General features: G+C 65.0%; 56 protein-coding genes and 1 tRNA gene (2 of these 57 cut by a window edge). 40 read left to right on the forward strand and 17 right to left on the reverse strand.

What is annotated here, in order from left to right; translation table 11 throughout:
- Positions 1–70 carry the 3' end of an alpha/beta fold hydrolase gene (locus NY08_RS14890; RefSeq protein ID WP_045197194.1) on the forward strand. It extends 794 nt beyond the left edge of the window, so 70 of the gene's 864 nt are visible here — the last part of the coding sequence; the start codon falls outside the window, past its left edge; the stop codon is at positions 68–70.
- A complete protein-coding gene (locus NY08_RS14895; RefSeq protein WP_045197196.1) occupies positions 60–1,157 on the forward strand; it encodes a M20 family metallopeptidase in 1,098 nt (365 codons plus the stop codon). Before NY08_RS14890 ends, NY08_RS14895 begins: the two co-directional genes overlap by 11 nt.
- Here the strand turns inward: NY08_RS14895 and NY08_RS14900 are convergent.
- A complete protein-coding gene (locus NY08_RS14900) occupies positions 1,118–2,143 on the reverse strand; it encodes a LacI family DNA-binding transcriptional regulator (RefSeq protein WP_045197198.1) in 1,026 nt (341 codons plus the stop codon). The genes NY08_RS14895 and NY08_RS14900 overlap by 40 nt on opposite strands.
- Positions 2,144–2,344: 201 nt before the next feature.
- Here NY08_RS14900 and NY08_RS14905 point away from each other — a divergent pair, with 201 nt between their 5' ends.
- The 8 genes from NY08_RS14905 to NY08_RS14940 are packed head-to-tail and all read left to right on the forward strand — an operon-like array spanning position 2,345 to position 9,349.
- Positions 2,345–3,211: a BtpA/SgcQ family protein gene (locus NY08_RS14905; RefSeq protein WP_230596918.1), complete on the forward strand. Its 867-nt coding sequence runs from the start codon at positions 2,345–2,347 to the stop codon at positions 3,209–3,211.
- A 3-nt stretch (positions 3,212–3,214) separates the two neighbouring features.
- Positions 3,215–4,111 carry a carbohydrate kinase family protein gene (locus tag NY08_RS14910; RefSeq protein WP_045197200.1) on the forward strand — a complete coding sequence of 299 codons (897 nt, stop codon included), beginning with the start codon at positions 3,215–3,217 and terminating at the stop codon, positions 4,109–4,111.
- Positions 4,108–5,121 (forward strand): substrate-binding domain-containing protein, encoded by a 1,014-nt coding sequence (locus NY08_RS14915; protein WP_045197202.1) that lies wholly within the window; start codon positions 4,108–4,110, stop codon positions 5,119–5,121. The genes NY08_RS14910 and NY08_RS14915 overlap by 4 nt, the downstream gene beginning before the upstream one ends.
- 4 nt (positions 5,122–5,125) lie before the next feature.
- Positions 5,126–5,908: an ATP-binding cassette domain-containing protein gene (locus NY08_RS14920; protein WP_045197204.1), complete on the forward strand. Its 783-nt coding sequence runs from the start codon at positions 5,126–5,128 to the stop codon at positions 5,906–5,908.
- Positions 5,905–6,939: an ABC transporter permease gene (locus NY08_RS14925; RefSeq protein WP_045197205.1), complete on the forward strand. Its 1,035-nt coding sequence runs from the start codon at positions 5,905–5,907 to the stop codon at positions 6,937–6,939. Before NY08_RS14920 ends, NY08_RS14925 begins: the two co-directional genes overlap by 4 nt.
- A gap of 11 nt (positions 6,940–6,950) precedes the next feature.
- Positions 6,951–7,964, forward strand: coding sequence for a phosphotriesterase family protein (locus tag NY08_RS14930; protein ID WP_235386918.1), 1,014 nt, complete (start codon positions 6,951–6,953; stop codon positions 7,962–7,964).
- A gap of 9 nt (positions 7,965–7,973) precedes the next feature.
- Positions 7,974–8,726 (forward strand): glutamine amidotransferase, encoded by a 753-nt coding sequence (locus tag NY08_RS14935; protein WP_032396609.1) that lies wholly within the window; start codon positions 7,974–7,976, stop codon positions 8,724–8,726.
- Complete coding sequence (locus tag NY08_RS14940; RefSeq protein ID WP_045197209.1) at positions 8,723–9,349, forward strand: TenA family protein; 627 nt, start codon at positions 8,723–8,725, stop codon at positions 9,347–9,349. The genes NY08_RS14935 and NY08_RS14940 overlap by 4 nt, the downstream gene beginning before the upstream one ends.
- 98 nt (positions 9,350–9,447) lie before the next feature.
- Here NY08_RS14940 and NY08_RS14945 read toward each other — a convergent pair whose 3' ends face one another.
- Positions 9,448–10,617 (reverse strand): thiolase family protein, encoded by a 1,170-nt coding sequence (locus NY08_RS14945; RefSeq protein ID WP_045197212.1) that lies wholly within the window; start codon positions 10,615–10,617, stop codon positions 9,448–9,450.
- Positions 10,618–10,710: 93 nt separating this feature from the next.
- Between NY08_RS14945 and NY08_RS14950 the strand changes: the two genes are divergently transcribed.
- Genes NY08_RS14950 through NY08_RS14960 form a run of 4 tightly spaced genes read left to right on the forward strand, consistent with a single transcriptional unit; the run spans position 10,711 to position 12,330 of the window.
- Positions 10,711–11,178, forward strand: coding sequence for a winged helix-turn-helix transcriptional regulator (locus tag NY08_RS14950; protein ID WP_144407377.1), 468 nt, complete (start codon positions 10,711–10,713; stop codon positions 11,176–11,178).
- 34 nt (positions 11,179–11,212) lie between these two features.
- On the forward strand, positions 11,213–11,776 hold the full coding sequence (locus NY08_RS14955) for a hypothetical protein (protein WP_045197215.1): 564 nt from the start codon (positions 11,213–11,215) through the stop codon (positions 11,774–11,776).
- A 33-nt stretch (positions 11,777–11,809) separates the two neighbouring features.
- On the forward strand, positions 11,810–11,938 hold the full coding sequence (locus NY08_RS26730) for a CGNR zinc finger domain-containing protein (protein ID WP_200893114.1): 129 nt from the start codon (positions 11,810–11,812) through the stop codon (positions 11,936–11,938).
- A complete protein-coding gene (locus tag NY08_RS14960; protein WP_045200503.1) occupies positions 11,935–12,330 on the forward strand; it encodes a VOC family protein in 396 nt (131 codons plus the stop codon). Before NY08_RS26730 ends, NY08_RS14960 begins: the two co-directional genes overlap by 4 nt.
- Positions 12,331–12,499: 169 nt before the next feature.
- Here the strand turns inward: NY08_RS14960 and NY08_RS14965 are convergent, their stop codons facing one another.
- The 7 genes from NY08_RS14965 to dcd all read right to left on the reverse strand — a co-directional run bounded on the left by NY08_RS14965 (position 12,500) and on the right by dcd (position 20,171).
- On the reverse strand, positions 12,500–13,615 hold the full coding sequence (locus NY08_RS14965; RefSeq protein ID WP_032396614.1) for a fused (3R)-hydroxyacyl-ACP dehydratase subunits HadA/HadB: 1,116 nt from the start codon (positions 13,613–13,615) through the stop codon (positions 12,500–12,502).
- A 50-nt stretch (positions 13,616–13,665) separates the two neighbouring features.
- Positions 13,666–14,634 carry an Hsp70 family protein gene (locus NY08_RS14970; RefSeq protein WP_045197220.1) on the reverse strand — a complete coding sequence of 323 codons (969 nt, stop codon included), beginning with the start codon at positions 14,632–14,634 and terminating at the stop codon, positions 13,666–13,668.
- A gap of 141 nt (positions 14,635–14,775) precedes the next feature.
- A complete protein-coding gene (locus tag NY08_RS14975; RefSeq protein WP_045197223.1) occupies positions 14,776–15,063 on the reverse strand; it encodes an ANTAR domain-containing protein in 288 nt (95 codons plus the stop codon).
- A gap of 150 nt (positions 15,064–15,213) precedes the next feature.
- Positions 15,214–16,293 carry a hypothetical protein gene (locus NY08_RS25240; RefSeq protein ID WP_052683828.1) on the reverse strand — a complete coding sequence of 360 codons (1,080 nt, stop codon included), beginning with the start codon at positions 16,291–16,293 and terminating at the stop codon, positions 15,214–15,216.
- 82 nt (positions 16,294–16,375) lie between these two features.
- Entirely contained in the window at positions 16,376–17,818 is a 1,443-nt protein-coding gene (locus NY08_RS14985; RefSeq protein ID WP_045197225.1) for a CYTH and CHAD domain-containing protein, read from the reverse strand.
- A 55-nt stretch (positions 17,819–17,873) separates the two neighbouring features.
- On the reverse strand, positions 17,874–19,487 hold the full coding sequence (locus NY08_RS14990; RefSeq protein WP_045197226.1) for an Hsp70 family protein: 1,614 nt from the start codon (positions 19,485–19,487) through the stop codon (positions 17,874–17,876).
- Positions 19,488–19,592: 105 nt separating this feature from the next.
- The gene (dcd, locus tag NY08_RS14995) at positions 19,593–20,171 is read right to left on the reverse strand and encodes a dCTP deaminase (protein WP_032396620.1); all 579 of its coding nucleotides are present in this window, start codon (positions 20,169–20,171) and stop codon (positions 19,593–19,595) included.
- 140 nt (positions 20,172–20,311) lie between these two features.
- Between dcd and NY08_RS15000 the strand changes: the two genes are divergently transcribed.
- From NY08_RS15000 to NY08_RS15025, 6 genes are all read left to right on the forward strand, one after another.
- Positions 20,312–21,025: a hypothetical protein gene (locus NY08_RS15000; protein WP_052049869.1), complete on the forward strand. Its 714-nt coding sequence runs from the start codon at positions 20,312–20,314 to the stop codon at positions 21,023–21,025.
- Positions 21,022–23,151 (forward strand): Rv1355c family protein, encoded by a 2,130-nt coding sequence (locus NY08_RS15005; protein WP_045197228.1) that lies wholly within the window; start codon positions 21,022–21,024, stop codon positions 23,149–23,151. Before NY08_RS15000 ends, NY08_RS15005 begins: the two co-directional genes overlap by 4 nt.
- A gap of 117 nt (positions 23,152–23,268) precedes the next feature.
- Entirely contained in the window at positions 23,269–25,050 is a 1,782-nt protein-coding gene (locus NY08_RS15010; RefSeq protein ID WP_052683829.1) for a putative bifunctional diguanylate cyclase/phosphodiesterase, read from the forward strand.
- A 31-nt stretch (positions 25,051–25,081) separates the two neighbouring features.
- Positions 25,082–25,155, forward strand: a tRNA-Gly gene (locus tag NY08_RS15015).
- A 340-nt stretch (positions 25,156–25,495) separates the two neighbouring features.
- Positions 25,496–26,347: a glycoside hydrolase family 16 protein gene (locus NY08_RS15020; protein WP_032396624.1), complete on the forward strand. Its 852-nt coding sequence runs from the start codon at positions 25,496–25,498 to the stop codon at positions 26,345–26,347.
- Positions 26,348–26,515: 168 nt separating this feature from the next.
- Positions 26,516–27,472 carry an esterase/lipase family protein gene (locus NY08_RS15025; protein ID WP_045197232.1) on the forward strand — a complete coding sequence of 319 codons (957 nt, stop codon included), beginning with the start codon at positions 26,516–26,518 and terminating at the stop codon, positions 27,470–27,472.
- Between the two features lie 3 nt (positions 27,473–27,475).
- Here the strand turns inward: NY08_RS15025 and NY08_RS15030 are convergent, their stop codons facing one another.
- Entirely contained in the window at positions 27,476–28,663 is a 1,188-nt protein-coding gene (locus tag NY08_RS15030; RefSeq protein ID WP_045197234.1) for a PucR family transcriptional regulator, read from the reverse strand.
- A gap of 188 nt (positions 28,664–28,851) precedes the next feature.
- Here NY08_RS15030 and NY08_RS15035 point away from each other — a divergent pair, with 188 nt between their 5' ends.
- The 5 genes from NY08_RS15035 (at position 28,852) to NY08_RS15055 (ending at position 34,262) form a co-directional block, all read left to right on the forward strand.
- Positions 28,852–30,570 carry an aldehyde dehydrogenase family protein gene (locus NY08_RS15035; protein WP_045200508.1) on the forward strand — a complete coding sequence of 573 codons (1,719 nt, stop codon included), beginning with the start codon at positions 28,852–28,854 and terminating at the stop codon, positions 30,568–30,570.
- Between the two features lie 32 nt (positions 30,571–30,602).
- Positions 30,603–32,189, forward strand: a complete 1,587-nt coding sequence (locus NY08_RS15040; protein WP_032396627.1) for a GMC family oxidoreductase — start codon at positions 30,603–30,605, stop codon at positions 32,187–32,189.
- Between the two features lie 163 nt (positions 32,190–32,352).
- A complete protein-coding gene (locus tag NY08_RS15045) occupies positions 32,353–33,039 on the forward strand; it encodes a hypothetical protein (RefSeq protein WP_045197236.1) in 687 nt (228 codons plus the stop codon).
- Positions 33,040–33,129: 90 nt separating this feature from the next.
- Positions 33,130–33,600, forward strand: coding sequence for a hypothetical protein (locus tag NY08_RS15050; RefSeq protein ID WP_045197239.1), 471 nt, complete (start codon positions 33,130–33,132; stop codon positions 33,598–33,600).
- On the forward strand, positions 33,597–34,262 hold the full coding sequence (locus NY08_RS15055; protein WP_082073824.1) for a methyltransferase domain-containing protein: 666 nt from the start codon (positions 33,597–33,599) through the stop codon (positions 34,260–34,262). Before NY08_RS15050 ends, NY08_RS15055 begins: the two co-directional genes overlap by 4 nt.
- Here NY08_RS15055 and NY08_RS15060 read toward each other — a convergent pair.
- Positions 34,249–35,598 carry a membrane protein gene (locus NY08_RS15060; protein WP_032396630.1) on the reverse strand — a complete coding sequence of 450 codons (1,350 nt, stop codon included), beginning with the start codon at positions 35,596–35,598 and terminating at the stop codon, positions 34,249–34,251. The genes NY08_RS15055 and NY08_RS15060 overlap by 14 nt on opposite strands.
- A 45-nt stretch (positions 35,599–35,643) precedes the next feature.
- Between NY08_RS15060 and NY08_RS15065 the strand changes: the two genes are divergently transcribed.
- The 5 genes from NY08_RS15065 (at position 35,644) to NY08_RS26280 (ending at position 39,146) form a co-directional block, all read left to right on the forward strand.
- Entirely contained in the window at positions 35,644–36,441 is a 798-nt protein-coding gene (locus tag NY08_RS15065; protein WP_045200512.1) for an S-methyl-5'-thioadenosine phosphorylase, read from the forward strand.
- Complete coding sequence (locus tag NY08_RS15070) at positions 36,438–37,496, forward strand: NAD-dependent epimerase/dehydratase family protein (protein ID WP_045197241.1); 1,059 nt, start codon at positions 36,438–36,440, stop codon at positions 37,494–37,496. Before NY08_RS15065 ends, NY08_RS15070 begins: the two co-directional genes overlap by 4 nt.
- Positions 37,489–38,142, forward strand: coding sequence for a glycosyltransferase (locus NY08_RS15075; RefSeq protein WP_032396632.1), 654 nt, complete (start codon positions 37,489–37,491; stop codon positions 38,140–38,142). Before NY08_RS15070 ends, NY08_RS15075 begins: the two co-directional genes overlap by 8 nt.
- Positions 38,139–38,789: a TIGR04282 family arsenosugar biosynthesis glycosyltransferase gene (locus NY08_RS15080; RefSeq protein ID WP_045197245.1), complete on the forward strand. Its 651-nt coding sequence runs from the start codon at positions 38,139–38,141 to the stop codon at positions 38,787–38,789. The genes NY08_RS15075 and NY08_RS15080 overlap by 4 nt, the downstream gene beginning before the upstream one ends.
- 195 nt (positions 38,790–38,984) lie before the next feature.
- Complete coding sequence (locus tag NY08_RS26280; RefSeq protein ID WP_176459095.1) at positions 38,985–39,146, forward strand: hypothetical protein; 162 nt, start codon at positions 38,985–38,987, stop codon at positions 39,144–39,146.
- Positions 39,147–39,149: 3 nt separating this feature from the next.
- Here NY08_RS26280 and NY08_RS15085 read toward each other — a convergent pair whose 3' ends face one another.
- A complete protein-coding gene (locus tag NY08_RS15085) occupies positions 39,150–39,584 on the reverse strand; it encodes a MarR family winged helix-turn-helix transcriptional regulator (RefSeq protein ID WP_045197247.1) in 435 nt (144 codons plus the stop codon).
- 159 nt (positions 39,585–39,743) lie between these two features.
- Between NY08_RS15085 and NY08_RS15090 the strand changes: the two genes are divergently transcribed.
- The 3 genes from NY08_RS15090 (at position 39,744) to NY08_RS15100 (ending at position 43,394) form a co-directional block, all read left to right on the forward strand.
- Complete coding sequence (locus tag NY08_RS15090; protein ID WP_045200514.1) at positions 39,744–40,832, forward strand: DUF4185 domain-containing protein; 1,089 nt, start codon at positions 39,744–39,746, stop codon at positions 40,830–40,832.
- A 23-nt stretch (positions 40,833–40,855) separates the two neighbouring features.
- Positions 40,856–41,479: a class I SAM-dependent methyltransferase gene (locus NY08_RS15095; protein WP_045197248.1), complete on the forward strand. Its 624-nt coding sequence runs from the start codon at positions 40,856–40,858 to the stop codon at positions 41,477–41,479.
- 79 nt (positions 41,480–41,558) lie between these two features.
- Positions 41,559–43,394 (forward strand): acyl-CoA dehydrogenase, encoded by a 1,836-nt coding sequence (locus NY08_RS15100; RefSeq protein ID WP_032396636.1) that lies wholly within the window; start codon positions 41,559–41,561, stop codon positions 43,392–43,394.
- 336 nt (positions 43,395–43,730) lie between these two features.
- Here the strand turns inward: NY08_RS15100 and NY08_RS15105 are convergent, their stop codons facing one another.
- The 4 genes from NY08_RS15105 to NY08_RS15120 all read right to left on the reverse strand — a co-directional run bounded on the left by NY08_RS15105 (position 43,731) and on the right by NY08_RS15120 (position 49,540).
- A complete protein-coding gene (locus tag NY08_RS15105) occupies positions 43,731–44,717 on the reverse strand; it encodes a hypothetical protein (protein WP_045197250.1) in 987 nt (328 codons plus the stop codon).
- A gap of 352 nt (positions 44,718–45,069) precedes the next feature.
- Positions 45,070–45,561 (reverse strand): flavin reductase family protein, encoded by a 492-nt coding sequence (locus tag NY08_RS15110; protein WP_045197252.1) that lies wholly within the window; start codon positions 45,559–45,561, stop codon positions 45,070–45,072.
- 150 nt (positions 45,562–45,711) lie between these two features.
- Positions 45,712–48,006 carry a VanW family protein gene (locus NY08_RS15115; protein ID WP_082073826.1) on the reverse strand — a complete coding sequence of 765 codons (2,295 nt, stop codon included), beginning with the start codon at positions 48,004–48,006 and terminating at the stop codon, positions 45,712–45,714.
- A 229-nt stretch (positions 48,007–48,235) separates the two neighbouring features.
- The gene (locus NY08_RS15120; RefSeq protein ID WP_303396049.1) at positions 48,236–49,540 is read right to left on the reverse strand and encodes a PucR family transcriptional regulator; all 1,305 of its coding nucleotides are present in this window, start codon (positions 49,538–49,540) and stop codon (positions 48,236–48,238) included.
- 148 nt (positions 49,541–49,688) lie between these two features.
- On the opposite strand from NY08_RS15120, the gene NY08_RS15125 reads away from it, so the two are divergent.
- The 5 genes from NY08_RS15125 to NY08_RS15145 are packed head-to-tail and all read left to right on the forward strand — an operon-like array spanning position 49,689 to position 54,521.
- Positions 49,689–50,543 (forward strand): ABC transporter ATP-binding protein, encoded by an 855-nt coding sequence (locus NY08_RS15125; RefSeq protein WP_235386921.1) that lies wholly within the window; start codon positions 49,689–49,691, stop codon positions 50,541–50,543.
- A complete protein-coding gene (locus NY08_RS15130; protein WP_032396639.1) occupies positions 50,533–51,255 on the forward strand; it encodes an ABC transporter ATP-binding protein in 723 nt (240 codons plus the stop codon). Before NY08_RS15125 ends, NY08_RS15130 begins: the two co-directional genes overlap by 11 nt.
- 26 nt (positions 51,256–51,281) lie before the next feature.
- A complete protein-coding gene (locus NY08_RS15135; RefSeq protein WP_032396640.1) occupies positions 51,282–52,160 on the forward strand; it encodes a branched-chain amino acid ABC transporter permease in 879 nt (292 codons plus the stop codon).
- A 1-nt stretch (position 52,161) separates the two neighbouring features.
- On the forward strand, positions 52,162–53,205 hold the full coding sequence (locus tag NY08_RS15140) for a branched-chain amino acid ABC transporter permease (protein WP_032396641.1): 1,044 nt from the start codon (positions 52,162–52,164) through the stop codon (positions 53,203–53,205).
- Between the two features lie 14 nt (positions 53,206–53,219).
- On the forward strand, positions 53,220–54,521 hold the full coding sequence (locus NY08_RS15145) for an ABC transporter substrate-binding protein (protein WP_235386923.1): 1,302 nt from the start codon (positions 53,220–53,222) through the stop codon (positions 54,519–54,521).
- A 136-nt stretch (positions 54,522–54,657) separates the two neighbouring features.
- Here NY08_RS15145 and NY08_RS15150 read toward each other — a convergent pair whose 3' ends face one another.
- Positions 54,658–56,001: an acetyl-CoA C-acetyltransferase gene (locus NY08_RS15150; protein WP_045197258.1), complete on the reverse strand. Its 1,344-nt coding sequence runs from the start codon at positions 55,999–56,001 to the stop codon at positions 54,658–54,660.
- 83 nt (positions 56,002–56,084) lie between these two features.
- On the opposite strand from NY08_RS15150, the gene NY08_RS15155 reads away from it, so the two are divergent.
- On the forward strand, positions 56,085–57,431 hold the full coding sequence (locus tag NY08_RS15155; protein ID WP_032396644.1) for a 3-oxoacyl-ACP reductase: 1,347 nt from the start codon (positions 56,085–56,087) through the stop codon (positions 57,429–57,431).
- Positions 57,428–57,671, forward strand: partial view of a MaoC/PaaZ C-terminal domain-containing protein gene (locus tag NY08_RS15160; protein ID WP_032396645.1) — the beginning only. Its footprint extends 614 nt past the window's final position; the window shows 244 of its 858 coding nt (coding positions 1–244); the start codon lies at positions 57,428–57,430; its stop codon lies beyond the right edge, outside the window. Before NY08_RS15155 ends, NY08_RS15160 begins: the two co-directional genes overlap by 4 nt.

Genomic DNA, 57,671 nt, shown 5'->3' on the forward strand with positions numbered 1-57,671 from the left:
GATTCCGACACAGGCACCCGATGCGGCTGCCGCTGCAGTGATGCGATCGAGTACTCCCCATGGCTCTTGACCGCACCACTGCCGTCGGCATGCTCACCGAACTGGTCACGCAACGCACCGTGTCCGGCGACCCTGCGCCCCAACGTTCCTCGATGGACGCCGTCGTATCCCTTCTGAGGGCGCGGACGACCGGAGTTGCAGTCGAGGGCGATCGAGACGGCGCGCACCCGTGGCTGCTGATCACCAACGACGCCCCTCCCACGACCACGCGACTGATGTTCGCCTGTCACGTCGATACCGTTCCCGCGGGCGATCTTTCGAACTGGCAGTTCGATCCGTTCGCCGCGGACGTCGAGGGCGGAGTGATGCGAGGCCGGGGTACGTCCGATATGAAGGCAGGCCTGGTGGCCGCCACGGCCGCTGTGCTCGCCGCCTTCGAGAACGGTGTTCCTGCAGCACTGTTGCTCACGAGCGACGAAGAGATCGGCTCACTCGGAGCGCTCGCCGCCCGTCACGCCGTCGCCGAATGTTCGGTGGGTGCCGTGGTGGTGCCCGAGGCGACCGGAAACCAGGTGCATCTGGGCCACCGCGGAGCATTGTGGGTCGACGTCACCACCAAAGGGATTGCAGCACACGGCAGCACACCCCAGCGAGGTGAGAGTGCAATCATGAAGCTCGTCGACGTCCTGGCACGGGCACGCGACGAGCTCCCGCTGTCGACGGATCCGTTCCTCGGTGCCGAGACGTTCAACGTCGGGTTGATCGACGGGGGTTCGGCCCCCAACATCGTCCCGGACACCGCACACGTCGTCGTCGATCACAGGACCGTCGGTGACGGCTCGGCACTGCTGTCGTGGTGGCGGGATCAACCCGAGGTCGACCACATCGAGGCGCGGATCGACCTGCCCGGTGTGCGGACGGCCGGTGGCAACAGCTGGATCGACGAGCTGCCGCATTCCGTTGCGAGAGAACCGGTCACGTACTTCACCGACGCGTCCCTCATCGCCGCGGCGGCTCCCGGTGCGCCGATCGTCGTGTGGGGACCGGGGACTCCTGCCCTGATGCATGCCGCCGACGAAACCGTCACGCTCGACGAACTCGATGCGGCCATCACCGCCTACACCGCCGTGACGCGCGCCTGGCCGACCGTCGACTGACGGACCACCAACTCCGGCTGCAGAGCGATGTGCGCGGTGCCCGTCTCGTCGCTGTTCATCGCCTGATCCAACAGCCGCGTGGCCTCGGCGGCAATCCGTTCCTGCGGCTGCCGGACGGTCGTCAGCGGCGGATTGCTCAACGCGGAGAACGGAATGTCGTCGAACCCGGTCACCATGACATCGGTCGGAACCGACAGTCCGAGAGCCTGGCAACTCTGCAACACACCGAGCGCGATCAGATCGTCGGCACACACCACCGCGTCGGGACGAGAGGCCGCTTCGAGTATGGGCCGAGACGACTCACGGCCCCAGTCGATCGAGTAGTCGCCCAACAGCGTCCACTCCTCTCGCGTCTCGATACCCACTCGCTCCGCGTGGCGGAAGAAGCCGGCTCGACGTAGCTCGGTCGACGAATTGGTCAGTTCGGAACTGATGAATGCCGCGCTCCGAACACCGAGACCGGCCAGGTGGTCCATCACCAGCGCCTGTGCGGCATCGTCGTCGACCCCGACCCAGTCGGTGTGGGTGTCGAGCGCGAACCGGTCGAGTTGAACGACAGGGATCGCGCGAGCCGTGGTGCGCACGGCCTCTGCGGACCGCTCGCCATGGCACGGGCTGATGATGATGCCGTCGACCTGACGCGAGACCAAGCTGCGCAGCCTCTGCGCTTCGACGTCCGGGTCGGATCGGGAGTCGCACAGAAACAACTGCAAGCCGCGCTGTGACAGCACATGCTCGACATTGACCACCAGCGAGGTGAAGAAGGGATTGGCAATACTCGGCACCACCATGCCGACGGTGTCCGTTCTGTTGCGGCGCAGGGAACTGGCGATGATGTTGCCCGAATATCCCAGATCCTCGGCCGCCCGTCGGATGGTGGCAGCAACGTCTTCCGAGACCGGACGTGAACCCGAGAGCGCTCGAGACACCGTGGCTGTCGAGACGCCTGCGCGCTCGGCAACGTCGCGAATGGTTGCTTTACGCATCCAACTCCTACTCTCACGTGTGGACCCGAGGCTATCGAACCGCGCGGTCGCTTGCGTTGCTGTTTACACAGTAGAGGCAATCGTTTACATAAACGACTCCGAAATTCCTTGACATGAATAGGTACCGATCCCTTACGGTGCATACATGCGAGGTAATCGATTACATCATCTCGCCCGACGATCACCCGAGGAGTTCCCTACGTGAGTACGTCCCTGTCGGACCAGCACCCCGAGCAGTCGCTGGGAGTCTTTCCGACCAAGCCGTCGGCCCTGGCCGCGATGTTCACCTCGGCACCAGCACTCATCGGTGCCATCCACCTGCCCGCCCTCCCCGGCAGCCCGCACTACAAGGGCCGGCCCGTCTCGGAGATCTCCGAGTTCGCCCTGGCCGAGGCGCACGCATACATCGACAATGGTTTCGACGGAGTCATCGTCGAGAACCATTGGGACATACCCTTTCTCAAGCCGGGTGAACACGGATACGAAACCGCGGCCAGCATGGGCGTCGTCACCGCCGCCGTCGTCGGCGACTTCGGCGACCGCGTCGGCGTGAGCATCCTGTCCAATGCCGGCGAATGCGGCGTGGCCGCAGCGTGGGCAGCGGGCGCGAGCTTCGTCCGCGTCAACCAGTGGGCCAACGCGTACATAGCCAACGAAGGATTCATCGAAGGTCAGGCCGCCAAGACCACCCGCTTCCGCCACCGCATCGGTGCCGACCCGGTCAAGATCTTCGCGGACGTGCACGTCAAGCACGGCGCGCATGCCATCGTCGCAGACCGCACGATCGCCGAACAGACCGAGGACGCGGAGTTCTTCGATGCCGACGTCCTCATCGCCACCGGCTCCCGCACCGGAGACGCCGCCTCCGTGGACGAGGTCTCGGTGATCAAGAACAACACGATGCTTCCTGTGATCATCGGCTCCGGAATCACCGCGGCCAACGTGGGCGAGCTGATGAAGGAATGCGACGGGGCCATCATCGCGTCGTCGGTGAAGGAGAACGCCCGCTGGTGGGGACGCGTCGCAGGCGAGAAGGTTCGCGCCGTCGCCCGCGCAGCTGGGAAATAGCCGATGATCGTCTTCTTCGGCTACGCCAACAACGATGTGACGGTGCATGTTCCGCATGTCCCGGTGCTGGGAGAGAGGGTGCAGGCAACGGCGATCGACACGATCGACGGCGGCATGAACGCCAACGCCGCGGTCTCCGCAGCCCGTATGGGTGCCCGCGTGGCCTTCGCCGGCGCAGTGGGCCCCGACGCCCGGTCCACCGAGTTTCTCGCCGGACTCGAGCACGACGGAGTAGACACCAGCTGGGCTCCGCGTGACGCTTTCCTCTCCACCGCAGTCGTTCTCATCGCCGAGGGCGGTGATCGATCGATCATCAGCCAGGACGACGCCAACGACGCACAACGGCTGGCCGCCGTCCTCGAGGCCCTCTCCGACGACGGCGGCCGACTGTTCGTCGACGGCTACCGAGCAGAGATGCTCCCCGCCGAACTGCCCGACAACGTCAGCCTCGCCATCGATCTCGACGGCTGCGACGATCTCGACGCCGCACTCCATGCGTTCGCCCTCGCCGATCACGTCATCGTCGGACGCAGCCTGTGGCAGAACAGCTTCGGCATAGATGCCGAACGGTGGTCGACGATGACCGCCGAGCACGACACTCACCTCGTCGTCACCGACGGCGAGCACGGGTGGACCCTGGTGACACCCTCGGGTGAGACGATCACCGAACCCGCAGTACAGGTCGACGTCGTCGACGCCGTCGGAGCCGGAGACTGCTTCTGCGGCACCTACATCGCCTTCGTCGACGCAGGCGAACCCCCGGCTCATGCAGCACGCCTCGCCGGGGCGTCCGCTGCTCTCGCATGCGCCACGGCCGGACCACGCGGCTGCCCCAGCATCACCGAACTCAACGAATTCACTGCCACCCTGGCCACTGTCGATCTTCAGGAGATCCGATGATCAAACGCGCACTCCCCCTCGTCCTCGGCACAGCACTTGCCCTCGGTCTCACCGCATGCGACTCCGCCGCCCCCAGCGACACCACGGGCGGAACCGACGCCTCCGCATCGTCCATTCCGGATCCGTCCCGCGTCGCCGACACCTGCGACGGCAAGAACGGCACCCTCAAGGTCGGCCTGGTGACCATCAATCTGCAAGCTCTGTTCTTCAACCAGATCAACAACGCCGCCCAGAAGGTCGCCGACGAAGCCGGTGTCGACCTCCAGATCATCAGCGGTAACGACGATTCGGTCACCCAGGCCAACGCATTCGACAACCTCATCGCTTCCGGCGTGGACGCCATCATCGTCGACGCCATCGACACCGACGGCATCAAGCCATCCGTGTCCAAGGCCGCCGCAGCAGGTATCCCGGTGGTGGCCGTCGACGCCACCGTCGACGACCCGGGCATCTCGACCCAGGTGGGAACAGCGAACGCCGAGGGCGGCGCTCAGATCGGTGACACACTCGCCGAGCTGGCGAACGACACCGGCACCGTCGGTATCGTCGGCGCACTCAACAGCACGATCCAGCTCGAACGTCAGAAGGGCTTCACCGACACGGTCTCCGCCGCGGGCATGACCGTCGGCACGGTCGTCGACGGTCGCAACATTCAGGAGAACGCGCAGACCGCCGCGGAGAACCTGCTCACCGGCAACCCGGACATGGAATACGTCTACGCCACCGGCGAACCCGCACTCATCGGGTTGGTCGCGGCAGTGAACAGCCAGAGTGCACAGGACCGGATCAAGGCCGTCGGATGGGACCTGTCGGATCAGGCTGTCTCCGCCCTCCAGGCGGGCTGGCTCGAGGGCGTCGTGCAGCAGAACACCTTCGAATTCGGCTACGAGGCAATGAACGCCGCGATCGATCTCGGTTGCGGTCGCACCGCACCCGCGGACATCCCGGTCCCGACGCAGATCGTCACCCCCGCCAACGTGGGCGACTACATGTACTACCTGGAGAAGTAGCCTTATGGCACAACATGATCCGACAACACCGTTGATCGAACTGTCGGGAATCACCAAATCGTACGGCCCGGTGAAATCGTTGCAGGGAGTCGACCTCCGGCTCTCACGCGGCGAAGTACTCGGAGTCGTCGGAGACAACGGCGCCGGCAAGTCGACGCTCATGAAAATCCTTGCCGGCGCCGTTCAACACGACGGTGGTGAGATGCGAGTCAACGGGGAACCGGTGCGCTTCTCGACGCCGCTCGATGCGCAGCAGCAGAAGATCGGCATCGTCTATCAGGATCTGGCGCTGTGCGACACCCTCGATGTCGCGAGCAACCTGTTCCTCGGCCGTGAACCCCGCAAGGGACCGTTTCTGGACCGGCACGGCATGCACGAACGCGCCGCGAAGATCCTCGCGGACCTGCACGTCAAAGTGAAGTCGACGTACCAGGAGATCGGGCAACTCTCGGGCGGGCAGCGGCAGACGGTCGCCATCGCCAGGGCCGTCTCGTTCCGGCCCGACGTGTTGATCCTCGACGAGCCAACGGCCGCACTGGCCGTCGCCGAGGTGGAATCGGTCCTGAAACTCATCACGGACGTTGCGGCCCAGGGCGTCGGCGTCATCCTCGTGACGCACCGCCTGCAGGATCTGTTCCGAGTCTGCGACCGCATCACCGTCATGTACGAGGGACAGAGCGTCGACGACGTTCCGATCGGCGAGCTGAACATCGAATCGCTCGTCGGACTGATCACTCGCACTCCGGTTCCCCAGCGTTCACCGTCCTCGCCGGAAGGCCGCCCATGATCACTCTCGACAAGAACGCACAGCCCAGCGTCGCGAAACTCGCTGCGCGACCGACATTGTGGCAACAGACCAACAAGCCGACACTGGCCATGCTGGCCGTCACCGTCGCGGTGGCCCTCGTCTTCTCGGTGACCACGTCGTCGTTCCTGACGTTCACCAACATCTCCAACCTCGCCACGCAGATCGCACCGGTCCTGATCATCGCCGTCGCGATGACGTTCGTGATCACCACCGGCCAGATCGACCTCTCCGTCGGAGCGACGGTCGCCTTCGTCGCCGCGATGAGCGCCGAGCTCATCCAGGCAGGCGTCGACTCCTCGGTCGTGTTCGTCGCGGCTCCACTGATGGGTGCGGCGTGGGGACTGGTCAACGGCTGGCTCGCTGCCTACCAGGGCATTCCACCGTTCATCGTCACACTCGCCACGCTCTCGATCATCCGCGGCATCGCGCTGTACCGCACCGAGGGCTTCTCGGTTCCCATCACCCCGGGCACCGCGTTCGCCAAGCTCGGCACTGCGTCGTGGCTCGGGTTCTCGGCGAGCGCCTGGATCGCCCTCGCCGTGGTCGTCATCGGCGCGGTTGCGCTGGGTCGCACCCGCTTCGGCCGCTACGTCACCGGAATCGGGTCCAACGTCGAATCCGTCCGACGCTCCGGCGTCAACACCCGTCGCGTGTTGATGATGACGCTGGTGTTCACCGGTCTTGCCGCCGGCATCGCAGGCCTGCTCATCGCCGCACGACTGGGATCGGGTTCCGCCAACTCCGCCAACGGTTTCGAGCTGACCGTCATCACCGCGGTGGTGCTCGGCGGAACCAACCTGTTCGGTGGACGAGGAACCGTGGTCGGCACCGTGATCGGTGCGGTCCTCACCGGCATCATCGCCAACGGCCTGACGCTGCTGGGCGTGAGCCCCTTCCTCACGCCCATCATCACCGGAATCGTTCTGCTCGTCGCCATCTGGATCAACATGCGTGGGCACTCGTTGGCGTCACTGTTCAAGCACCTGCAGAGCGCACCGGGCAAACAGTGATCGTCCGGACGGTGACCGGTCCGGTCGACTCCAGCGAGCTGGGGTTGGTGTTACCGCACGAGCACCTGCACAACGACGCCTCGGCGGCGTACTCGGAATCGCTCGATCCCGCTGTGGCGCAGGTTCTCTCCGGACCGATCTCGGCCTCGGACGCCTGGCTGTTGCACGACAATCCGTATCACAGCGCCGACAATTGCCGGATCGACGACGCGGCGGCCGTGTTGGCGGACCTGAAAACCTTTGCCGACCACGGCGGGACGACCGTCGTCGATCTGACACCACCGGGCATCGGTCGTCGACCCGAGATCCTGGAACGGTACTCCCGAGACTCGGGGGTCCGGGTCGTCATGGGCTCGGGCTGGTACCTCGAGGCCACGCACCCGGCCGAGGTCGCCTCGCTGAGCGTCGACCAACTCGCGTCGGGACTCGTTGCCGAGTTCTCCTCGAACGACGGGCCTCGCCCCGGGGTCATCGGGGAGATCGGAGTCTCGCCGTCGTTCACCGCCGCCGAGAAGAAGGCGTTACGCGCCGCATGCGTCGCGCAACGAGAAGTCGCTGTACCACTGTTCGTTCACCTTCCGGGGTGGCAGCGGCGTGGGCACGAAGTGCTCGACATCGTCGTCGAGGAGATGGGTGTCGACCCGAGTGCTGTGGTGCTCTGCCACATGGACCCGTCGGGCAACGATCCCGACTACCAATGCGCTCTGGGTGATCGCGGGGTGTATCTGGAATTCGACATGATCGGCATGCCCTTCGAGTTCCCGGGTGAGGGTCAGTCTCCATCGCCCGCCGACACCGCCTTCGCGGTCGCCGGTCTCATCGGCGGCGGATACCGACGGCAATTGCTCCTCAGTCACGACCTGTTTCTCAAGTCGATGCTCCGCGCATTCGGTGGCAACGGTTTGGCCTACGTACCAGTCTCTTTCGCAGCACGACTCGTGCGAAGCGGAATCGACCCCCAGCACGTGTCCTCGCTCATGCGAGACAACCCGAGGTCGCTCTTCGAGAGCGCCGGAAAAGGATAGAAAACCACCATGGGTAAGAAAGTTCTGATCGCCGGTGAAAGCTGGATGACCACCTCGACGCACGTCAAGGGCGTCGACGAATTCACCGTGCACTCCTACGTGGAAGGTGTCGGACCACTCAAGGACGCCCTGGCTTCCCGCGGACACGACGTGGTGCACATGCCGGCGCATCTGGTGCCGACACAATTTCCCGGTAACGGCGAGGCTCTGTCCGCCTACGACGTCATCGTCCTCTCGGACATCGGCGCCAACTCGATTCAGCTCGCACCCAGCGTCTTCGATCGTTTTCAGGCAGGCGAGGACCGCCTGGTCGAGCTCCGGAACTGGGTGCACGACGGCGGTGCGCTGCTGATGATCGGCGGATACCTTTCGTTCTCAGGGTTCCAAGCCCGCGCTGCGTTCCGGCAGACAGCACTCGCAGACGCTCTGCCGGTGACGATGCTCGCCGAAGACGATCGCGTGGAGACCCCAGGTGGCATGGTCCCCGTGGTCGTCGACGACAAGCACCCCACCGTGAGCGCCAGCGGGATCGAGTGGCCTGCACTCCTGGGGTACAACCGAGTGATCGCCAAGGACGGAGTTGCCGTCCCCGCCACCATCAACGGAGATCCGCTCGTCGCTGCGGGCACCTACGGCAAGGGCCGCTCGGCGGTCTTCACCTCGGACTGCTCGCCGCACTGGGCACCGCCGGAATTCTGCGAGCAGTGGCTCGGCTACACCGATCTGTTCGACGGCCTGATCACCTGGTTGTCCGCGGAATGAGTCGCTCCGCCGAACTGATTGCGCGGCAACAACGCAACCTCGTTGCAGCGCAGCGCGTCCCCTTCATCGTCGAATCGATCGGCGGCACACTACGCGACGACCACTTCCGGCGTTACCTGGTGATCGAGGAGGCGTTCGTACTCACCGCGGTGCGCATCCTGGGACTCGTCGTCGCAGAGTCCGAGTCCTTGGACGACGCAACCGATCATGTGGCGTCACTTTCGAATCTCGTCGGTGAGCAGCGGGAGTACTTCGCCGGACTACGCGAGCAGTTTCCGTACGACGGCGATACCGACGAGTTGATCGAGAGTTCGTCCGTACTGTCCGACTACGCCTTGGGACTTGCCCGTCGAGACGGCAGGGCTGCAGCACTCGTGGCGATGTTCGCCGCCGAGACCCTGTACCTGTCCTGGTGCCGCGCAGCACTCGATACGTCGGCCGATCGCGAACCGGCACTGCAGGAGTGGATAGAAATGCATACCCGACCTGCTTTCGTGGCGCAGGTCGACGCGTTGGCCCGAGAGGTCGACGCCATGAACGCTGTGGACGATGCAAGGCTGGACGAGTGGTTCGCGGGAATGTTGGCCGCCGAGAACGCATTCCACAACTCGGCGATGGACTAGTGCCTGCGGCAGTGGTGTGACAAGGCCTGCGGGTCGTTCCGCAGGCTCCACTCCCATGTGCCGCCTGGGGCACCCAAACACACCACTGCCGCAGGCACTTACAGGCGTTCGACGATGGTGGCGTTCGACGGGCCGCCCGCCTCGCACATCACCTGCAGCCCGAAGCGTTGCTCACGTTCGGCGAGGGCGTGGACCATGGTCGTCATGATGCGCGCTCCGCTGCCGCCGAGGGGGTGACCGATGGCGATGGCTCCGCCGTTGACGTTCACCTTGCTCGGATCGGCACCGGTCTCCTTGGCCCATGCAAGCACCACGGAGGCGAATGCCTCGTTGACCTCGAACAGGTCGATGTCGCTCATCGTCAACCCCGCCTTGGCGAGCACCTTCTGCGTGGCCGGGATGACGGCGGTGAGCATCATCAGCGGATCGTCACCGACCACGGCGAAGCTGTGCAGCCTGGCCATCGGCGTGAGGCCGAGCCCCCTCGCCTTCTCGCTGGTGGTGATCATGACCGCGGCGCTACCGTCGTTGATCTGGCTTGCGTTGCCCGCGGTGATGTTCCATTGGATTTCGGGGAACCGCTGCGCCATGGCGTCGCTGTAGTACGCCGGACGCAGCCCTGCCAGGGCCTCCAGCGTCGACCCGGTGCGGATCCCCTCGTCACGGTCGAGTCCGCGGATGGCGCTGATCTCCCTCTTGAAGCGTCCCTCTTCGGTTGCCGCCGCGGCCTTCGCGTGACTGGACAATGCGAATTCGTCCATTTCGGTCCGGCTGATACCCCACCTGGCCGCGATCAGTTCGGCACTGATGCCCTGCGGCACGAGACCGTCCGGATACCTCTCGGCGAAACCGACACCCGCCGGGTCCTCGGTACCGATCATGTTCGAGCCCATCGGGATTCGACTCATGGACTCCGACCCGGCCGCAATCGCCAGATCGTAGGCACCGGAGATGACGCCCTGAGCGGCGAAGTGAATCGCCTGCTGGCTGCTTCCGCACTGACGGTCCACCGTGGTCGCAGGCACGGATTCGGGATAGCCCGCCGCCAATGCAGCACGTCGAGTCATGTTCGACGCCTGATCCCCCACTGCGGTGACGACACCACCGATGACGTCGTCGATCTGGTTCGGGTCGATTCCACTGCGCTGCACAACTTCCCGAAGACTGTGGGCCATCAGGTCCACTGGATGTTCGGGATGCAGTGTGCCGTTTGCCTTGCCCCGTCCGACCGGGGTTCTGACTGCCTCGACGATGACTGCGTCTCTCATGACGGCTCCTTGTCCGATCGACCCGTTCCTATCGGATCGCTGACACCACGGTACGAGCTGGCTATAGTTTTGTAAAGTCAGTAGTATCGTGACATGCCCCTCCACATGGACGGCCCACTGTCCGACCTCGACTCCTGGACGGCCGGCGACCGCTGCTCCATTGCGCGCGCCTTGTCCGTGGTCGGAACCCGATCCGCCATGCTGATCCTGCGCGAGGCCTTCTACGGCACGACGAGGTTCGACGACTTCAGCCGACGCGTCGGCATCACCGACGCCAGCAGCGCCGCCCGACTCAAAGAACTCGTCGACGCGGGCATCTTCGTCAAACAGCCCTACCGCCCCGACAAGGGACGAACACGCTACGAGTACATCCTGACGAAAATGGGGGAAGACCTGCTGCCCGTCGTACTCGGGCTGATGCAATGGGGCGACGAGTATCTACAGGATGATGACGGGCCCTTCGATGTGGTTGATGCACAAGGGAACCCAGTGCACGTCCGGATCACCGACAACAATGGCGCGGAAGTGCCGGTGAACGAACTGAGAGTGCGCATCGCCTAGCCTCCGGTGTTCGACTAGAAGAGACGCACACACAGTGGGCACGACGCGTAACCTGCTGCACGTGGGCAACGATCGACGGCGTGGCACCGGAGGCCGACCAGACAGGGCCTGGACCGCACTGGTTTTCGGTCTCACCCTGGCCGCAGCCCTGTCATCGCTGTGGCACTTCGCCGCGCCCCTCGCGCCCTTCGACCCGGCGGCTGTATCCGGCGAGACCGGAAGCGTATCGATCATTGGTTACGCGCAACTGTTCACCGAACAGGGTCCCCCGTGGTTTCCGTCGTCGCTCGTCATCGGCGCACTGACACTGTGCGTGGTTGCTGCGGCAGCACGGATTCGAGGATCTCGGCAGTCGCTGTTCTGGTGGCCCTTGCCGACGTCGGCGTTTCTCGGAGCTTCCTTGTGGGCCTCCGCCGCCGTCGGACCGCCGCAGGTCTCGGCCATTGCCTTGGTTCACCCCGACTCGATGGCCGCGCAGATGTCGGAGTCGCCGCTGTTCCGAGAATCGATTCTCGTATTCCTGATCGAATGCCTGACAGTGTCGATCGTGATCGGTGCAGTTTTCGCGGGTGTTCAACACAGGGCCGACCGACGCTGAGGCCGAGTACGTTCAGGCCGTGATCGCCTGGCGTTGTGCGAGGCCCCGCGATGCGGTCAACTGTTTCTGCAGGATCGACCCAATCAGCAATGGTGCTGCAGCGCATGCGGCAATCGGGCGCGCGCTGCACGACACCACGCCGTCAAGAAGGGCAGATCATGAACATTTCGGTACATCAAGTGGTCCTCGACTGCACCGACGCCCGTGAGTCCGCCGAGTTCTACCGGCAACTGCTGGGTTTCGAGTACATCCCCGGTGACGCCGAGACGATCGATCCGGATTGGCTCGCGATCACCGCGCCGGACGGTTCGTGGCGAATCGCATTTCAACAGATCGACTCACTACCGGCCGCAACATGGCCGGACGGCGAGCACCCTCAGATGTTGCACCTGGACTTTCGCGTCGACACCGTCGAGCAACTCGACGAAGAGCACACGCGCGCACTCGAATTGGGTGCGCAACTATTGCGGGACCTGCGGGACGACCCGGAAGAGCCGATCCGAATCTATGCCGACCCGGCCGGCCATCCGTTCTGCATCTTCGTCGGGACGTGAACCGGCGCGCCCCGCACATCAGCTCCCCACATTCGGATACCCGACGCCGATCGGAGTCACATATCCACAACCGAGGAGCCGATCCGCGGACTACGGACGCCAACCGAGCATCCGAGTGGTGTGGTCGAGTGCCGCCCGGGGCACACAACCACACCACTGCCGCAGGCACTCAGCCCAATTGCACTGTGACCGTGGCGCGGTGACCGAAGATTCGCTTGCCCTCGAACGTGGCACCCAGTGAGATGACCGCAGTACGCGTGGCCTCGTCCTTGGACTTGATCTTGCCGGTGAAGACGATCTCGGCGGCCTTGTGGGTGTCGACCGGGATGGGGGTGGTGAAGCGGACGGTGTAGTCCTTCACAGCGCCCGGGTCGCCGAGCCACTCGGTGATGTACCCGCCGCCGACGCCCATCGTGAGCATCCCGTGGGCCAGCACGTTCTCGAGATCGATCAGCTTGGCGAACTGCTCGCTCCAGTGAATCGGGTTCGCGTCGCCGGCGACACCTGCGTAGTTGACCAGGTCACCGCGGGTCAGGCGCACCGTGCGGGGCGGCAGTTCGTCTCCGACGTTCACCTCGTCGAACTTCTGTGTGGGCCGACCCCGGTACTCCTCGACGACCAGCGGTTCGTGTTCCTGCGGAGTGGACAGTGTGCCGCTCTCGCCGGAATCGGCACCGCTGACGTCCGTCGTCGCGCCGAACATCACCAAGTTCTTCGCAGACTCGGCGATGGCCGGATCGATCTCGCCGGACCGACCGACGAGCAGCGTGGTGTACGTGGTCTGCACCAGTTCGTTCTTCTGGTTGGACACGACGTTCTTGGTGACCATCATGTCGCGTCCCATGACCGTCTTGAACGAGTCGAGCGAGACATCGCACGTCAGTTGATCGCCGGCGAGGATCGGCTTCTGGAACACCAGCACCTGATCGGTCTGGAGGATCTGGCTCAGGTCGTAGCCCTCGGCGATGGACTGGAGAAGCTTCTTCTGCGCAAGGGTGCCGACCAGCGACATGAACGTCAGAGGCGCGACGAGGGCACTGTGACCCAGCGCGGCCGCGGCATCTCCGTCCCAGTGGGCGGGGTGGAAATCCTGGACGGCGCGGGCGTACTCACGGACCTTCTCGCGGCCCACCTCGTAGTAGTCCTCGGTGCGGTAGTGATAACCGACCATGCTCCGAGCATGTTCCGCCGGATCGAATGCTTCACCGTCGGTTGCTGCCGTACCGGACTCCGCTACCTGCTCTGCCACTGTTGTCCCACCGTCTCGTACCCCACTGTTCACCATTACCCGAGCAACCTACCGAACAACGGCGTTCGTTGGCCAGGCCGGCGGGTTCAAGCCGAGCGGTGTCGCGGTGAGTCGTGGTAGCCCACCATGCCCACCATCGAGGCATGGTGCGACGGCGCGACGTTGGCGATCGTGGCGCCCCGCGGGCGGTGTCGACGCGACGCGACCGCGTCGACGGCCATCAGAGCCGCACCGTGCGCGGTGAGAGACTCCGGATTGGCGGGTGCGACGACCGGCAGCATCAGATCACGACGGAACAGGCGCCGCAGCGTCGGAATGTTGGCGCAGCCACCGACCATCACCAGGGCGTGAACGGCACAGGGCGCGTCGACGATCACACTGGCCACCCAGTCCTCCAACGACCGAATGCTGCGTTCGAGAACATCATCGAAAGTGTTGCGCCACAACCTGACCGGACCACCGACGAAGGGTCCGGCAACTTCGGCCACCCGCAGTCGAGAAAGCTGCTCACGCGCCGTTCGGACCGATACCGTCAATTCTGCCCGTGCCCGATCGGACGCCAACTCGTCCGCTCCGTACGTCGAGAGCAGGTAGCGGGAGAGTTGCTCGTCGCAGCTGTTGCCTCCGAACAACGTGGTGCGCACCGAACTGAAGACCGTACCGGTGGCCGGGTCTGCCACGGACACCGTGGTGCCCGACGCCCCGATGTCACAGACCGCGACCGTACGCGCGCCCTCTAGCTGGCCCGTTCCCTGCAGATACCGCAGCTGAGCTCCGAGTTCGGAGGCGACCAGCAGTCGATCGGCCTCGTACGTGGAGTAGGCGGACGTACGCGCGCGAGCACCGGGATCGTCGGGTACCGCCAACACGATGTCCGTTCGGTCGACCATCTGATCGCGCGACATGGAGTCCAGCAAGTCGATGGCGACCTGAAGGTGATCGTCAGGATCGAACGAGTGAACGATGTGGGCCGACCGCACCGACTCGTCGATCGCATCGACTGCGACCCCTCGGGCAGTGGCAGAACCCACCGAAACACCAAGGACTGTTCTCATGATTCCTCGACTCGACTGGCTACTCCGACCTGCCGATAGTAAACCGCCGAACCGTCGTCTGGACAGCAATCTCGGTATCTGAATGAACTTCCGGTTTGTTTTGGGACATATAACAAGAAGCGGAACCCGTACCGACCGATCTCAGGCGACGTGATCGAAAGGATCTCGACGGTACGCCAGCAGCGGACCCCACTCCTCCTGCGCCGAGGTCATCGCCGCACAGGCGACGCCGTTGGCCGAGTCCATTCCGCGCGCGGCCGCGACGATCGACCGAGCCGACTGCACGAGGGACACATCGAATCGGAAGCTGTGCGCCGCCAATTCGGCGAACGCGTCCTCCGGACTACAGCCGCGCAGCGCGATGAGAACACCCACCGCCCTGTCGATAGCGGTGCGAGTCAACGGTTCTGCTGCGGGATTCTCGGTCATCGAATACTCACCGTCTGCTGGTCGATGACTCGATGGTAGCCACGCATGAGCAGAAGTTCAGGTGTCGGAGTCGAATTCACATACCCGTCACGAGAAGGACTTGTCCAAGTATCAAAAATGCACGCTCACAAGGGAATCAACGAATCGATCTCACTCGACCGGACTCGCAGCCGGTTCTTCGTCGACGGTCGTGGGTTCGGTGGTGACCGGAACCTCCGTGGTGGTCTCGATCGGGCTCGTGGTCGTCGGAGGATCGGGGTCGGGTTCCGGCTCGACGGTCGTCGTTTCTTCTCCACCCGAATCACCACCGCCACCCGAGTTGCCGCCGCCCGACGCCCCGCCGTCCGCATCGCCGTCCGAGCCGCCACGACCTTCGCTGCCGCCGCCGGAGACCACGCCGGGTCTGCCGCCACCCGATCCGGCCCGGGAGTCCCCACCCCCCGACGAGCTCATCGACGTGGGGACCGGACTCGCGGGGAGCGCTTCACTCCAGGTACCGACCGGCACCGGCCCGTACACCGGCGCCTCGAACACCCCGGCCTCGATGGACGGAACAGCCGACGGCGCAGGCGGGGGGACCGCCGAACCCGCGACCACCGCCACCGACGACGACGCGACCTCGCTGCCCCCGGCCGACGGCATCTCGGTGCGATCCGCGCTGTCGACCACGGAATTCTGGGTCGGACCGGCCGCCGACAGCGCCCACACCGTGGCTCCGCTCAGTGCGGCGAGAACCGCGACGCCCAAACCGATCATTGCCAGTCGCGCACCGCGTGGAGTACCGGCCGCATCGCTGCCGGAACCGTTCCAGACCTCGTCGACCGACTCCGCAGGGACGTCGACCGGCCCGCCTGCCCATGCAGTGAGAGCTTCTACGGTGCCGATCAGTGCTGCTGCAACTCCCAGCGGAACCTCGGCGTTCAACCGCGGATCTCCGGCATCGACCACCACGACATCGCGAACCTCATGGGCGGCGAGCGCTGCACGGACGATTCCGCACAGCGCGATGCTGTCGCACACCACTCCGGAACCGCTGATCCGCAGATCGTTCTGGGCCGCTTGCACCCTCATGATTCCGAGCATCGTGGTGACGGCGTCACCCACGCCGCCGGGAACCGCGGCAACGGACACGGTGCGCGTGGACATGGCTCCCAACTCGGGTAGATCGGCCTCGACCAGCACGGCCGACACTTCTTCGGCACCGACGTGTATCCCGAGCGCAATGGCCATGGTCGTCGACTCCCCCCGACTTCGATTCGGGCTCAGAGTACCCTTCGAGCCGGAAATCGGGGAAACAAATTGTTTTGCTCGATCAGAACTCCAACCTGCTCGCCTCGTCGCGGGCCGTCTCGGCGGCCCGGCGCTCGCGCTCGAAGAGCAGGCCGAAGGTGAATCCGTTCTCCCCCGCCGTCGTGCCTGCTCGCGCGCCGAGGGTACGCAGAATGTCCGCCGCGATCACCGCGTCCTGATGCTCTCCCAGCACCTCCTGAATCGTCTTGAAGTGCTTGATGTTCGCTTTCGAGACCTTCTTGTCCACCACCGGTGCAACCAACTCGGCCGCATACCGTGCTCGTTTCGATGCCTTTCGTGCCCGATGCAGCGCCTCGTCGTCGGTACCGCGCACGGCACTCTTCGTCCGATCGATCGCTTTCTTTCCTGCCTTGCGTGCCAGCTTGACCAACACACGGTCGGTGACCTCGCCGTCGATCGGTAGCCCGCGCGACCACTCCGCCAGCGTCGTGAGCAGCGCGCGGTAGCGCTCTCCGTCGAGTTCGGTCATCGCCGCCTCGCGGTACCGAATCTGCTCGGCGAGCAGGTCGTTCTCGATGCGCGACGCGACCGGCCCGAGCACCAGTTCGGGCGGTAGTTCGCGCAACGCGGCGGCGAACCGGGCACGTTGCACCTGACGATCGCGCACTTCACCGAGAATGCTTGCATACCAAGACAGTTCGGCTTCGAGCTGGGCGGCGGGCTCGTCCTCGAACAGGCTACCGAACACACGAAGGGTACTGCGGTATCGCCGAATCGCCACCCGCGTGGAATGAATCGGATCCAGCCCTCGACGCAGATACACATCGCCCGCGACGATCGCCTGCGCCTGCGCGTCGAGATAGTCCGCCAACAGCACCACCCCGGGTTCGGCGGGTACCTGACGCACCACCGACAGAGCCCGATCCAGCTTCGACGGATGCGCCGACGGCCGGGCACCGGCAGCCCGCAGCACCTTGCCCGCCTTCTTCAGAAACGACTCCGACCCTGCGGGTCCGAGTTCCACCTCGACCTCCCGCCACCGCGGACCGGTCGCGCCGCCGATCAGGACGACGGAGACCTCGTCGTCGGCCACTTCCGCGACCACAGCCCCGTCGGCGTCGGACACGGTGTGAATCGTGCGATGCGTCGTCAGAGTCGCGACCGCAGACAACTCCGCGCCCATCACCGCACCGCGCAGCACGTCGTTCAGCTCGTCCGGCACCGCACCGTGCGCTCCGTTGCCGAGAGGGAGCCGAATCTCGGTCCGCGCCTTCTCCGCCGGGACCTTCGCATGCCAGCCGTTGTCGGAATCACCGGTACGACGCCGAACCGTGATTCCGCGTCGCAACAGGTCGTGGCCGGTCGTGTCGAAGTACTCACTGCTCAGGTCGGTCTCGCTCGACGCCAGAGCGCCGCCGGAGGGCACCAGTGAAGCGAGAGTGGGCAATCGGAAATCTGCGTCGACGTCGAACTTGTCTTCGCGCTCGGTCTGAATCGACTCCATACCTGTCATCCTGCCTCGAGTACCGGGGCCGATGGAGTCCGAAACTGCAGACCGGTCAGCGTCGCGGAAAGTCGAAGTCCGGCAGCGGAAAATCGAACGTCCGAGTGGACCGTGTGGTGGTCGGCGGACGCGTCGTCGTCGTGGCCCGGGTCGTCGTGGCGGGGCTCGTCGTGGCGGGGCTCGTCGTGGTCGGACGAGTCGTGGTGGCAGGCGGGACAGCCGTCGGTACAACGGTCGACCGATCGGGGGTGAGCGTGTCGGGTGCCGTCGTCTGCTGGATGTCGGACGGGGCACTGGTCGTGGCCACGGTGCGCCGCGCTGCGGTGGTGCTCGCCGCGTCGGAAGTGGTCGGCGCTGGGGCCGAGGGCGACGTTGCCGACGGGTCGACCGGAGGCGAGGTCTGCGCCGTCGTGGTCGCGGGCGGCAACGACGACCCGGTGGGGTCGGCGGGTGATCCGTCTGCGGCAGGCACCACGGACTGCGACCGAGCGGTCGGTGAGGCGTCCTGCGAACTGTTCACCGACGGAGACGGCTCGTCGCCGCTGGTGCGTGCGGCCGCAGTGACCACGGTGCCGGCTGCACACACCGCCACGATCGCCGCGAGTGCGCCCCCGAGATGCCGAGACTTGTTGACCCTGGTCATCCGCTTCGAGGAGGTGTCGCTGTGCCGTGGGCGCTTGGAGACCACCGGGGCGACCGCACCCACCTCCACGTCTGCGGAGTCCCGATCCACGGCAGCGAACCGATCGGTGAGCACCTCGGGCGGTGCCGGGGTGGGCCGCCGACCCACCGTCCGAGCGATCCCGGCAGCGCCGTGCGCCGCCAGCAGTTCCGGCTGCTCGGGCACGTAGACCGGCATCGACACCGCGTCGAACAGGACCTGCCGAATTATCTGCATGTTGGCACCACCACCGACAGCGACGATGGCGTCGACGTGGATGCCCTGTGCACCGACCTCGTCGAGCACGTCCACGGCCATCGAGACGGCTCGGCGCACCGCGTCGCCGATGAGCTCGTCGAGATTGCCACGCCACAGCGATGCACGTCCGCCGACGAACGGTCCGATGATCGACACGCTGCGAAGCAGTGCCAGTTCGTGTTTCCCGGCGCGGACGTCGTGAACGAGCCGCCGCCGAGCCTCGACCGTCAGCGCCTCGGCCGCACCGAACGTCGCGATGAGGTGATCGCACAGCACCCGATCGCAGTCGTCACCACCGAGGGCGTCCGTACGACGCGACGCGAGGACATCACCGCTGTCGACGTCCACCACCGATACCGAGGTACCGGATGCACCGACATCGAACAGAGCGACGCAGCGCTCACCGGCGAGCACCCGCGTCTGACGCAGCGCACCCAACTGGGCACCGAGTTCCGAGACGAGCACAACGCCATCGGAGAAGTCCTGGTCGTAGGCCGTCTTGGGGTCGCTTTCGCGCAGTGCGAGCACCGGATGGAAATCCGCGGACGCATACTCGGTCGCCAGATTGTGAACCGACGTGATGACGGCATCCCACGGATCGGGAGCGAGGCCGTTGGGTGCCGGCCGGGATGCGACGGGCTCGTGTACTTCAAGGACAGCACCGGAGCGAGCGTTGTCGCTGATCACGCTGCGCAGACCACTCGACCCCAACGAACCGCCGAGTACGGACACATCGGGAACCGCGGACACTAGAAACCTCGCTCTGGTAGGCCCCAACCCACGTCGAGTTACCAGAGTACCGCTACAACCGGACATTCACCACGTTTCGCGGTGAGAAACAGACCTCGGGATCGTTTACTCGACGCTCGAGCGAACGAAGTTCAGGTAGGCCTTCGACGGTGTCGGCCCACGCTGGCCCTGATACTTCGACCCCACCGCGGCGCTGCCGTACGGATTCTCGGACGGCGAAGACAGCCGGAAGAGACACAGCTGCCCGATCTTCATGCCCGGCCACAACGTGATCGGCAGGTTTGCGACGTTGGACAACTCCAGCGTGATGTGGCCACTGAAGCCCGGATCGATGAAGCCTGCGGTCGAGTGTGTGAGCAGACCCAGCCGCCCGAGCGAACTCTTCCCCTCGAGCCGACCGGCCAAGTAGTCCGGCAGCGTCGTCAATTCCAGCGTGGAGCCGAGAACGAACTCCCCCGGATGAAGAACGAACGGCTCACCTGCGGCAGGTTCGACCAGCGTCGTCAATTCGTCCTGCTGTAGCGACGGGTCGATGTGGGTATAGCGGGTGTTGTTGAACACCCGGAAAAGCTTGTCGAGCCGCACATCGACACTCGACGGCTGAACCATCGACGGGTCGAACGGTTCGATCGCGAGGTTTCCCAAGGTCACTTCGGCACGGATGTCACGGTCGGAGAGCAGCACCTCTGCAGGCTACTGGTCCTGGGCGGTCCCTCGCGACACACCCGAACCCCGATCACGTTACGTAGCTCCACAAAGGAAAAGCCGGACAATCGAGCGGCACGACCATTCACATTCGGGCAACTCCTATCAGGAAGAGTGAAATGACAATTCCGTTCGACGTCCCCTCGTACTGGGACGACAGATCACAATGCCTCGTTCTGGCCACCACTCCCGCCGAGAATCCGACCTTGTGGGAACAATTCCTGGACGGCGCAGAGGAAAGCTATATGCGACACGGTGTGACCACCGCACTCGAAATGTCGACCATTCGCGACGGCAGCACCACCTCACTGTTCTTCGCCGCACTCGACCGAACCGGGCAAATAGTCGGTGGAGTACGAGTGCAAGGACCGTATTCCTCGGTCGATCAATCTCACGCACTGATCGAATTCGCCGAGTACCCCGACGGGCTCCGGCGCGTGCACACCATGCTCGACGAACGCATCGGCCACGGAGTCGTCGAACTCAAATCTGCGTGGGTCGCTCAGGGCGCACCCCACGGCCGGGCCGTCACCGCGATGATCGCGGAATCACCCGCCTACAGCACCGCGCTTCTCGGCGCACGCTACGCGTTGGCCACCGCGGCATCCCACGTCCGCGCCGCATGGCTCGACACCGGAGCGGTCATCGCCACCCAGATCGCACCGATCCCCTACCCCGACGAGCGCTATCGAACCGAGGTGTTCTGGTGGGACAGAACCACACTCGCATTCAACGCCGATCTGGCCACCTGGCGCCGGATGCGGCAGAACACCGTCACCCTGCTCGCGCACCGCCGCGCAGCCGCCGAACTCCCGGAAGCAGTCGCATCATGAACGATCAACACCTACCCGGCCACCATTGGAAGCCTGTGATATTCGACGAGACCGACGCCACACAGCGCGCCGCTCTCGACGAACTCAGACGCGATCCGACCCTCACATTTCTGGACGAGAGGAAGACGCAGAGAAAAGGCCTCCTCTCACTTCTTCCCAGCCCTGAGCAGAGCCTTCTCGACGAAAACGACAGGTGGGTCTTCTTTCCATGGCGGAAAACCGTCGTCGCGGTACTCGGACCGAACTCGTTCCGACACCTGAGGCTCGACAGAAACCGAAACAAGATAACTCTCGCGGAACAGAATTCTTTAGGAGATCTCACGATAGGAATCATCGGGCTCAGCGTCGGACACGCCATTGCCCACACCCTCGCACTCGAAGGAATCTGCGGGACGCTTCGCCTCGCCGATTTCGACGAGGTCGAACTTTCCAACCTCAATAGAATTCCCGCGTCCATCCTCGATCTCGGCGTTAACAAAGCGGTCGTCGCTGCCCGACGCATTGCCGAAATCGACCCGTACCTACGCGTCGAAATCGCCGAGGACGGCATCACCGAGAGCACCATCGACGAGTTCTTCGACGGACTGGACCTCCTCGTCGAGGAATGCGACTCCCTCGATGTCAAAGTCCGGGCCCGCGAGGCGGCCCGGTCGCGACGCATCCCGGTACTGATGGAGACCTCCGACCGAGGGCTTCTCGACGTCGAACGCTTCGACCTCGAGCCCGAACGCCCGGTGTTCCACGGCGTGCTCGGCGAGATCGACTCTGCGAGTCTGCGAGGGCTCGGCACGCGCGACAAGATCCCGATCGTTCTCGATCAGCTCGACGCCTCGCTGCTCTCGGCGCGCATGGCCGCTTCGATGGTGGAAGTGAGCGAAACCATCGAGACCTGGCCGCAACTGGGCGGCGACGTGCAACTCGGCGGTGCCACCATCGCCGCAGCCGTTCGACGCCTCGGCACCGGAGCGCACCTGCCGTCCGGACGAATCCGCATCGACCTCGACACCCATCTCGATGCGCTCGTACCCCCGAACCCGACGCGTCGGGTGCAGGAGCCCTCGGTCGATACCGCCGTCGACGCCCGACGGGCCTGCGTCGATCCCGACGCGCTCGTTCTCGAGGCTGCCCGTCGAGCGCCGTCCGGTGGAAACAGTCAGCCGTGGACCTTCACCCGCGACGGACGCACCGTGCGGATCGAGGTCGATCGTTCACGAACCTCGACGCTCGACATCGCCTTCCGCGGCAGTTGCGTCGCCGTCGGTGCAGCCGCCTTCAACGCCCGAGTGGTGGCCACCGCGCAGGGCAGGCTCGACCGCACCGACATCGGCGAGAACGGAGTCGAGATCACGCTGGGCGCGGGCGACCCGCAACCCATCACCGATCGACGCCTGCTCGACGGCGTTCTCGAGCGGTGCACCAACCGGGAGTTGGGCACCGGCGCGCCGTTGGACGCGGACATCGTCGCCGACATCGCCGCTGCAGCGGCCGCAGAAGGTGGACGGGCAGTGCTGCTGACGACACCCGAATCCATTGCCGCGGCCGCGGATGTCCTCGCCGCCGCGGATCGCATTCGGTACCTCACACCGCACCTGCATCGAGACATGTTCTCCGAGTTGCGTTGGCCGGGAGATCTCGATCCCGATCGGGGCATCGAGGTATCGACTCTGGGGATCGACGACGCAGACCTGTCCAAGCTGGAGATCGTCAAGCGGCCGGACGTCATGGAGCTCGTCCAAGTCTGGGACGCCGGCGCGGCACTGGGGACCGATATGCGGGATCGAGTGCTGTCGAGTTCGGCACTTGCCGTGGTCGTCGTACCCGGATCGACCGCGGAACATTACATCAGAGGAGGATGTGCAACAGAGAACGTATGGGTAACTGCGCATTTGCGTGGATTGGCGGTGCAACCGGTTTCCCCTGCGTTCCTCTACGCCCGAAGCGCGGAGGAGTATCGGCAACTGTCGACGCACCACGCAGAAGCACTGCAGCAGTTGAGTTTTCGGTTCCGCGCACTGCTTGAAATGGAAAGCACCGAATCCGTTGCACTGGTGTTGCGGCTCAGTTGCGCCCCGAAAACAGCCATACATAGTCGCAGACTTCCTGTTTCAGCGTCTGTATCGGGGTAGAGTTCCGGCGAAGACCAGGGGGAACAGTCCTGCACTGAGTCTACGAGAGGCGGGAGTAGGGCCCTGGAGCACAAACGGACGCTCGAGGTCCTCGTCACCGGCGTCGCGACCGAACTCATGGGAGTCGATGCGGCGACGGTGCGCGAGGCCTACGAATCCGTGCTGCGGCAACTCGTGGACTACCTCGGCATCGACTTCAGCTTCCTCCGACACAACGACTTCGAGGCCAGGGCCACCAGACTCACCGCGGAATGGCCACCGCGACTGAGCGTGCCCGATCCGGATCCACTGGCTGTGGTCTACTTCGACGACGCAGACTCGGTATTCCGCCTGGCCGAGACACTGACCGAACCGGCAGTGTTTCGGCCGGATCCGGAACAGGAGGACTACCGTCGACGCGTCGAGCAGGGGTCGGGATTCTCCGCGACCTCGATGGCCGTCGTGCCACTGCTGCACTCCGAACGCACCACCGGCATCCTCGGCTTCATCAAGATCGGTGACCGAAGCTGGTCCGAGGCAGAACTCAACGCGCTCAAAGCAATTGCGGCACTGCTCTCTCAACTGCAGGCACGGGTGATCGCCGAGGAGCAACTCCGATTCTCGGCACTGCACGACCCGCTGACCAAACTGCCGAACCGCACGGCTCTCGCACAACACCTCCGCGAACGACTCGACCCGTCCATGCCCGGTCCCGTCGCCGTGATGCACATCGATCTCGATCGACTCAAGGCACTGAACGACTTTCTGGGCCACCTGGCCGGAGACCACTACCTCGAGACCATCGCCGATCGACTGCAGAGCTTCGTCGGCAGGTCGGCCGGTCTCGTCGCACGCCTGGGCGGCGACGAGTTCCTGGTGGTACTGGCCGGGCCGTGCTCGGCCCGCGTCGCAATACACCACGCCGAGATGATCGCCGAAGCCGTGAACGCCCCCGTCACCCTCGGAGTCGAACGCATCAGCAGAAGCGCGAGCATCGGAATCGCCTTCGGCCAGCCCGGCAAGCACACCGCCGAGTCGCTTCTGCGGCAGGCAGATCAGGCCGCCCTGGTGGCCAAACGCGCAGGCGGCCACGACATCGCGCTGTTCACCGAAGAGATGCACGCCGACGCCGAACTCCGCAACGACGTCGAGATCCACCTGCGCGAAGCCATCGCGGGCGATTCGCTCACCCTGCACTTCCAACCCGAGGTGGACCTGGTGACCGGACGCATCACCGCGGTCGAAGCCTTGGTCCGATGGCAACACCCCACCCGCGGACTGCTCCCCCCGTCCGCATTCATTCCGGTCGCCGAGGAGACCAACCTCGCCGGTGAACTCGGTCGCTGGGTCCTCGACCACGCCTGCCGCACCCTCGCCGACTGGCAACACGAGATCCCCCACCTCGACATCGCGATGCGCGTCAACATCTCCCCCGTCCAACTCGTCACCAACGGATTCGTCGGTGCCGTCGCCAGAGCACTCACGGAATTCTCGATAGCCGGGCCCGACCTGTGCCTCGAGATCACCGAAGTGGCAGTGGTACAGGACCTTTCCCGCACCCGCGTGACACTGAGCGAACTCCACGAACTCGGCGTGCAAGTGGCGATAGACGACTTCGGCACCGGATACAGCTCCCTGTCACACCTCAAGGAACTCCCCGTCGACGCACTCAAGATCGATCGCGCCTTCGTCACCGACCTGGGCAACGAGAACACCGGCGACCTCGCGATCGTTCAGTCCATCATCGGACTCGCCCGCGCCTTCGGGCTGACCATCATCGCCGAAGGCGTCGAAACGCAGAGCGCCAGAAGAACCCTGATCGAACTGGGATGCACCCGCGCGCAGGGATACCTGTTCTCCAAACCGGTGCCGGCCGACGACGCACTCGAACTCCTCCACGGCGTGCGCATCGACATCTGACCAGCCTGATAACCTGACATCCGCACCACACGCCGGTGTAGTTCATTGGTAGAACGCGACCTTCCCAAGGTTGAGAGGCGGGTTCGATTCCCGTCACCGGCTCCACCGACCGCCCACCTCGGGCCGTCCTCCTGCAGGCTCCACTCCTGCCCATCCCGGTCGTTCCTGCAGGCTCCACTCCTGCCCATCCGATTTGCTCCCGTCTCGTCCGTATCGCTGAACTCACAGACGCTGCACAGTCACTGCGGTCACTCCTGAAACAAACCGACCACCGCTCAATATTGGTCGATACCCTTGCTACCGACCGGTAGCATGTGCGAATTCATTCATTGTATTCGCAAGAATTCCTGCATTTCCGAAGAAACTTCTTCCGCCTTCTTCGCCGTGCTAGAAATCAAATGTCGACATCTTTTCACCGACAAATGACCTGACAGGAATCCCCCTCATGCGATCACTTTCGACAATTGTCGCGGTCACCCTGACGACGATGGCCGTGGCCGTCTCGTCGGCGACCGCCGCCCCGTCACTGGCCACACCTCCGAGAACCCAAGGCGGAGCCGGAACCCTTCTGTGGGAGGATCAATTCAACGGATACGGTGGACCCGACCCCGCCAAATGGGGATTTCAGACCGGCCGCTGGGGCGCGAGTTCCGGTGAGCAGCAGTACTATACAGATTCCTGGAACAACGCCAACCAGTTCAACGGCTCACTGAACATCACCGCGCGTCGGGAGAACGCACCCGACCGCAAGCGGGCACCGTACAACTTCACCAGCGCCCGCGTGGTCAGCATGGGCAAGCAATCGGTGACGCCGCCGGTGCGCATCGAAGCATCGATCAAAATGCCGAGCGCCCAGGGTCTGCTGCCCGCATTCTGGACCCTCGGTCTCCAACCCGGTGGCGAATATTCATGGCCCAGCCAAGGGGAAGTGGACATCGTCGAAATTCCCGGGCTGTACGGGCCGTCATTCAATTTGCACGGCCCCTCCAAGTGGAACTCCAATCAAGATACGAAGACCGGCGGAAGTATGAATCCGGTCAACAACGGATTCCACACATACCGAATCGACTGGTTGCCCAACAGCATCACCTGGTTCGTCGACGGAGTCGCTCGGTTCTCCCTCACTCAGGCCCAGTACGAGGCGAAGGGCGGCAACTGGAAAGCGTTCTCGGGCTCGTGGCCGCACTACATCCTCTTCAACGTCGCCGTCGGCAACAACTGGGTCGGCAAGACACCGAACAGCACGCCGTACCCGCAGACGATGAGCGTCGACTGGCTACGCGTGAGTCGCCTCTGACCTGCAGAGCAGCACTTCCTGTCCGCACGGGGCCCAGCCACCACGGCTGGGCCCCGTGCGGTGTGCGCAATCGGCACGGTTTCGACGGCAGAACAATTCTTGTGACTTTTCTCAACGACGCCGTCTCGTCATAGGGACATTCCACAGTCTGGGGAATATCGTCTGTTCATGCGCGGGCCACGGCGGAGTCTGATCACCCTCGTCATCGCCGCTGCCGCCGCGCTGCTTGCGCCTTCCGCACACGCGGGGCCCGTGATGCCCATCGCCGCCGCCCCCGAGCAACCCGACCACGCCGATGCCATCCGCTACTCGGCATCGAACCGCGACGCCGCCCCGCCCGGAGCCAACGACATGAGCTGCACACCCACCGCAGCCCACCCGAATCCTGTCGTCCTGGTGCACGGCACCGATGCCACCGCGTACGCCGACTGGGCAGGCTTCGCGCCGATCCTGAAAGCAGCAGGCTTCTGTGTCTTCGCCATCAACTACGGCACGTCGCCGGACGGCAGGTCCAACGGGTACGGCGTCATCGAAGACAGTGCAGCGCAACTGAAGGCGATGACGTCGTCGATACTTCAGGCAACCGGTGCCGCCGCAGTCGACGTGGTCGGCTACTCCCAGGGTGCCGCGGTGGCTCGATACTTCGTCAACAGACTGGGCGGCGCCTACGTCGTCGATCGATGGGTGGGGATCGCATCACCGACGTACGGCGGCACCATGTACGGAGTAGCGCCCGTCGTGCAGGCGGTGCCGGGTGCAACCGGTGTTCTGGCAAGCGAATTCGGTCCCGGTCTCGCCCAACTGATGGCCGGATCCGACTTTCTCGATCGGCTCAACGCAGGCGGCGACACCGTGCCCGGGGTGGAGTACACCTCCATCGCAACACGGGTCGACGAGGTGATTCAGCCGTACACCAATGCGCTGCTTCGAGATCCGGGAGCGCACAACATCGTGGTGCAGGACGTGTGCCCCGATACCGAGGTAGCGCACTTCACGTTCACCTACGATCCCACGGCGCTGCGGCTGGCGCTCAACGCCCTCGACCCGGCGAACGCGCGTCCCCCGACCTGCGTACCGGTGCCGCTGGGAGCCGGAATCCTCGACGTCGTCCTCGCCAGCCACTGATCCTCAGGTCAGGAGCTGATACGCCCTGAGCCCGACGTACAGTTCGGCGGCCTGGATCGGATCACGGAAGTCGCGACCGGTGAGCTCGGCGATTCGACGTAGCCGATACAACACCGTGTTCCGGTGGTAGTGCAGCGATTCGGCGGCATCGCGGGTGGAACCGCCGCAGGAGAACCAGGCGTCGAGAGTATCGAGCAGGCTCTGCCGTTCGGCTCGCGGCAACGCCAGCAGATCGCCGAGTATCTGACGGGAGGCGATCCGGCCCGATTTCGGATCGCGGACCAGCAGTAGCGGCACCGGCACCGAGTCGTAGCGCACCGGTGCGGGCGGTGATGCCTCGCTCGAGGTGCACGACCGCGCCAGCCGGGCCTGGCCTACGGCGTCACCGATACCCGACGGCGACCGGAACACCGAGCTCACCCCGACCCGCCCCGGACACAGCTCGCTCAGCGTGACCACAGCGGAGTCGATCTCCGATTCCGTTGCGGCACAGATGAGCCCGACGGTACCGTCCACCTCGGCGTCCCACACCGATTCGGCACCCGCGGTACGGAGGCGGGCGATCAATCCGTCGATCCCCATCGCTGCGGTCAACGGCTCCTGCGACACCACCGCGAAGTAGCCGTGGTCGGGAATGCGGAACGTTCGCAACGCGTCCGCCGCCGCAGTCGGATTCGCGCCGTGATCGGCGAAGAGCACACGGATGAGGCGTCCACGAGCTTCGGCGCTTTCGCGCGCACGCATGTCGGCGCTCTCTCGATAGGCTTCCGCTGCCTCGTCGGAGTACACGTCGACCAACGCCCAGACCTGAGCGGCCATGTCCAGCAGCGCATGACTCGCCCGGCCGTCCGAGCGTTCCATCAACTCGTCCCAGACCAACCTGCCGCCCAGCCGAAAGGCGTGCAGCAGGGCAGCCAGCGGTACCCCCTGCTCGGCCTTGAGCCGGCCCGCGTCCCGCGCCGACTCGAGCCGCATGGGAGCACGACCGGACAGCTTGCCCAACATCGAGGCCAGATTGCTCCGCGACGCCTCGTAGAGCTGCTCGGTGGTGAGCAGCGTCGATTCGAGGTAGGCGTGCTCGGCCCCCAGGATGCGTCGCACCAGCTCGGTCGCGAGATCGTCGACGCCGTCGAGCATCGTCGCGGCCAGATCGGTCGGTGACGGATGCACATCGAACTCGGTCGCGGTCATGACCGAACTCTAGCCGTACCCGTGTAAGCCACGCCACAGCGAAATTGTGCGGTGGCACAAACTGTCGCATCCGATTGAGGCCCCCGGCCCATAGCGTCCCGCGCCCGAGTGCGACCACAATCACAGTGAAGCCGTGTACCCGAACGACGAGTGGAGCCGAGAAGTTGACCAGCGACGTCACCCCACACCTGCAATCCGTACCGACGACGGGACCCACCGAGGCAGTCGACTCCGCACTCGCCGATCTGTCCGCGGGAGAGAAGAACTGGGAACGCCTCACCCTGGCCGAACGCCGAGCGCTCCTCGAACGTGTGCATGCGCTGACCACAGCTCACGCGCAGGAGTGGGTAACGGCGGCAACGTCGATCAAGGGACTCGACGCCTCGTCCAGCCTCGTCGGAGAGGAATGGCTGTCGGGTCCGTACTCGTTCCTCAACGGACTCGGCACCGTGGCGCACACACTCGCGGCGCTCGAAGCAGGCACCAGCCCACTGGCCGGTGCGAAGTTCGGAACGGCACCCGGTGGGCGCACGACGGTGTCGGTGCTGCCCCTCAACATCTTCGAGCGACTCCTGCTCAACGGGTTCAGCGCCGAGGTGTGGCTGAAGCCCGGAATCGACCGTGCAACCGCACAGCGGACCGCGGGTCTCGCCCAGCTCGACCCCACCCGCACCGCAGGCATCGGAGTGGTTCTCGGCGCAGGCAACATCACCTCGATCGCGCCGCTGGACGCGTTGTACGAACTGATCGCGTTCAACCGGGTCGTCGCACTCAAGCTCAACCCCATCATGGATCCGCTGCTGCCCGTGTTCGAGAAGATCCTCGCCCCGCTCGTCGACATCGGCGCACTGCGTCTGCTCACCGGAGGAGCCGACGTGGGCACCTACCTGGTCCAGCACTCGTCCGTCGACCACGTCCACATGACCGGCAGCGCCATCACGCACGACGCAATCGTCTTCGGTCCCGGCCCGGACGGAGCTGCGCGCAAGGCGGCCAACGACCCGATCCTCACCAAGGAGATCTCCAGCGAACTCGGCGGAGTCTCGCCCACCATCGTTCTGCCCGGTGAGTGGAGCCGAGCCGACATCGAGTTCCAGGCCGAACACATCGCCACCCAACGCCTGCACAACAGTGGATACAACTGTGTCGCTTCGCAGGTCGTCGTACTATCCTCGGAATGGAAGCAGCGCGACCAATTCGTCGCCGCCCTTCGCGCCGCCCTCGACCGCGCTCCGGCACGAACGCCCTACTACCCCGGCAGCGACAAGCGAGTGTCCGACGCCACCGCCACCTACCCGTCCGCCGAACGCCTCGGTGAACGCGGCGGCCGCGTGCTCATCACCGATCTGAACCCCGGCGAATACGCACCGCTGCTGCAGACCGAGTACTTCGCACCGGTCATGGGGATCATCGAATTGCCCTACAGCGGAGCAGCATTCGCCGCCAAGGCGGTACAGGCCGCAAACGAGGAATTCACCGGAACACTCGGCATCAACATCATCGGCACCCCCGGCACCATCAAGGGACTCGGGGAGAAGTTCGACACCATGCTCGCCGACCTCCGGTACGGCACCATCGCCGTCAACGCCTGGACGGCCATCGGATTCCTCACCGCAGCGGCCACCTGGGGCGCATTCCCCGGCCACACCGTCGACGACGTGCAGAGCGGAATCGGCGTCGTGCACAACGCATTACTGATCGACGGGGCCGAGCGAACAGTGGTGCGCGGGCCCTTCCGGCCACTGCCGCGCTCGCTGGTCAACGGCGAACTCTCCATCTCGCCGAAGCCACCGTGGTTCGTCACCAACAAGACCGCAGCATCGACCGGCAAGCTGCTCACCGCATTCGCGGGCGCACCGTCCTGGTCCAAGCTGCCGGCAATTTTCGCCTCCGCCCTGCGCGGGTAGAACCCAGCGTCGACGACGATCGAAGGACAATCATGAGCTCTCAGCGCACGACGGCCGACTACATCGTGGTGGGCGCAGGTTCGGCAGGCGCGGTGGTGGCCAATCGCCTCAGCGCAGACCCACGCAACGAGGTGATCCTGCTCGAGGCCGGCCCCGAGGACAAGAACAAGTTCGCCCACATTCCCGCTGCATTCTCCAAACTCTTTCGCAGCGAGGTCGATTGGGACTACCTCACCGAACCGCAACCGGAACTGCGCGATCGCAGCATCTACTGGCCGCGCGGCAAGATGCTCGGTGGCTCGTCGTCCATGAATGCCATGATGTGGGTGCGCGGATTCGCCGCAGACTACGACGACTGGGCGGCAGTCTCCGACGACTCCTGGTCGTTCCGCAACCTCGTCGGCTACTTCCGCAAGATCGAGAACATCGAGGGCACAACCGAACTCGACTCCGGTACGGACGGCCCGCTCGTCGTTTCGCACCAGCGCAGTCCCCGTGCCCTGACGTCGTCCTTCCTCGACGCCGTCGAGGAGGCCGGCTATCCGGTCGAGACGGCCAACCTGCCCGAACCCAGGGGCTTCAGCCGCACGATGGTCAACCAGAAGCGCGGCGCACGGTGGAGCACCGCCGATGCGTACCTACGACCGGCGAAGAAGCGCAAGAACCTCACCATCCTCACCGATGCGCAGGCCACTCGCGTCCTCTTCGAGGGCAGTGCCGCGGTGGGCGTCGAATACACCTCGGGCGGCGCAGTACACACCGTTCGTGCACGCAGAGAAGTCGTGCTGTCCGGCGGAGCGATCAACACCCCGCAACTGCTGATGCTCTCGGGCATCGGCGACCAGGAACAGCTGAAGTCGCACGGCATCGCCGTCCGGCATCACTCACCCGGAGTCGGACAGAACCTGATCGACCATCTGGCCGCACTCATCGGCTGGAAGACCGAAACCGACTCGCTCTTCCACGCCGAGAAGATCCCGGAGTTGGTCAACTACCTCGCACGCCGACGCGGCATGCTGACTTCCAACGTCGCCGAGGCCTACGGTTTCGTCAAGAGCCGCGAGGACCTCGCCCTGCCCGATCTCGAAGTCATCTTCGGCCCGGCACCCTTCTTCGACGAGGGACTCATCGCGCAGGACTCCCATGCCGCCGTCATCGGAACGGTGCTCCTCAAACCGGAGAGCCGCGGCGAGATCACCCTCCGGTCGTCCGACCCGACGGCCAAGCCCATCGTCGAACCGCACTACCTGGGCGATCCGGAGGGCCTCGACCGCCGGGCGATGATCGAAGGCCTTCGGGCATGCATCGCGATCTCCGAAACACCCGCTCTGAAGGGACTGCTCGGCGACGTCGTACGCCCCAGGGTGGCGTCGAACATCTCCCCGGCGGACCTGCTCACCGAGGCTCTCGAGCAGAATGCGCACACGCTGTATCACCCCGTGGGCACTGCCCGTATGGGCAACGACGCCGACAGTGTCGTCGATGCCGAGTTGCGGGTACGGGGCGTCGACCGCCTTCGCGTCGCCGACGCGTCGATCATGCCGAGCATCATCCGCGGACACACGCACGCACCGTCGGTGGTGATCGGCGAACGAGCAGCGGACCTGATCCTTCGTTGATCCGCGAGTGAACCTTCGGAAAATTTCCGGTTTGGCAGTCCGGTTTGTCGGGTAACAGGTGGACACGCTCCCTTGCAGGGGATCGAGATGGAACCCATCCGCTCGGCAAGCAGCGCCGAATGACCCACAACGCTCGAGAGACGAGCACGGAAGGTTGACCGACATGTTCACTGTTCGTAAAGCTTTGGCCGCCACCGCAATCGGTGCACTCACCATCGTCCCGCTTGCCGCATGCTCCAGCGAGGAAGCGTCCGACACCGTCGACGCAGCCACCTCTTCGGCAGCAGAAGCAGTGGAGAGCACCCCCGAGCCCGCAGCCGAGGTCGACAACCTCACCGGTGTCGACACCGCAGTTGCGCTCGATCCCGGCTTCACCGGAGCACTGACCACCCTGGGCCTCACGCCCGGTGTCGTCGGAACCGCCACTCTCGCAGACGGATCCATCCGCTTCCCGATCACCGGCGGAGACGTCAAGTACTGGGAGCCCGGCACCGTCGATCCCTACGTCCAGGGCGAGATCAACCACGACGGCAGCGGCCTTTCGCTGACCGCAGGCGAGACCGTCGTCGAGCTCACCAACTTCGACATCGACCCGGGCACGTCGCTCCTCACCGGTGACGTCTTGGTCAACGGCGAAGAAGCAGCCGCAGACGCAGTGCTGTTCGATCTCGACGGCCGCACCCTGCAGCCGCTCGCTACCGGACCCGACAACACTGCAATCCTGCAGGGCACCCAGGTGAAGATCTCGGAGACCGCTGCCGGACTGCTCAACAGCACCTTCAACACCGATGCTGTGACCCCGGGACTGCTCGTGGGCGTTGCGACCATCACCATCAACACCGCTGCATAACAGTTTCCTGACCCCGTGCGCGAGGCGTCACCGTCGACGACGGTGGCTCTCGCGCACGGGTGTTTGCATCGCAGGACCAGGAGCCGACCGATGAGAGCGTTCACGAAGATCTACGGCGGGCACCCGCTGCATGCGGTCGGTCTGCTGCTCTCGTTCACCCTCGTCGGCTACGTCGTCACACTCGCAGGGCCGCAGACTCTGTGGAACAGCGACGTGTGGTGGAAATCCGTTCTCGTGTGGTTCTTCGGATCGGTACTGCTGCACGACGCAGTACTGTTCCCGCTCTACTCACTGGCCGATCGGCTCCTCACCAGCATTCCGAGCCGCCACTTGGCCGTGTCACCGGTGAACTACGTTCGCGTTCCCGCTCTCGGGACAGCACTGACGTTTCTGATGTTCTTCCCCGGGATACTCTCCCAGGGTGCGGAATCCTATCGGGCCGCAACCGGTTTGACCCAGGAACCCTTTCTCGGACGTTGGCTCGCGCTGACCGCGGTGTTGTTCACCGTGAGCGCCGCCGCCTACTTCATCCGATGGACTCTCGTACGGAGCCGAGCATGAGCGTCACCGCCGATACACTCTTCAACCGCGCAGCAGCCGGACTACCCTGCTGGATAGGCGATTCCGACGGCAGCAGGGAGCAACTTCCCACCGCGCGGTGGATGGGCGGCAGCGCCTCGTCAGCCGAGGATCGCCGCGCGGATCACGCCATGCTCAGCCGATGTACCGGCCCCACCATCGATCTCGGCTGCGGGCCGGGTCGACTCACCGAAGCACTTGCGCGACGCGGCGTCTCGGCACTCGGTGTCGACACATCCCGAACAGCAGTCGATCTGACCATCGAGCGCGGCGGCAACGCCGTTCTCCGCGACCTGTTCGAGCCATTGCCCGACACCGGCAACTGGTCGTGTGTCCTCCTCGCGGACGGCAACATCGGCATCGGGGGCGACCCGGTGCGTCTGCTCCGCCGGGCGGCCGACCTGCTCGCACCCCACGGAGCCGTCATCGCGGAAGTGGACGCGCCCAGCGACACAGGAATTCGTCACCGCACCGTTCGGTGGGAAACCGACACCATGGTCGGCGATTGGTTCGCCTGGTCGAGCGTCAGCGCCGACGCCACAGCGGACCTCGCCAATGCCGCCGGCCTTCGAGTGGTCGACGTGGCACCGATCGACGGGCGCTGGTTCGCTCAGATGACGCTGGCTCCGCTCACCAGTTCGTGAACAGCAGATGATTGATCGCCAATGCACCGATCACCTGCAGCGCCAACCAGAAGCGATGCGTCCTGATCGGCAACACAGCGGGCGCGATCAGCATCCACATCGCGAAGGGCAACCAGATTCTCTCGGTCTCGGCCTTGCTCAACTGACTCAGATCCGCCATCACCACCGCAGCGACACCGCCGATCACCAACAGATTGATCGGTTCGAGCCGGGTGAGAATCCGTGGGAACGCCGCGGGCACAGCAACACCCAGCGCACAGAACAGCGCCGCGAAATTCGCCCAACCCCAGTACTCGAACGGACGGTCCTTCGCGATGCCCTGGTAGTAGCGCTCCTGCACCAGCAAGTAGCCGTCGTACCACCAGAATCCGTACGCCGTGAAGATCCCCGCGACGATCAGTGCACCGATCAGCGCGCCCACCAACGGCAGAATCCTCCGCCCGGCAATCAACACCGCGACCGCAGGCAGGCCCATCAGCACCAGCCCGTAGTTGAGGTAGATACCGAAACCGAGCAGCACTCCAGCACCGATCGACGCCGGCCACAGGTACCGCTTCGTGGAGATCGCCAGCAACGCAACGCCCCACGCGGCAACACCGGCATAGAACGCATCCGCCGAGACGGCGATCCAGATCGCCGCCGGGGCGATCGCCACGAACGGTGCTGCACGCCGCGCGATGTTCTCGTCACCGAGCACCTTCAGTGTCAGCACCAGCGCGACGGCGGCACTCGTACCGACCAGCACGCACAGCGTCGCCGCCCAGGCTCCACCGCCGAGGCCGAGACGATCGAGCCACACGAAGGTGAGCAATGCGCCCGGTGGATGACCCGACACATGCGTCGTCCACGAATCGGCCTGGTAGTCCAGGATCCGCTCGGAGAACCCGCGGAGCGTGGCCGGAATGTCGGTGACACCGGGCACCTCGTGCAGGTACTCGTCCGTCGACGCCAGCCGGTCGACGAAGCCGCGCTTCCAACCGTCCACCATCGCCAGCGACATCGTCCAGGCCGCCGACGCACCCCACACGAGGAACAGCAGTCGCGTCCACGACAGTCGACGCGCCACCGTCGGCCCCCACAACACGGTGGCCACGGCGATCAGAACGGCGACGGGAGTCCCCCATCCCACGTGAATCTCACGGAAGCCGAACAGCGGTGCCGCGTCGGCGAAATCGCGCACCTGCTGCGGAGTTCTGTTGATGATGGGAGTGACGAGTTCGTTGCCCAGGTACGGAACGACGAACGCGACCACGACGAGCACGACGGCCAACGTGCCGGCGACGGCTTCTCTCCAGTAACGGATAGTCTTTTCTCCCTGCGGACTCGAGGCGACCACGACTTCGGACCAGCATATCGACCGACGGTGATGGAGGATGAGCAGATGAACAACGACGCGAAGGGACGGGCCGCGATAGCCGTCATCGGCGGCAGCGGCTTCTATTCGTTCTTCGCCGACGATGCCGAGGAGGTCGTGCTCGACACCCCCTACGGCGCTCCGAGCGCCCCGATCACGTTGGGTGAGGTCGAAGGTCGGCGAGTCGCGTTTCTGCCCAGACACGGCCGGAATCACGAGTACTCACCGCACACGCTGCCGTATCGCGCCAACATGTGGGCGCTGCGGATGCTCGGGGTGAGCCGAGTGTTCGCCCCCTGCGCGGTCGGATCCCTGGTGTCCGAATACGGTCCGGGGACAGTCGTGATCCCCGATCAACTCGTCGACCGAACCTCCGGGCGTGCGCAGACCTACTTCGACGAAGGCGGAATACACGTCGAATTCGCAGACCCCTACTGCCCCACGTTGAGGAAGTCCGCTGTCCAGGACTCGGCGATCGACGGCGGCGTCATGGTCGTCGTCGAAGGTCCTCGGTTCTCCACGCGCGCCGAGAGCCAATGGTTCGCCCGCCAGGGTTGGACGCTGGTGAACATGACCGGCCACCCCGAGGCGGTCCTGGCTCGCGAACTCGAACTCTGCTACGCGCCGATCGCATTGGTGACCGACCTCGACGCAGGCATCGAGTCCGGCCAGGGCGTCAAGGCAGTGGACGTGTTCGCCGAATTCCAGAAGAACATCGAGCCGCTCAAAGCACTGGTGCGCTCGGCCGTCCGCGACGCTCCCACCGGTGACTGCCCGACGTGCCGAGTGCACACCGGCCTCACGCTGCCGATCGAACTGCCATGACGCGGGTACTGCTCACCGGCGCAGCCGGATTCATCGGTGGCCACATTCTCGACGCCGCCCGCGATTCCGATCTCGAGATCGTCGCTGTCGACGCCATGCTGGAGTCGGCTCACGGCCCAGGAGCGCGAGCCGACGGGATCATCGATCTCGATGTGCGAGACAAAGACTCACTCGTCGACGTATTGCGCGGGGTGGACGTCGTGTGTCACCAGGCCGCAGTCGTCGGAGCGGGCGTCGATGCCGCAGATGCCCCGGCCTACGCCAGTCACAACGACTACGGGACGGCGGTTCTGCTCGCGGCAATGTACGAGGCGGGGTGTTCGCGCCTGGTTCTCGCGTCGTCGATGGTCGTCTACGGCGAAGGGCGGTATCTCAACTCGTCCGGTGAGACGGTGATTCCTCGGCCCCGCACCCGAGCCGACCTCGACGCGGGACTGTTCGACAATCGCGACCCGATATCGGGCGAGCCTCTCGATTGGCTTCTGGTCGAGGAGGATTCGACGCTCGAGCCCAGGAGTACCTACGCCGCGAGCAAGCTGGCACAGGAGAACTACGCCTCCGCATGGGCGGTCGCCACGGGCGGCTCGGTGATCGCACTGCGGTACCACAACGTGTACGGACCGCACATGCCGCGAAACACCCCGTACTCCGGTGTGGCGGCGATGTTCCGGTCTTCGCTCGAGCTCGGTCGGGCCCCGACGGTCTACGAGGACGGCAAGCAGGCCCGCGATTTCGTGCACGTGCACGACGTGGCGGCCGCGAACATCGCATCGATCGAGGCGGAGCTGGACGGCTTCACCGCCCTCAATGTCTGCTCGGGACAACCGATCACCATCGGTGAGGTCGCCACCATCCTCGCCGACGCACGCGGCGGGCCGACGCCCGAGATCACCGGACGCTACCGCGCGGGCGACGTACGGCACATCGTCGCCAGTTCCGCGCTGGCCGAACAGACCCTGGGATTCCGCGCGACGATCATGCCGAGGGACGGTCTCACCGCATTCGCCGACGCACCGCTGCGCGACGCCGAAGGCACGGGACCGCCCCGTGTCTGAACCGAAGTCCGTCACAGTCGTCATCCCCTGCATGAACGAGGCCGAATCGCTTCCGGCAGTGCTCGATTCGGTCCCGGCGGGCTACCTGACGATCGTGGTGGACAACAACTCGACCGACGCCACCGCCGCCGTCGCCGCTGCCCACGGAGCAACGGTGGTCTCCGAATCGGTGCCCGGTTACGGTGCAGCAGTTCATGCAGGCGTCGTCGCGGCCGACACCGACATCGTCTGCGTCCTCGACGGTGACGGTTCGATGGATCCACTCGACCTACCGACCCTCGTGGCGGCCCTGGATCACGCGGACCTCGCCGTCGGTCGCCGCCGACCGGACAGGGGAAGCTCGCCCCTGCACGCCAGGATCGGCAATGCCGTTCTCGCGCTTCGACTTCGCACCAAGTACAAGCTGCCAGTGCACGACCTGGGAGCGATCCGCGCAGTACGCCGTCAGGCACTGCTCGACCTGGACGTCACCGACCGACGCTCGGGCTACCCGCTGCAGTTGCTCGTACTGGCGGCCGAAGCCGGCTGGACCGTCGTCGAACACGACGTGGTCTACCGGCCACGGACAGCAGGAACGTCCAAGGTCTCCGGCTCGGTGAAGGGGACGATCGTCGCCGTGCGAGATTTCTGGAAGGTGCTCTCGTGACCGTCACCGCTCTCGTCGTCGCCAAAGCCCCCGTTCCCGGGCTGGCCAAGACACGCCTCGCCGCCACGATCGGCGACGAAGCTGCCGCCGAGCTGGCCGCAGCCTCGCTGCTGGACACCCTCGACGCCGTCGCGGCCGCCGACGTCGACCGCCGTGTCGTGGCCCTCACCGGCTCCCTCGCCGACGCGGCCCGCGCGGACGAACTCACCCGTGCTCTGGCGTCGTTCGCCGTGATTGCGCAGCGCGGCGACGGGTTGGGCGAACGACTGGCGAATGCACACGCCGACGCAGCCACCTCCGGTGCCGTACTGCAGATCGGTATGGACACCCCCCAGGTCACGGCGCGACTGCTCTCCGACGCGGCGGCGCGACTGGGCAGCAGTGACGTCCTGGGCTCGGCCGAGGACGGTGGCTGGTGGGCGCTGGGCCTGCGTGACCCCGACCTGGCACGGTCCCTGCTCGACGTGCCCATGTCTGCGCCCTCGACGGGCACCGACACTCTCGATGCTCTGACCGCCGCAGGAGCGTCGATCACGATGCTCCCCGAATTGCGCGATGTCGACTTCGAGTCCGATCTCGACCCGGTGGCACAATTGTGCGCACCGAACAGCAGATTCCGTATTGCTGTCATGGCAATGGGTAATTGATCGGGTCTCGATCCGTTCCGAGAGGTCTGTTTCCACCCGAACTAGGCCGGTTTCACGAAATCTCCACATCCGTTGTGGAACAGCGCGTTCGATCTGCCCGAATTGCCGGACCGTAAACAACCAATATCGAATCGCAACAAATCCGAACCACCGTTTCACGGCGATTTCACAGACACAGGTGCTAGAAAGTGTGACATGACCGGGTTGTTGATAGGCGTAGCCGTATGGATGGTGATCGCGACAGTCGTCGCGACCGTCCTCGGCCGCGTCGCGCGCCGGGGTGACTCCGAAGAATTGGGGTCCACCATCGAATGGGACGTCGACGCTCTCGATCACGAAGTTCACCACGAGAACTGACGGTCAGTCGACCCGTTCGACGATCTCCGTCAGAATACGGGCCGCCGCGGCCAGTGTCGCCCGCTGCTGCGGCGTCAACTCGTCCAGTTGCTCTGCGAGCGCGATCTCCCTAGCTGCGACCTCCTGACGCGCAGTCGCAGTCCCGGCATCGGTCAACCGCAGAACCACCTGCCTGCCGTCCGTCGGATGGGGCTCCCGGCAGATCAGCCCCGACTCGACCAAGGCGTGCGACGACCTGGACACCGACGGTGGCTTGATCCGCTCCCGCGCCGCCAACTCGCCCGTCGTCATCGGTCCCTCACGGAGCAACGTCGTCAGAATCGACAGGTGAGCGACGGGCAATCTGTCGCTGGAATGGCGCAGCCGGAGTCTCCGATTCAGCCGCATCGCGCTGACGGACAAATCCCTCGCCAGCCGGGAATCGGGCAGATCACTCACGCTGTCCAGATTACGACACCCAGGTGCAATCGCCCGATTTCCCGAAACAGCGGATACCTCGTCTTATTACCTCTCGAACAAACCGCTGATATGGTTCTTCCCGGTTGTCGGGGAGAGAATCGAAATGGGGAGAACGTCGTGAGTCGCGTGGGTTCCAGAATGTTGACCGTTGCCGTCATTTCCGTGGCCGCATCGCTGCTGGTCACCGGCCCCAACGCACTTGCCAATCCCAACGCGGTCAATCCCATCGCCGGCCTCAACGGCACGTTCGGGCTGCCGCAACTGAACGGCCGCGCACAAGCCGTCGCTCAGGTGACCGGGATGTCGAGCCCCAACAACACCCAGAACGTCAACATGATCGGCACCGACCTCGGCATCATGTGGGACAACGGCCGCGGCGAGGTACTGACGGCTTTCGGCGATACCGCCGGACTCGGCGTACCCAACCTGCTGCAGGGCAGCCTGTGGTCGTGGCGCAGCAACGCCATCGTGCGGAGCAACGACCGAAACCTCGCCGACGGCATGAACTTCGACAGCGTCGTACTCGACCCGATCGGCCAGACCAAAGAGGTCGTCCCCAGCCCCAAGATTCCGTTCGTCGAGATCAGCCGAATCCCCACGGCAGGCGTGGCCGTCGGCGACAGCCAGTACCTGAACCTGATGTCGGTGAAGAACTGGGGACCCGCAGGAACCTGGGAAACCAACTTCTCCGGCCTGGCAGTGTCGAACGACAACGGGGAGAACTGGGCAGCGCTACCCGAGACCCAGCGGCCGAGCGTCGGCGGCGATCGCAACTTCCAGCAGAGCGCGTACCTGAAGGACGGCGGCTACGTCTACCAGTACGGCACCCCGCCAGGCCGCTTCAATCTCGGTCACGTGGCTCGCGTCAAGGAGCAGGACATCGCCAGGCTCGGCGAGTACGAGTACTGGACCGGCCAGGACTGGAAGAAGGGCGACCCGGCGGCAGCCGCACCCATCGTCGGGGGCGTCGGTGAACTCTCCGTCGCGTACAACGCGACCCTCGGTCAGTACCTGATGCTGACCACCGACAACGCCAACTCGATCGTGCTGCGACGCTCGCCGTCGCCCGTCGGGCCGTGGAGCGCGCCGGAGGTTCTGGTCGACACCCGCGAGGTCAGCTCCATCTACGCGCCGTACATCCACCCCTACTCGACCGGCCGCGACCTGTACTTCCTGGCGACGGTCTACCAGAACTACAACGTTCTGCTGCTGCGCGCGACCTTGTAAGAACCCCCACTAGGCTTCCCCGGGTGGACGCCGCAGACTGGGATCGCAAGTACGAAGGCCGAGAACTCGTGTACGGCGAGGCACCGAACGCAACGCTGGTGGAAGTCGCGACGACGCTGAAACGTGGTCGGGCACTCGATCTCGCGTCCGGTCAGGGCCGAAACGCCATCTGGTTGGCTACCCGCGGCTGGACCGTCGACGCCGTCGACTTCTCCTCGACGGCACTGGACAGGGCCAGCCGTGTCGCCGCCTCGGCACCTCGGTCGGTGCGCGAGCGCCTGACCTGGGTGCACGCCGATGTGACGCAATTGTCAACCGAACCGAACTATGACCTGGTTCTCATGTTGTACCTCCACTTGCCCTCGGAGGCACGTCGCACGGCCGTGTCCGCCGCAATTTCGGCGCTGAAACCTGATGGAATCCTCATGATTCTCGGGCACCACACCGACAACATCGAGACCGGCACCGGTGGACCACAGGAATCCGAAATCCTCTACACACCTGAGGATTTGACGGCGGACATCGACTCGCGATTGACCATCGTCACTGCCGAGAACCGCTACCGCGACGTGAGCGAGGGCACAGCCGTGGACGCACTGCTACTGGCGAGTAGGTCTCCCCTTGGCAGCACAGCGGATCGGGGGTAACATCCCCTATGTTACCGACGAGTAGCTAACTTGGGCGGTACTTACGAGACCGCACCACCGACTGGAGAGCGAACGAGCAATGGGCCATTACAAGAGCAACCTTCGGGACCTCGAGTTCAACCTCTTCGAGCTCTTCGGACTCGACGAGACCCTCGAAGGCGACAACTTCGGCGACATGGACGGCGAGGTTGCCCGCGACATGCTGCGCGAGGTCGTTCGCCTGGCCGAGGGACCGCTGGCCGAGTCCTTCGCGGACGCCGACCGCAACCCGCCCGTGTTCGACCCCGAAACCCACAGCCTGAAGCTGCCCGACTCCTTCAAGAAGTCGTTCAAGGCGCTCTACGACGGTGAGTGGTGGCGTGTCGGCCTCGACGAAGAAGTCGGCGGCATGGCAGCCCCTCGCAACCTCCTGTGGGGCATCAACGAGATGCTTCTCGGCTCGCAGCCCGCAGCATTCATGTACTCCGCAGGCCCCGGCTTCGCGAACATCCTGTTTCACAACGGAACCGATGAGCAGAAGGAATGGGCCAAGGTCATCGTCGAGCGCGGCTGGGGTGCCACCATGGTGCTCACCGAGCCCGACGCCGGATCCGACGTCGGCGCAGGCCGCACCAAGGCCATCAAGCAGGACGACGGCTCGTGGCACATCGAAGGCGTCAAGCGCTTCATCACCTCGGCTGTCTCCGACGACCTGTTCGAGAACATCTTCCACCTCGTACTCGCGCGTCCCGAGGGTGCCGGACCGGGCACCAAGGGCCTGAGCCTGTTCTTCGTACCGTCCATCCTCTTCGACTTCGAGAAGGGCGAACTGGGCGAGCGCAACGGCGCATTCGTCACCGGCGTCGAGCACAAGATGGGCCTCAAGGCCTCCGCCACCTGTGAGCTCACCTTCGGTGGCCATGGCGTCCCCGCCAAGGGCTGGCTCGTCGGCGAGGTCCACAAGGGCATCGCGCAGATGTTCGACGTCATCGAGCACGCTCGAATGATGGTCGGCACCAAGGCAATCGGCACTCTCTCCACCGGCTACCTCAACGCACTCGAGTACGCCAAGGAGCGCGTCCAGGGCGCTGACCTGACGCAGATGACCGACAAGACCGCCCCTCGCGTCACCATCACCCACCACCCCGACGTGCGTCGCAGCCTCATGATGCAGAAGGCGTACTCGGAGGGCCTGCGCGCGGTATACCTCTACACCGCCGCACACCAGGATCCGATCACCGCCAAGCAGGTCTCGGACGCAGACACCGACATCGCGTACCGCGTCAACGACCTCCTGCTGCCCATCGTCAAGGGCGTCGGCTCCGAAATCGCCTACCAGGTACTCGCGGAGTCCCTGCAGACCCTGGGCGGCTCCGGCTTCCTCCAGGACTACCCGCTCGAGCAGTACATCCGCGACGCCAAGATCGACTCGCTGTACGAGGGAACCACCGCCATCCAGGCGCAGGACTTCTTCTTCCGCAAGATCGCCCGCGACCGCGGCGTGGCGCTGGCTCACGTTGCCGGACAGATCAAGTCGTTCATCGACAGCGAAGCAGGCAACGGCCGACTCAAGGCCGAGCGCGCACTGCTCGCCACCGCACTCGAAGACGTGCAGGCCATCGTCACCTCGATGACCCAGCACCTCATGGGCGCACAGGACCAGCCCACCGAGCTGTACAAGGTCGGCCTGGCATCGGTGCGCTTCCTCATGGGCTTCGGTGACCTGCTCATCGGCTGGCTGCTGCTGCGTCAGTCCGAAATCGCCATCGCCGCACTCGACAACGGTGCAGAGGGCAAGGACAAGGCGTTCTACGAAGGCAAGGTCGCCGTGGCCTCGTTCTTCGCCAAGAACATCCTCCCGCAGCTCACCTCCACCCGAGCAATCCTCACCAACATCGACAACGACATCATGGAACTCGACGAAGCAGCATTCTGATTCCCTGACATCGTCAACGGCCGCACCTGTTCTCGGGTGCGGCCGTTGCCATGTGATGGGGATGGTGGGGTGGGGTCCGGCTGCCGCAAACGCGCGCGCATTTGTCAGGGTTGCGGAGTTGCGGGTCCCAGCTGGCGCAAACGCGCGCGCGTTCGTCCGGGTTGCGGAGTTACGGGTCCCGGCTGCCGCAAACTCGCGCGCATTCGTCCGGGTTGCGCAGTTGCGGGTCCCGGTTGCCGCAAATGCGCGCGCATTTGCTGAAGTGGCGGAGTTACGGGTCCCAGCTGCCGCAAACGCGCGCGCCTTCGTCAGATGCACGCGAATTCTGCAGGATCCTCAGGCAATTTCGCGCGCGTTCAGCAAACGCGCGCGCGTTTGCTGGCCAGGCGGCGTACTCCGCACGCTCCCTCGCGGTGGCGGCTGGGCAGCAGCCCGCTCCACGGCTCGAGCTACACGTGCCACCACCTCCGCCGGATTCGCCAGGTCTGCCCAGGTCCAACGCACCACGGGATAGCCGAGATCGCGTACGGCGTCCTCCCGCACTTTCTCCCTGAACACCACGTCGCCGGGGTTCTCATCCTCCCGTAGGTACTTGGTGTACTTGGCTTTACCATCGAATTCGCACACAACAACGCCATTGACCAGCCAGTCGATTCGCGCCAGCGCCCGCCCATCCGGATCCAGGATCTCCACCTGCGACTCCACAGAGAATCCGTTCTCGCGCAGCATGATTCGGCTCTGAGACTCGCCAGGGTTTTCGCTTCGCCCGTCCATGAGAGAGACGGCTCGCCGCGCCTGCGCCACACCTTTCCAGCCCCGAGCACGCTGCAACTCCGCGTCGAGCTCCTGTGGATCGCAGCGCTTCAGAGCCGCGTCACCGGCAATCACCGCCGACACAAGGGGCTCGGTACGAGCAAGGTCGACAACCGTCCGCGCCAGCGAGGTCACGGAAATTCCGTCGACGGTCGCGTACGGCACCCACGGCGCACAGTGCACGATCACCGCTGCGTTCGCGCGACCTCCGCCGCGGCGATGTCGAGTGACGTGCACCTTGTCGAATCCCCCTGCGGGTAAGGGTAATTCGTACAGCAGTGCCGCAGATCGATGACTGACGGCGCTGTCCTCGGCAATTGTCGGAAGTACGGCGTCGATCAACAGCCGATGCCGTCCCTGCTCCGAGAGGCCGGCAAGCCTGGACGACGGAACGTAGACGCCGTTCACCAGACGCTCCCAGCCCCCGCGTTCGTACAGCGCCCGCAACTCGTGATCGGCGTGGCCGTCGGCGAGCGCCTCCGAGCGTCGCACCATTCGGTGATCCTTCATTCTGCGAGTTTCGACTACGCGCGCGACGTCTCGAGAAGAAAAGTAGCCACCTGTGCACAACTCAGGACCTGTGGATGAATACAGGTACGGGGGTACCAGTTCTTCCACCGTTCGTTGCGCAAACGCGCGCGCGTTTGCGAAATCCCGAGGCGAACAGGTACCCAACCCAGGGCCAGCAAGGCCGAACCAGCGAGGCCGAGCAGGGACAAACGCGCGCGCAGTCGTCAAATGCGCGCACAATAGCCCCCGATCAGGCCACCAGTTCGCGCGCGCTCGACAAACGCGCGCGCGTTTGCGAATTGCAGGGGCGAGAACAGCGAGGCCGAACCCCCGGGCCGAGAGAAACGAAGGACTACTGTTGCAGTTTGCGAAACTTGCTGCCGTGGAACACGATTGGGTTCACTTCGCTTTGCACGTCCAGGGAATGTATGCGCAGCAACACTATTGCGTGGTCGCCCGCGGGGATTTGCTGCTCGATGGTGGTGTCCAGCCACGCGGTGGCACCGACGATGAAGGCTGCGCCCCCGTCGGTGACGGTGAGATCGAGGCCGGCGAAACGGTCACCGGTCTTGGCGGCCAGGGTACGGACGGCGTCGTTGTGAGCCTCGCCGAGAACGCTGACGCCGATGTTGGGTGCCAATTCGAGTTTCGGCCAGGTCGTCGACGTGTTCTGGATGCACACCGCGACGAGCGGCGGGTCGATGGACACCGAGACGAAGCTGCTGGCCGCCAAGCCCACCATGACACCGTCGATCTTCGCGGCGATTGCGACGACGCCGCTCGGGAACTGCGCGTACGCCTCGCGAAGCGTCTGCTGATCGAGGACGGTACGTGTGAGCGACATTGGACGAAGCTCCCCTTCCGATCTTGTGGTGCACCCCCGCGTGGGCGCAATTCTGTCGAGCGAACACCTAGTGCAAGCAAACACCCGATCGGGCGGCGACGCCACAGTCCGAATCGCCATGATTCGAACCGTCGGCGCGCGGGTGCGGCATCACTCGTCTTCGTCCGGTTCCGGAGCGGGGTCCGCTGCGGGTGCCGGAGCGGGGTCCGGGCGATCGGGCTGAACGCACCGCACGATGGGGATCGGGTCGTACTTCACCGTTCTGGTGTTCCGTGAAATTTCCCTGCCCGACGCGGCATCGCTGATCACCCTGGTGTCGCTGGCGGTGAATCCCTGGCCCCCGCCGGAGGCGACGCAGCCTGCGCCTGCAGGCAATGTCACCGTATTCGGTGAGGTGAAATTGGTTCGCGAACCGGTGATCGATTCGACGTCGACCGTTTTCGTTCCCCACAGTCGGACGGTGACGCTGGACGAGTCGGCGAACGATTCGATGACCACGCCGGTGTCGTTCGGGTTGGTGAACTTCAGGTCGATGGCACCTTCGAAGACCGTCGCTTCGCGCGCTTCGGGGTATCGGCTGATGTAGTAGCTGTGTTCGGTGTGATCGGTGTCTTCCATACCGGCGAAGTACGACGCATTGTAGAGCGTCGTCGCGAATTGGCTGATGCCGCCGCCGATTGCGCGATCGGGTCGACCGTTGTCGATGATCCCCGACTCCACGAAACCCTGCGCGCTTCCTCGCGGACCGGTGTACCCGTTGAGCGAGAACGTCTCTTTCGGCTTCACGAGCGCACCGTTCACGATCTGCGCCGTCAGCCCGATATTGACGCCCGACGCGTACTCGAACCCGCCGGTGGTGTACTCGGCGATCACTTCTCGCACCCCGAGATTCTGAGCGGCCTCGGTGGTGAGAGCGGGTGGGGCCGGTTCGTAGATCGCCTCGGTGGTGCGCGGTCCGTCGGCGGACAGCAACGCGGGCAATTGCTCGAGAGTCTTGCGCCACTCGACCAGCTCGCCCATCTCTCCGGGAACGACGGTCGGGGCACCACCGGAGAAGGTGAACGACGCGTCCGTCGGCGGCGTCTCGGTGCGCACGAGTTGCGGCGCGAGAATGCCTGTGGCGACGTCGGTGTCGTAGATCGGAGTCAGTCCGCCCTGGCCGTCAGGGTCGAAACGCAGCACTTCGCCCACACGATCCGTCGGAAGGATCGCGTCGACATTCTGCCGGCCCGCTACGGTCACCGGTGCTTCGACCGCAGGAACGGCGATGTCGGCGAAGGCGCGATCCACGGCGTCCTGAGTCACCGTGACGGGTGTTGTTTCGTAGGCCGCTTCCGTTGCGCCCGAGGCCCATTCGGCCTGCAGGTTTCGACGCGTGCCGTCGGCGTCGAGCACCCGGCCGGACAGCGGCGCGACGGCAATCGGTGTGCTGCCGTCGAACACGACGTCGCCCTCGACGGGATCTCGGTCGGTCTCGACGCGCAGTCCGTCGACGGCAGCGGTGAGCGCTTGCTCGTCCGTGGTCGACACGACGCCGATCTCGCGGCTGCCGAACAACGACGTCAGCCGAGTGATCGGATTGATCGGCTGCGATCCGGCTCGGTCGAGCGTCGCGTTCCAGTCCACACCGAGGCCGGCGGCGGCCGGGAGTATCTCGACCTGTCGATCGCCGACGTCGACCGACACAGGCTGCTCGGCGCGCGCACCCAGCTCCGAGCGCAACAGGGCTTCGGCGTCGGGGTGACTCTTGCCGCCGACCTCGATCCCGGCGACGGTGACGCCGCGGGGCACTCGGTCGCTGGAGGTGATCCAATCCGCCGCGTACAGCAGCGTGAGAACGGCGACCACCGCGCCGGTCCCGATCGCGATCTTCCGCCACGGCGGCACGAATCCGGACCCGTCGGCGGCCTGCGGCGAGCCGTCCTCCGGCGGAATCACAGGTGGTCCGGCCGGCGACTCCGATTCGGGAGAAACAACGGTCTCGGGAGGAGCACCAGCTTCTGCAGCAGCAAGAGGCTGCGCAGGAACGACGGGCTGCGCGACGGTCGGCGATTCGTCGGCTGCGGGCGGCGGTTGCGGGGCCGGGATCTGGTCGGGCGCGGCGTCCCCGGGAACGACGTCGTCGGCTTCGGTGGACTCGGCCTCGTCGACGACCGGATCTGCGGCCACTGTGTCTGCATCGACCGACCCTGCATCGACCGAACCTGGATCGACGGACTCAGCATCGACGGACTCGGCATCAGCCGACGCGGCATCGTCCGACCCCGGATCGACGACATCGGATGTCGCGTCGGAAGGCTGCTCCGCCTCGGAGGAATGCTTCGGACCGTCGGTCTCGTCGCGGATCGCACCGAAGACCTCGGTGGGAGCGTCGTACGGCGGTACGTCGGGTTTCGGTTCGGCACCGTTGGGCGCGTCACCCGACCTACTGTTGCCCTCGCTCACGTTCGACCCTTCCAGGACCACCGTTGGTTGTGTTCCGCCCTTCTGCCCGGCGTACCCCTCGCACGAGCTTACGCAAACCGAACGGTGCCGCTCACTTCGGAGACCATCGGCACAGAGACGAGTAAAGGCCCCGTGCTGCTGCCGGGTCGGGGGTCAGGCAGCAGCACGGAGCCACTGGGAATATAGGCCCACTGCGGCACGCTGTTACAACGACCGCGAAATTGTCTCGTCATTTCATTCGGTTGAATGATCCAGGGGTCGTCGAGCTGTCCCCTTGCCCGACGGCTCGGGCCCAATGTCCGGTTCTGACCAGCGCGAGAGTGAGGAGAAGCCGATCTCGCGGATCGGTCAGATCCTGCCCGGTCAACTCCTCGATTCGGTGGACCCGGTAGATCACGGTGTTGCGGTGGCAGTAGAGCGCCTTGGCGGCGTTGGTGGGCGAGCCGTCCGACGCGAGCATGTGCGCCAGGGTGTCGAGCAGCGTTCCTCGGTGCGGCTCCGGGTGCGTCCACAGCTTTCCCAGAGCATGGCGGACCAGCAATTCCGACGATCGATCGTCGGCCGCCATGATCACGCGGGGCAGTCGGTCCGTCGCCAACGCCACGCCACTGTCTTCGGTGATGGTCTCCGCCGTCAATGCCGCGAGGCGATACGCCGCAGCGAACGACGACAGGCCCTCCGGCGAATGCGCGACCCCCACGGGCCCGACGGCCCGAGCAGCGAGTGCGTCGACGACGGAGTGCCACGATCCCGTTCCGAGTGCGACGAGCGCGAACTGGTGGCCGTCCCTGGTGTTCCAATGCGAGACCGCACCGATCTGATCCATCGCGTCTTCCGGTGCCGGGAGCGGCGGCGACCCTTGATCGTCGAGCGGACCGACGACACACGCGATTTGCTGCGATGCCGAAAGACCAAGGGTGGCACGCGCTTCCATGACGAACGCTGGATCACCGCCCCGCCCCGATCGAAGGCCGTCGAGTATCACCAGCACGTTGGCGAGATCGCGCTGCTGCATCCGGGCGCTTTCCTGCCGGTATGCCTCGACGAGTGTTTCGTACTGGCTGTCGAGCGCGCGCCACAGCTGTTGCCCGGCCACGAGCAGCAGATGCTCGTCGATGCTGGTTCGGCACTGCTCGCGCTCGAGCATCAGCTCCTCCCACAGCGTCCGACTCCCCAGCGTGTACGCCTTGAGCACCAACTCCATCGGAATCCCCTGGCGCGCACGCTCTCTGCCGGTACGGCGCCATACCTCGCGCGCGTTGTCACCCGCGGCGGTCAGCCCCGACAGGGTGCGGAGCCCCTGATTGATGTGCTCGCGCGTGCTGCGACGAATCTCGCCCGCGATGTCCGGAGTGGAACTGGCCAGGTAGCCGGGTTCCTGCTCGATCAATGCGAGCGTGATGGAGTCCGCGATCGAATCCGCCCGTGACGTCAGGGCTGCCCACGCACGGCGAATCTGCTCCTGGTCTGCGTCCGTCACCGCTCCCCGGGCAGCCGAACGCGCGGATCCGCGTCGACCATCGGGAGCTCCCACCTGCACAGTTTTGCGCACTGAGCCCACATCGCAGGTCGATTTGACCGTTACTGGTGCCCAGGGACCCAAACATTCTGTGCGCAGCGCCCATATCGCCCGTTGTGCGAAACGCACCATAGTGAACGCAACAGATTGTGAGGTGGATCACTTGAACTCTCTCGACACGTTGGACCCGGTCCTCACCATGACGGACATCGAAGTGTCGTTCGGCGGAATCGTCGCGCTGTCCGGAGTCAGTCTCGAGGTGCGACCCGGCGAAGTCCTCGGCGTCATCGGACCCAACGGCGCAGGCAAGACGACGCTGTTCAACGTTGCGTGCGGACTCGTCCGACCGCAATCGGGAACACTCGGACGACACGGCGACACGCTGACACGACTACGACCCCACGACCTCCCCCGACTCGGTATGAGCCGAACACTGCAGGGACTCGGACTGTTCGATCGGATGACGGTTCTCGACAACGTCATGGTCGGTGCAGATCGAACAGCGCACACCGGAATCCTCGCGGGCCTGCTCGGCCTGCCGTCGAGTGCATCCGACGATGCCGCGGTCCGCTCGACCGCAATGGCCACCCTCGAACGCCTGCGAATCGACGACTACGCGCACCGATTGCCACCGAGCCTGCCGTACGCGGTGCGTAAACGCGTCGCACTGGCACGCGCCCTGGTGAGCGAACCGACACTGCTCCTGCTCGACGAACCCGCCTCGGGACTGTCCAGTGACGAGATGAGCGAACTCGGCGACGAGATCCGTGCGCTCGCAACGTCGACGGGTCGTTCCGGAGGCCCCACCCCTGCGGCATCCGCCGGCTCCGAACCGGAAAGACCCGCAACATCGGTCATGCTCGTCGAGCATCACATGGATCTGGTCATGAGTGTGTGCGACCGGATCTACGTGCTCGATTTCGGCAAGGTGATCGCTCAGGGAACGCCCGACGAGATTCGCGAGGATCCGGCCGTGCTCGCTGCTTATCTCGGAAACGAGGTGGCACATGAAGACTGACGCGGCGCACCTGACGATCACCGATCTGACCGTTCGATACGGACCGGTCACCGCCCTCGACTCGGTGTCGATGACCGTCACGGCGGGAGCTGTCACCGCCGTCCTCGGCGCGAACGGAGCAGGGAAGACGACCCTGCTGCGCACCATCTCGGGGTTGCTGAAACCGGTATCGGGGAGGATCGAACTCGCCGGCGTCGACATCGTCGGCGTTGCACCGGATCGGATGTCCCGCAAAGGTCTTGCGCACGTTCCCGAGGGTCGGGGCGTGATCGCCGAGTTGACCGTCGACGAGAATCTTCGACTCGGCGCAATGGGACGCAACCGAAGTCACGACGCCGTCACCCTCGACCGCATCTACGACATGTTTCCGCCCCTGACCGGTCGTCGAACATCCTCGGCGCACACCCTGTCCGGCGGCGAGCGACAGATGCTCGTGATCGGCCGGGCGCTGATGGCGACGCCGTCGGTACTTCTGCTCGACGAGCCGTCCCTCGGACTCGCGCCGAAGGTCGCTGCGCAGATATTCGAGACGTTGCGCGGACTCGTCGACTCCGAGTCGATGACCGTCGTACTCGTCGAACAGAACGCCCGCAGCGCTCTGTCGATCGCCGAACATGCCGTCGTACTCGATCTGGGCAAGGTCGCGGTGGAAGGCCCCGCCGACACCTTGGCCGGGGACGACGCCCTCCGACACGCCTACCTCGGGTTCTAGAGCAAGCCGAAAGGACGCCAGCCACAGTGCAACAACTGCTCACCATCCTCATCAACGGCGTGACCACAGGCATGATCTACGCCGCGTTCGCGCTCGCCCTCGTACTCATCTGGCGATCGACCCGCATCGTCAACTTCGCACAGGCCCCGATGGCCATGATCACCACGTACGTGGCACTGGTCGTCATCGACGCCGGCTACTCGTACTGGATCGGATTCGGGGTCGCGCTCCTGTGCGGCCTGCTCCTGGGAGCCTTGACGGAGCGACTCGTCATCCGATTCGTCGACAGCTCGTCGCACATCAACCCGGTCATTCTCACGCTCGGGTTGTTCATCATCATCCACGCGGTGGCCGCCATCGTCTTCGGCAACCAATTCCGTTCGTTCCCTGCGCCGTTCGGCCTCACCGGCCAGCGGATCGGCGACGTGAACGTGGCGTTGACCGGGTACGACATCTTCAAGATCCTCGCCGTCCTCGTGGTCCTGGGATTGCTGATCCTGCTCTTCCGGTTCACCGATCTGGGACTGAAGATGCGTGCGAGCGCCTTCGAGCAGGAGGTCGCCAAGCTCCTCGGCGTGCGCGTGAGTCGAATGCTCACTCTCGGTTGGGCGCTGGCCGCAGTGGTCGGTTCGCTGGCCGGACTGCTCATCGCAGGCGGCTCGCTGGTGCACCCGGGCTACATGGACTCGATCGTCGTATTCGGTTTCGTCGCAGCGGTTCTCGGCGGACTGGACAGCCCGGCGGGCGCAGTCGTCGGTGGCCTGCTGATGGGCGTAGGGCTGAGTTTCGTCAGTGGTTACCTCGGTCAGGATCTGGTCTCCAGCGCAGCATTGGTGATCCTGATCGTCGTTCTTCTGTTGCGACCGAGCGGGTTGTTCGCCAGCTCCGCGGCCAGGAGGGTGTGACATGAACGCAACTCTCACTCGCCTCACCGCAACACCGGTTCGACGCCACGTGCTCGGTGCCGTCATCGGGCTGGTCGTCATCGTCCTCGCGCTCGAATCCCTGAGCACCTTCCGTCAGAGCCAACTCACCTCGGTGGCCTACCTCGCCATCGCGGCCGGCGGCCTGACGGTGCTGACCGGGCTGAGCGGCCAGCTGTCACTCGGGCACGGCGCGTTCATGGCGGTCGGTGCGTACACCGCGGCATTGATGTTGCGGGCCAACGATTCGGGATGGTCGGTCCCCCTCGTCCTGCTCGCCGCCACCGTGATCTCGGCGGTGGTGGGTGTCGTGGTCGGTGTGGCGGCCGCCCGACTGCACGGGCCGTACCTGGCCGGCGCGACTCTGGCGCTCGCCGTCGCGGTACCGGGTCTCGCCCTGTATTTCTCGGACTACCTCGGCGGCGAACAAGGACTCGTCGTACCGGCACCGAAGGTGCCCGAGCTGATCGACGACATGATGTTCTTCGTCACCGGAAACGAGCTCAGCGGAACCAAATTCGTCGCCTATGTCAGTTGGATACTGCTGGTGCTCGTGTTCTTCCTGTTGGCGAACGTCTCGTCGAGCCGAATCGGCCGTCGCTGGCGGGCCGTCCGGGACGACGAAGTGGCCGCCGAGTTGTCCGGAATCGATCTCGGCCGCGCACGCATTCTCGCGTTCGTGGTCAGTGCGGCCTGTGCGGGAGCGGGCGGTGCAGTCCTGGCGATGTCGGCACGAATCGCGGCACCGAGCGGATTCACGCTGACCCTCTCACTGACCTTGCTCTCCGCCGTCGTCATCGGCGGGCTGGGAACCCTTTCCGGCGCGTTGATCGGGGCGGTTCTGCTGACCTACATCCCGCCGGTGGTCACCAACTTCGGGCTCGATCTGGGTCTGAGCAGTCTGCAATCGGCCGAACTCGCACCACTGGTGACCGGAATCTTCACCGTCCTCGTCATCCTGTTCGCCCCACTGGGTTTGGTGGGCACGTATCGCAAGTTACGTACAACGAGAAAAGGAATGAAATGAAAAAGTTCGGATCGGTGGCTTTCAGAACGACCGCGCTCGTCGCCGTCGTGTCGTTGGCCGCGGCGTGCGGTGCAGGTGGCCGAGAAGAGACGACGGAATCCTCGGAAGGGTCGACGGTCGGCATCACCGACACCTCGGTGAAGATCGGTGCCCACTTTCCGTTGACCGGGGTCGCAGCGCCCGGATACAGCGAAATCCCCACGGGCGCGCAGGCCTACTTCGACTACGTCAATGCCGCAGGTGGCATCAACGGCCGACAGATCGAGTACGTGGTTCGGGACGACTCCTACGATCCGACGACCACCACCCAGGTCGTCAACGAACTGGTTCTCCAGGACGAGGTGTTCGCCGTCGTCGGCGGACTCGGCACCGCGACCCACAGCGCCGTCATCGACTTCCTCAACGAGGAAGGTGTGCCCGACCTGTTCGTCTCCTCCGGTGCGATCATGTGGGGCAACGATCCGGAGAAGTACCCGAACACCTTCGGGTGGCAGCCCGACTACCAGGTCGAGGGCAAGATCATCGGCGACTGGGTGACCAAGAACCGGCCCGACGCCAAGGTCGGACTCTTTCTCCAGGACGACGACCTCGGCCGGGACAGCGAGGCCGCAGTGCGCCAGTATCTCGACGATCAGATCGTCGAGGTCGTGCGCTACACCTCGGGCAACACCGACGTCGCACCACAGATCGCTGCTCTGCAGGGTGCCGGAGCGGATCTGGTCCTCGGCTTCAACGTCCCCTCCTACACCGCACTGAGCCAGCTGACAGCCATGCGACTCAACTACGACCCCGAGTGGTTCTACAGCTCCATCGGATCCGACGTCGACCTCGTCGGCTCCCTGCTCGGACGGTTCTCTCAGGGCGCGGTCACCGACGGCGCGCAATCGCTCGAGGGGATGATCTCGCTGGAATACATCCCGGGCGTCGACTCTCCGGAGAATCCGTGGACCCAACTGTGGCAGAAGGTCTGGGCCGAGAACGGAACCGGTGACCCGTTGACCAATTACCGCATCTACGGACTGAGCCAGGCATACGCCTTCGTACAAGCCCTCCAGGCGGCAGGCGAGAATCCCACCCGTGAGGGCATCGTCGCAGCCATCCAGGAAGGCGGAATGGACTTCGAGGGACCGCAGTTGGCCCCGTTCCGATACTCCGATTCGAGCCACCTCGGAATCTCCGGTGCCAGCGTCTTCCAGATTCAGGGAGGCGTGCCCGAGTACCTGACTCCGGTGCTGCAGACCGACATCGGGGATTCGGCGGTGGAGGAATACACCGGCGAGGAGTCCACACCACCGGAAAGCGGCATACCGGGCTGATCACACGTGAAAGGGCACGCAGAGCGAACTCTGCGTGCCCTTTCCCACGTTGTGGTCGGCAGATCCGAAAACCCCTCGATTACCGGATCCACCGACCCTATGACCCCCGGTCGGAGAGCAGCCGAAGCTGCAGTGATCAGCGCTCGATGATGGCGGTGACGCCCTGGCCACCGGCCGCGCAGATCGAGATCAGGCCACGGCCCGAGCCCTTCTCGGCCAACATCTTCGCCAGCGAAGCCACGATGCGTCCACCGGTCGCGGCGAACGGGTGGCCCGCCGCGAGCGAGGATCCGTTGACGTTGAGCTTGCTGCGGTCGATGGAACCGAGAGCGCCGTCGAGGCCGAGACGCTCCTTGCAGTACGCGTCGCTCTCGAAAGCCTGCAGAGTTGCGAGCACCACCGAGGCGAACGCCTCGTGGATCTCGTAGTAGTCGAAATCCTGCAACGTCAGGCCGTTGCGTGCGAGCAGACGCGGAATCGCGTAGGTCGGTGCCATCAGCAGACCGTCCTTGAACGACCCGTTGCCGTGGACGTAATCGACGGCGGCGGTCTCGGAATCGACCAGGTGCGCCAGCACCGGCAGGTTGCGCTCGGCAGCCCACTCGTCGCTCGACAGCAGCGCAGCCGACGCACCGTCGGTCAGCGGCGTCGAGTTGCCTGCCGTCATGGTGGCGTCGCCCAGCTTGGTTCCGAAGACCGGCTTGAGCGTCGCGAGCTTCTCCACGGTCGATCCCGGACGCAGATTGTCGTCGCGAGTGAGTCCGAGGAACGGCGTCACCAGGTCGTCGAAGAAGCCGCGATCGTAGGCCGCCGCCATGTTGTGGTGGCTCGCTGCGGCCAGTTCGTCCTGGTCCTCGCGGCGGATGCCGAATTCCTTGGCCGTGATGGCGGCGTGGTCACCCATCGACAGGCCGGTTCGCGGCTCACCGTTGCGCGGGATCTCGATGCCGAGCATGCCGGGACGAACGTTGCCGAGCAGCTTGATGCGGTCGGTGGTGCTCTTGGCCCGGTTCAGGGAGAGCAGGAACTCGCGCAGTTCGTCGTTGACGCCGATCGGAGCGTCGGACGTGGTGTCGACACCACCACCGATGCCGGCATCGATACGGCCCGACGCGATGGCGTCGCCGACGGCGATGATCGACTGGAGGCCGGTGCCGCAGGCCTGCTGGATGTCGAAGGCCGGGGTGTACGGGCTCAATGCACTACCGAGTACGACCTCGCGAGTGAGGTTGAAGTCGCGGGAGTGCTTGAGCACGGCACCGGCGGCGACGAGGCCCAGGCGCTCGCCCTGCAATCCGAATCGCGAGACCAGCCCGTCGATGGTCGCGGTGAGCATGTCCTGGTTGGACGCCAGCGCGTACTTCTTGTCCGAGCGCGCGAACGGAATGCGGTTGCCACCGACGATTGCGACCGGTCGTAGCTGCTTGCTTGTCACTGACGTCTCCAAACATCGTCGAATAAGGCCCTGGTGGAGTTTCATCTTACTGGCGAGTAAGTTGGTTGTCGACACCCGGTCGTGCGCCTCGCTCCTCGAGCGAGCAGCGCTGAATGAAAGGTACGACAGTGGCAGCCTCCAAGGGAGCCCCAGATCTCTACTCAACGTTCCTCGCGTCCGCGCCGGGAGCCTTCATCGCCAAGCAGGCCGGCTTGCCGCAGCCCGAGAAGCTGCGCCGCTACAAGGCGGGCGAGCCGCCGCTGGCCGGACCGGTCCTGATCGGCGGTAGCGGTCGCCTCGTCGAGCCCCTGCGTGAGCTGCTCTCGGACTACCCGCAGTCGCAGCCGCACGACGACAAGCACGGCGGACTGGTGTTCGACGCCACCGGCATCGGCAACGTCGCCGAGCTGGAGCAGCTGTTCCAGTTCTTCCAGCCGGTCATCCGCAACCTGGCACCGTCGGCGCGCGTCGTCGTCATCGGTACGACGCCGGAGGAGACCTCGAGCGTCGACGAGCACGTCGCTCAGCGCGCTCTCGAAGGCTTCACCCGCAGCGTCGGCAAAGAGGTCAAGCGCGGAGCCACGGCGCAGCTCGTCTACATCTCCCCCAAGGCGTCGACCGGCTTGTCCGGACTCGAATCCACCCTCCGCTTCCTGCTCTCGGCCAAGTCCGCGTTCGTCGACGGCCAGGTCATCACCGTGGGCGACGCGGACTCGCAGGCCCCGGCCTCGTGGGACAAGCCGCTCGCAGGCAAGGTAGCCGTCGTCACCGGAGCCGCACGCGGTATCGGTGCCACCATCGCCGAGGTCCTCGCCCGCGACGGAGCCACCGTCATCGCAGCCGACATTCCCGCTGCCGGAGAAGCACTCTCGCAGACGGCCAACAAGGTGGGCGGCACCTCGCTCGCGCTCGACGTCACCTCGCCCGACGCCGGAGATGTCCTCTCGAAGCACCTCCTCGAACGTCACGGCGGCGCAGACATCATCGTGCACAACGCAGGCATCACCCGCGACAAGACACTCGCCAACATGGACGAGAGCCGCTGGAACTCCGTCATCGGCGTCAATCTCGCTGCGCCGCAGCGCATCACCGATGAGCTCGTCAAGTCGGGTGCACTGAAGGAAGGCGGCCGCGTCGTCGACGTCTCCTCCATCGCCGGCATCGCGGGCAACCGCGGCCAGACCAACTACGGCACGTCCAAGGCAGGCGTCATCGGCCTGGTGCACGCGTCCGCACCGGTGCTGGCGAAGAAGAACATCACCATCAACGCCGTCGCTCCCGGGTTCATCGAGACCGCGATGACGGCTGCGATTCCGTTCGCCACCCGCGAGGCCGGACGACGCATGAGCTCGCTGCTGCAGGGCGGCGAGACCGTCGACGTCGCAGAGTTGGTCTCGTACTTCGCTTCTCCCGCATCCAACGCCGTCACCGGCCAGGTCGTGCGCGTGTGCGGCCAGAGCCTTCTCGGCGCATGAGCACCGTCACGCTCACCGCGCAGCCGAAGACCTCCGACATCTACACCTCGGCAGCGCTGGGCGCACTGCCGTTCTTCGGATCCAGGTCGTCCTCGGTTCCCAGCACGGTGTACGAGCTCAAGGGTCTGCGAGTGGACCCCGACAACCTCGCCGGGTACTGCCGGGCGACGGGGCTGCGATTCGGCGATCAGCTCCCGGTGACCTATCCCTTCACCCTCGTCTTCCCGACTGTGATGAAAC

This window comes from Rhodococcus sp. B7740 (assembly GCF_000954115.1).
Lineage (GTDB): Bacteria > Actinomycetota > Actinomycetes > Mycobacteriales > Mycobacteriaceae > Rhodococcoides.

Excerpts from the sequence above, each read along its gene's own strand:
- NY08_RS14895 (WP_045197196.1), top strand. The coding sequence starts at position 60 with ATGGCTCTTGACCGCACCACTGCCGTCGGCATGCTCACCGAACTGGTC.
- NY08_RS14900 (WP_045197198.1), bottom strand. The coding sequence starts at position 2,143 with ATGCGTAAAGCAACCATTCGCGACGTTGCCGAGCGCGCAGGCGTCTCG.
- NY08_RS14910 (WP_045197200.1), top strand. The coding sequence starts at position 3,215 with ATGATCGTCTTCTTCGGCTACGCCAACAACGATGTGACGGTGCATGTT.
- NY08_RS14915 (WP_045197202.1), top strand. The coding sequence starts at position 4,108 with ATGATCAAACGCGCACTCCCCCTCGTCCTCGGCACAGCACTTGCCCTC.
- NY08_RS14920 (WP_045197204.1), top strand. The coding sequence starts at position 5,126 with ATGGCACAACATGATCCGACAACACCGTTGATCGAACTGTCGGGAATC.
- NY08_RS14925 (WP_045197205.1), top strand. The coding sequence starts at position 5,905 with ATGATCACTCTCGACAAGAACGCACAGCCCAGCGTCGCGAAACTCGCT.
- NY08_RS14935 (WP_032396609.1), top strand. The coding sequence starts at position 7,974 with ATGGGTAAGAAAGTTCTGATCGCCGGTGAAAGCTGGATGACCACCTCG.
- NY08_RS14940 (WP_045197209.1), top strand. The coding sequence starts at position 8,723 with ATGAGTCGCTCCGCCGAACTGATTGCGCGGCAACAACGCAACCTCGTT.
- NY08_RS14945 (WP_045197212.1), bottom strand. The coding sequence starts at position 10,617 with ATGAGAGACGCAGTCATCGTCGAGGCAGTCAGAACCCCGGTCGGACGG.
- NY08_RS14950 (WP_144407377.1), top strand. The coding sequence starts at position 10,711 with ATGCCCCTCCACATGGACGGCCCACTGTCCGACCTCGACTCCTGGACG.
- NY08_RS14960 (WP_045200503.1), top strand. The coding sequence starts at position 11,935 with ATGAACATTTCGGTACATCAAGTGGTCCTCGACTGCACCGACGCCCGT.
- NY08_RS14965 (WP_032396614.1), bottom strand. The coding sequence starts at position 13,615 with ATGGTGAACAGTGGGGTACGAGACGGTGGGACAACAGTGGCAGAGCAG.
- NY08_RS14970 (WP_045197220.1), bottom strand. The coding sequence starts at position 14,634 with ATGAGAACAGTCCTTGGTGTTTCGGTGGGTTCTGCCACTGCCCGAGGG.
- NY08_RS14975 (WP_045197223.1), bottom strand. The coding sequence starts at position 15,063 with ATGACCGAGAATCCCGCAGCAGAACCGTTGACTCGCACCGCTATCGAC.
- NY08_RS25240 (WP_052683828.1), bottom strand. The coding sequence starts at position 16,293 with ATGGCCATTGCGCTCGGGATACACGTCGGTGCCGAAGAAGTGTCGGCC.
- NY08_RS14985 (WP_045197225.1), bottom strand. The coding sequence starts at position 17,818 with ATGGAGTCGATTCAGACCGAGCGCGAAGACAAGTTCGACGTCGACGCA.
- NY08_RS15000 (WP_052049869.1), top strand. The coding sequence starts at position 20,312 with ATGACAATTCCGTTCGACGTCCCCTCGTACTGGGACGACAGATCACAA.
- NY08_RS15005 (WP_045197228.1), top strand. The coding sequence starts at position 21,022 with ATGAACGATCAACACCTACCCGGCCACCATTGGAAGCCTGTGATATTC.
- NY08_RS15010 (WP_052683829.1), top strand. The coding sequence starts at position 23,269 with ATGGGAGTCGATGCGGCGACGGTGCGCGAGGCCTACGAATCCGTGCTG.
- NY08_RS15020 (WP_032396624.1), top strand. The coding sequence starts at position 25,496 with ATGCGATCACTTTCGACAATTGTCGCGGTCACCCTGACGACGATGGCC.
- NY08_RS15025 (WP_045197232.1), top strand. The coding sequence starts at position 26,516 with ATGCGCGGGCCACGGCGGAGTCTGATCACCCTCGTCATCGCCGCTGCC.
- NY08_RS15030 (WP_045197234.1), bottom strand. The coding sequence starts at position 28,663 with ATGACCGCGACCGAGTTCGATGTGCATCCGTCACCGACCGATCTGGCC.
- NY08_RS15040 (WP_032396627.1), top strand. The coding sequence starts at position 30,603 with ATGAGCTCTCAGCGCACGACGGCCGACTACATCGTGGTGGGCGCAGGT.
- NY08_RS15045 (WP_045197236.1), top strand. The coding sequence starts at position 32,353 with ATGTTCACTGTTCGTAAAGCTTTGGCCGCCACCGCAATCGGTGCACTC.
- NY08_RS15050 (WP_045197239.1), top strand. The coding sequence starts at position 33,130 with ATGAGAGCGTTCACGAAGATCTACGGCGGGCACCCGCTGCATGCGGTC.
- NY08_RS15055 (WP_082073824.1), top strand. The coding sequence starts at position 33,597 with ATGAGCGTCACCGCCGATACACTCTTCAACCGCGCAGCAGCCGGACTA.
- NY08_RS15065 (WP_045200512.1), top strand. The coding sequence starts at position 35,644 with ATGAACAACGACGCGAAGGGACGGGCCGCGATAGCCGTCATCGGCGGC.
- NY08_RS15070 (WP_045197241.1), top strand. The coding sequence starts at position 36,438 with ATGACGCGGGTACTGCTCACCGGCGCAGCCGGATTCATCGGTGGCCAC.
- NY08_RS26280 (WP_176459095.1), top strand. The coding sequence starts at position 38,985 with ATGACCGGGTTGTTGATAGGCGTAGCCGTATGGATGGTGATCGCGACA.
- NY08_RS15090 (WP_045200514.1), top strand. The coding sequence starts at position 39,744 with ATGTTGACCGTTGCCGTCATTTCCGTGGCCGCATCGCTGCTGGTCACC.
- NY08_RS15100 (WP_032396636.1), top strand. The coding sequence starts at position 41,559 with ATGGGCCATTACAAGAGCAACCTTCGGGACCTCGAGTTCAACCTCTTC.
- NY08_RS15105 (WP_045197250.1), bottom strand. The coding sequence starts at position 44,717 with ATGAAGGATCACCGAATGGTGCGACGCTCGGAGGCGCTCGCCGACGGC.
- NY08_RS15110 (WP_045197252.1), bottom strand. The coding sequence starts at position 45,561 with ATGTCGCTCACACGTACCGTCCTCGATCAGCAGACGCTTCGCGAGGCG.
- NY08_RS15130 (WP_032396639.1), top strand. The coding sequence starts at position 50,533 with ATGAAGACTGACGCGGCGCACCTGACGATCACCGATCTGACCGTTCGA.
- NY08_RS15140 (WP_032396641.1), top strand. The coding sequence starts at position 52,162 with ATGAACGCAACTCTCACTCGCCTCACCGCAACACCGGTTCGACGCCAC.
- NY08_RS15150 (WP_045197258.1), bottom strand. The coding sequence starts at position 56,001 with ATGAAACTCCACCAGGGCCTTATTCGACGATGTTTGGAGACGTCAGTG.